General features: G+C 43.2%; 51 protein-coding genes and 1 pseudogene (1 of these 52 only partly in view). 12 read left to right on the top strand and 40 right to left on the bottom strand.

Annotated features, from left to right (window positions below):
- The 6 genes from B9D94_RS23750 to B9D94_RS23775 all read right to left on the bottom strand — a co-directional run.
- Positions 1-344 carry the 5' end (the start) of a Gfo/Idh/MocA family protein gene (locus B9D94_RS23750; protein ID WP_172963988.1) on the bottom strand. 661 nt of this gene lie to the left of the window's left edge, so the window shows 344 of its 1,005 coding nt (coding positions 1-344); its start codon is at positions 342-344; the stop codon falls past the left edge of the window.
- Positions 345-444: 100 nt separating this feature from the next.
- The gene (locus B9D94_RS23755; protein ID WP_148248118.1) at positions 445-2,772 is read right to left on the bottom strand and encodes an ABC transporter permease; all 2,328 of its coding nucleotides are present in this window, start codon (positions 2,770-2,772) and stop codon (positions 445-447) included.
- Entirely contained in the window at positions 2,772-3,476 is a 705-nt protein-coding gene (locus B9D94_RS23760) for an ABC transporter ATP-binding protein (protein WP_006208385.1), read from the bottom strand. The genes B9D94_RS23755 and B9D94_RS23760 overlap by 1 nt, the downstream gene beginning before the upstream one ends.
- Positions 3,477-3,811: 335 nt before the next feature.
- Positions 3,812-4,207: a hypothetical protein gene (locus tag B9D94_RS23765; RefSeq protein ID WP_148248119.1), complete on the bottom strand. Its 396-nt coding sequence runs from the start codon at positions 4,205-4,207 to the stop codon at positions 3,812-3,814.
- 84 nt (positions 4,208-4,291) lie between these two features.
- Positions 4,292-5,470, bottom strand: a complete 1,179-nt coding sequence (locus B9D94_RS23770; RefSeq protein ID WP_063478662.1) for a DUF4317 domain-containing protein — start codon at positions 5,468-5,470, stop codon at positions 4,292-4,294.
- Positions 5,471-5,790: 320 nt separating this feature from the next.
- Positions 5,791-6,951, bottom strand: a complete 1,161-nt coding sequence (locus B9D94_RS23775; protein WP_148248120.1) for a cobalamin-independent methionine synthase II family protein — start codon at positions 6,949-6,951, stop codon at positions 5,791-5,793.
- Positions 6,952-7,390: 439 nt separating this feature from the next.
- Between B9D94_RS23775 and B9D94_RS31135 the strand changes: the two genes are divergently transcribed.
- Positions 7,391-7,540 (top strand): hypothetical protein, encoded by a 150-nt coding sequence (locus B9D94_RS31135; RefSeq protein ID WP_172963989.1) that lies wholly within the window; start codon positions 7,391-7,393, stop codon positions 7,538-7,540.
- Between the two features lie 481 nt (positions 7,541-8,021).
- Positions 8,022-8,465 carry a hypothetical protein gene (locus B9D94_RS23780; RefSeq protein WP_148248121.1) on the top strand — a complete coding sequence of 148 codons (444 nt, stop codon included), beginning with the start codon at positions 8,022-8,024 and terminating at the stop codon, positions 8,463-8,465.
- 250 nt (positions 8,466-8,715) lie between these two features.
- On the opposite strand, the gene B9D94_RS23785 is transcribed toward B9D94_RS23780, so the two are convergent.
- Both B9D94_RS23785 and B9D94_RS23790 read right to left on the bottom strand, forming a co-directional pair.
- Positions 8,716-9,288: a hypothetical protein gene (locus tag B9D94_RS23785; RefSeq protein ID WP_148248122.1), complete on the bottom strand. Its 573-nt coding sequence runs from the start codon at positions 9,286-9,288 to the stop codon at positions 8,716-8,718.
- Between the two features lie 80 nt (positions 9,289-9,368).
- Positions 9,369-10,277 carry a hypothetical protein gene (locus B9D94_RS23790; protein WP_148248123.1) on the bottom strand — a complete coding sequence of 303 codons (909 nt, stop codon included), beginning with the start codon at positions 10,275-10,277 and terminating at the stop codon, positions 9,369-9,371.
- Between the two features lie 681 nt (positions 10,278-10,958).
- On the opposite strand from B9D94_RS23790, the gene B9D94_RS23795 reads away from it, so the two are divergent.
- The 4 genes from B9D94_RS23795 to B9D94_RS31975 all read left to right on the top strand — a co-directional run bounded on the left by B9D94_RS23795 (position 10,959) and on the right by B9D94_RS31975 (position 13,452).
- A complete protein-coding gene (locus B9D94_RS23795; RefSeq protein WP_006208376.1) occupies positions 10,959-11,141 on the top strand; it encodes a hypothetical protein in 183 nt (60 codons plus the stop codon).
- Between the two features lie 16 nt (positions 11,142-11,157).
- A complete protein-coding gene (locus B9D94_RS23800; RefSeq protein WP_138917772.1) occupies positions 11,158-11,361 on the top strand; it encodes a hypothetical protein in 204 nt (67 codons plus the stop codon).
- Positions 11,362-12,690: 1,329 nt separating this feature from the next.
- On the top strand, positions 12,691-12,897 hold the full coding sequence (locus tag B9D94_RS23805; RefSeq protein WP_148248124.1) for a ParB N-terminal domain-containing protein: 207 nt from the start codon (positions 12,691-12,693) through the stop codon (positions 12,895-12,897).
- Positions 12,898-13,170: 273 nt separating this feature from the next.
- Entirely contained in the window at positions 13,171-13,452 is a 282-nt protein-coding gene (locus tag B9D94_RS31975) for a hypothetical protein (protein ID WP_367613830.1), read from the top strand.
- Between the two features lie 851 nt (positions 13,453-14,303).
- Here B9D94_RS31975 and B9D94_RS23815 read toward each other — a convergent pair.
- The 7 genes from B9D94_RS23815 to B9D94_RS23845 all read right to left on the bottom strand — a co-directional run bounded on the left by B9D94_RS23815 (position 14,304) and on the right by B9D94_RS23845 (position 21,446).
- A complete protein-coding gene (locus B9D94_RS23815) occupies positions 14,304-15,293 on the bottom strand; it encodes a tRNA dihydrouridine synthase (RefSeq protein WP_148248125.1) in 990 nt (329 codons plus the stop codon).
- A 192-nt stretch (positions 15,294-15,485) separates the two neighbouring features.
- Positions 15,486-16,055 carry an SF0329 family protein gene (locus B9D94_RS23820; RefSeq protein WP_148248126.1) on the bottom strand — a complete coding sequence of 190 codons (570 nt, stop codon included), beginning with the start codon at positions 16,053-16,055 and terminating at the stop codon, positions 15,486-15,488.
- 312 nt (positions 16,056-16,367) lie between these two features.
- A complete protein-coding gene (locus tag B9D94_RS23825) occupies positions 16,368-17,384 on the bottom strand; it encodes a carbohydrate-binding protein (RefSeq protein ID WP_036640813.1) in 1,017 nt (338 codons plus the stop codon).
- A gap of 455 nt (positions 17,385-17,839) precedes the next feature.
- Complete coding sequence (locus B9D94_RS23830; protein WP_148248127.1) at positions 17,840-18,307, bottom strand: hypothetical protein; 468 nt, start codon at positions 18,305-18,307, stop codon at positions 17,840-17,842.
- 360 nt (positions 18,308-18,667) lie between these two features.
- Positions 18,668-19,255: a stalk domain-containing protein gene (locus B9D94_RS23835; protein ID WP_172963990.1), complete on the bottom strand. Its 588-nt coding sequence runs from the start codon at positions 19,253-19,255 to the stop codon at positions 18,668-18,670.
- Between the two features lie 303 nt (positions 19,256-19,558).
- On the bottom strand, positions 19,559-20,188 hold the full coding sequence (locus B9D94_RS23840) for a hypothetical protein (protein WP_172963991.1): 630 nt from the start codon (positions 20,186-20,188) through the stop codon (positions 19,559-19,561).
- Between the two features lie 439 nt (positions 20,189-20,627).
- Entirely contained in the window at positions 20,628-21,446 is an 819-nt protein-coding gene (locus B9D94_RS23845) for a hypothetical protein (protein WP_148248130.1), read from the bottom strand.
- 172 nt (positions 21,447-21,618) lie between these two features.
- Here B9D94_RS23845 and B9D94_RS23850 point away from each other — a divergent pair, with 172 nt between their 5' ends.
- A complete protein-coding gene (locus B9D94_RS23850; protein WP_148248131.1) occupies positions 21,619-21,975 on the top strand; it encodes a hypothetical protein in 357 nt (118 codons plus the stop codon).
- A 974-nt stretch (positions 21,976-22,949) separates the two neighbouring features.
- Here the strand turns inward: B9D94_RS23850 and B9D94_RS23855 are convergent.
- The 5 genes from B9D94_RS23855 to B9D94_RS23870 form a co-directional block, all read right to left on the bottom strand.
- Positions 22,950-23,648 (bottom strand): nuclease-related domain-containing protein, encoded by a 699-nt coding sequence (locus tag B9D94_RS23855; protein ID WP_148248852.1) that lies wholly within the window; start codon positions 23,646-23,648, stop codon positions 22,950-22,952.
- 47 nt (positions 23,649-23,695) lie between these two features.
- Positions 23,696-24,019 carry a restriction endonuclease gene (locus B9D94_RS31640; RefSeq protein ID WP_253806028.1) on the bottom strand — a complete coding sequence of 108 codons (324 nt, stop codon included), beginning with the start codon at positions 24,017-24,019 and terminating at the stop codon, positions 23,696-23,698.
- 154 nt (positions 24,020-24,173) lie between these two features.
- On the bottom strand, positions 24,174-24,377 hold the full coding sequence (locus B9D94_RS31645; protein ID WP_253806030.1) for a hypothetical protein: 204 nt from the start codon (positions 24,375-24,377) through the stop codon (positions 24,174-24,176).
- A gap of 6 nt (positions 24,378-24,383) precedes the next feature.
- Positions 24,384-26,816, bottom strand: a complete 2,433-nt coding sequence (locus tag B9D94_RS23865; protein ID WP_148248132.1) for a restriction endonuclease-like protein — start codon at positions 26,814-26,816, stop codon at positions 24,384-24,386.
- Positions 26,788-29,007, bottom strand: a complete 2,220-nt coding sequence (locus B9D94_RS23870; RefSeq protein WP_148248133.1) for an MrcB family domain-containing protein — start codon at positions 29,005-29,007, stop codon at positions 26,788-26,790. The genes B9D94_RS23865 and B9D94_RS23870 overlap by 29 nt, the downstream gene beginning before the upstream one ends.
- A gap of 983 nt (positions 29,008-29,990) precedes the next feature.
- Here B9D94_RS23870 and B9D94_RS23875 point away from each other — a divergent pair.
- Positions 29,991-30,896 carry a DUF8370 family protein gene (locus tag B9D94_RS23875; RefSeq protein WP_148248134.1) on the top strand — a complete coding sequence of 302 codons (906 nt, stop codon included), beginning with the start codon at positions 29,991-29,993 and terminating at the stop codon, positions 30,894-30,896.
- A 270-nt stretch (positions 30,897-31,166) separates the two neighbouring features.
- Here the strand turns inward: B9D94_RS23875 and B9D94_RS31650 are convergent, their stop codons facing one another.
- The 11 genes and pseudogenes from B9D94_RS31650 to B9D94_RS23930 form a co-directional block, all read right to left on the bottom strand.
- Entirely contained in the window at positions 31,167-31,445 is a 279-nt protein-coding gene (locus B9D94_RS31650; protein WP_367613805.1) for a hypothetical protein, read from the bottom strand.
- A 600-nt stretch (positions 31,446-32,045) separates the two neighbouring features.
- Entirely contained in the window at positions 32,046-32,366 is a 321-nt protein-coding gene (locus tag B9D94_RS23885; RefSeq protein ID WP_148248135.1) for a hypothetical protein, read from the bottom strand.
- A 3-nt stretch (positions 32,367-32,369) separates the two neighbouring features.
- A pseudogene (locus tag B9D94_RS31655) lies at positions 32,370-32,587 on the bottom strand (YdbC family protein).
- A 32-nt stretch (positions 32,588-32,619) separates the two neighbouring features.
- Positions 32,620-35,718 carry a type I restriction endonuclease subunit R gene (locus B9D94_RS23895; protein WP_148248136.1) on the bottom strand — a complete coding sequence of 1,033 codons (3,099 nt, stop codon included), beginning with the start codon at positions 35,716-35,718 and terminating at the stop codon, positions 32,620-32,622.
- Positions 35,719-35,720: 2 nt separating this feature from the next.
- Positions 35,721-36,827: an ATP-binding protein gene (locus tag B9D94_RS23900; protein ID WP_148248137.1), complete on the bottom strand. Its 1,107-nt coding sequence runs from the start codon at positions 36,825-36,827 to the stop codon at positions 35,721-35,723.
- A 1-nt stretch (position 36,828) separates the two neighbouring features.
- Positions 36,829-38,076: a restriction endonuclease subunit S gene (locus tag B9D94_RS31660; protein WP_253806031.1), complete on the bottom strand. Its 1,248-nt coding sequence runs from the start codon at positions 38,074-38,076 to the stop codon at positions 36,829-36,831.
- The gene (locus B9D94_RS23910) at positions 38,073-39,620 is read right to left on the bottom strand and encodes a type I restriction-modification system subunit M (protein WP_148248138.1); all 1,548 of its coding nucleotides are present in this window, start codon (positions 39,618-39,620) and stop codon (positions 38,073-38,075) included. The genes B9D94_RS31660 and B9D94_RS23910 overlap by 4 nt, the downstream gene beginning before the upstream one ends.
- A gap of 426 nt (positions 39,621-40,046) precedes the next feature.
- Complete coding sequence (rlmD, locus tag B9D94_RS23915) at positions 40,047-41,675, bottom strand: 23S rRNA (uracil(1939)-C(5))-methyltransferase RlmD (RefSeq protein WP_148248139.1); 1,629 nt, start codon at positions 41,673-41,675, stop codon at positions 40,047-40,049.
- A 519-nt stretch (positions 41,676-42,194) separates the two neighbouring features.
- The gene (locus tag B9D94_RS23920) at positions 42,195-43,076 is read right to left on the bottom strand and encodes a diacylglycerol kinase (protein ID WP_006208333.1); all 882 of its coding nucleotides are present in this window, start codon (positions 43,074-43,076) and stop codon (positions 42,195-42,197) included.
- Between the two features lie 18 nt (positions 43,077-43,094).
- The gene (locus B9D94_RS23925; protein WP_148248140.1) at positions 43,095-43,859 is read right to left on the bottom strand and encodes a sirohydrochlorin chelatase; all 765 of its coding nucleotides are present in this window, start codon (positions 43,857-43,859) and stop codon (positions 43,095-43,097) included.
- A 4-nt stretch (positions 43,860-43,863) separates the two neighbouring features.
- Positions 43,864-44,154, bottom strand: a complete 291-nt coding sequence (locus B9D94_RS23930) for a YerC/YecD family TrpR-related protein (protein ID WP_006208331.1) — start codon at positions 44,152-44,154, stop codon at positions 43,864-43,866.
- 290 nt (positions 44,155-44,444) lie between these two features.
- On the opposite strand from B9D94_RS23930, the gene B9D94_RS23935 reads away from it, so the two are divergent.
- Positions 44,445-45,065, top strand: a complete 621-nt coding sequence (locus B9D94_RS23935; RefSeq protein WP_006208330.1) for a hypothetical protein — start codon at positions 44,445-44,447, stop codon at positions 45,063-45,065.
- A gap of 206 nt (positions 45,066-45,271) precedes the next feature.
- Here the strand turns inward: B9D94_RS23935 and B9D94_RS23940 are convergent, their stop codons facing one another.
- The 6 genes from B9D94_RS23940 to B9D94_RS23965 all read right to left on the bottom strand — a co-directional run bounded on the left by B9D94_RS23940 (position 45,272) and on the right by B9D94_RS23965 (position 50,832).
- The gene (locus B9D94_RS23940) at positions 45,272-45,637 is read right to left on the bottom strand and encodes a YrhK family protein (protein WP_148248853.1); all 366 of its coding nucleotides are present in this window, start codon (positions 45,635-45,637) and stop codon (positions 45,272-45,274) included.
- A gap of 198 nt (positions 45,638-45,835) precedes the next feature.
- Positions 45,836-46,792, bottom strand: coding sequence for a magnesium/cobalt transporter CorA (gene corA, locus B9D94_RS23945; RefSeq protein WP_148248141.1), 957 nt, complete (start codon positions 46,790-46,792; stop codon positions 45,836-45,838).
- A 115-nt stretch (positions 46,793-46,907) separates the two neighbouring features.
- Entirely contained in the window at positions 46,908-47,897 is a 990-nt protein-coding gene (locus B9D94_RS23950; RefSeq protein ID WP_006208327.1) for an inorganic phosphate transporter, read from the bottom strand.
- Positions 47,898-47,911: 14 nt separating this feature from the next.
- Entirely contained in the window at positions 47,912-48,526 is a 615-nt protein-coding gene (locus tag B9D94_RS23955; protein ID WP_006208326.1) for a DUF47 domain-containing protein, read from the bottom strand.
- 230 nt (positions 48,527-48,756) lie between these two features.
- Positions 48,757-49,887 (bottom strand): DUF3048 domain-containing protein, encoded by a 1,131-nt coding sequence (locus tag B9D94_RS23960; protein WP_172963992.1) that lies wholly within the window; start codon positions 49,885-49,887, stop codon positions 48,757-48,759.
- 495 nt (positions 49,888-50,382) lie between these two features.
- The gene (locus B9D94_RS23965; protein ID WP_036640835.1) at positions 50,383-50,832 is read right to left on the bottom strand and encodes a hypothetical protein; all 450 of its coding nucleotides are present in this window, start codon (positions 50,830-50,832) and stop codon (positions 50,383-50,385) included.
- Positions 50,833-51,377: 545 nt separating this feature from the next.
- Between B9D94_RS23965 and B9D94_RS23970 the strand changes: the two genes are divergently transcribed.
- From B9D94_RS23970 to B9D94_RS23980, 3 genes are all read left to right on the top strand, one after another.
- Positions 51,378-51,914: a DoxX family protein gene (locus tag B9D94_RS23970; protein ID WP_148248855.1), complete on the top strand. Its 537-nt coding sequence runs from the start codon at positions 51,378-51,380 to the stop codon at positions 51,912-51,914.
- Between the two features lie 260 nt (positions 51,915-52,174).
- The gene (locus tag B9D94_RS23975) at positions 52,175-52,699 is read left to right on the top strand and encodes a DoxX family protein (protein ID WP_148248856.1); all 525 of its coding nucleotides are present in this window, start codon (positions 52,175-52,177) and stop codon (positions 52,697-52,699) included.
- Between the two features lie 1,206 nt (positions 52,700-53,905).
- On the top strand, positions 53,906-54,445 hold the full coding sequence (locus B9D94_RS23980; protein WP_148248142.1) for a DoxX family protein: 540 nt from the start codon (positions 53,906-53,908) through the stop codon (positions 54,443-54,445).
- Positions 54,446-55,487: 1,042 nt separating this feature from the next.
- On the opposite strand, the gene B9D94_RS23985 is transcribed toward B9D94_RS23980, so the two are convergent.
- The 3 genes from B9D94_RS23985 to B9D94_RS23995 all read right to left on the bottom strand — a co-directional run bounded on the left by B9D94_RS23985 (position 55,488) and on the right by B9D94_RS23995 (position 57,649).
- The gene (locus tag B9D94_RS23985) at positions 55,488-56,264 is read right to left on the bottom strand and encodes a DODA-type extradiol aromatic ring-opening family dioxygenase (RefSeq protein WP_063478612.1); all 777 of its coding nucleotides are present in this window, start codon (positions 56,262-56,264) and stop codon (positions 55,488-55,490) included.
- 77 nt (positions 56,265-56,341) lie between these two features.
- Complete coding sequence (locus tag B9D94_RS23990; RefSeq protein WP_063478611.1) at positions 56,342-57,169, bottom strand: alpha/beta hydrolase; 828 nt, start codon at positions 57,167-57,169, stop codon at positions 56,342-56,344.
- 228 nt (positions 57,170-57,397) lie between these two features.
- Positions 57,398-57,649, bottom strand: coding sequence for a hypothetical protein (locus tag B9D94_RS23995; RefSeq protein ID WP_148248143.1), 252 nt, complete (start codon positions 57,647-57,649; stop codon positions 57,398-57,400).
- Positions 57,650-57,671: the final 22 nt, after the last annotated feature.

Raw genomic sequence — 57,671 nt, forward strand, 5'->3', positions numbered from 1 at the left:
GCCAGCTCCACCAGACTCCGGGCTTCAGTCAAGCTGTTAGCCAGCGGCTTCTCACAGAAGACGTGGATGCCCTTGTCGAATGCGATCCGGGCCACGTCATAATGCAGAGACGGCGGAACCGCGATATACACGAGATCCATGGACACCTCGTCCAGCAGCTGACGATAGTCGGTGTACAACCGTGGACGAATCCCTGCTTCTGCGACTTCCCGCTCCAGACTGGATGCATCACTGTCGCAAATCGCGACCAACTCGATCTTATCCGCATATTGCGGCAGTAAGCGGTGAATCATATGCCGACCCATGTGTCCCAAGCCGATGACGGCCATTTTTAGTTTACTCATCCTGTTCTCCTATTCCATTCACGATTGAATTTTGTCATTGAATGCCACGTCCCTTATTATAGATCAAGGTCTAACTGCCCGTACACTCAGATATTACCATTCACTCCACACCCTTCAACGACTCAATCATATGAATCCGCGTTACTTTTTTCCGAAGCATGAGGTTGGAGATAAGGGTCAGGATGAACGCCAATATAACAGATGCCAGGATGATAACAAGGTTTAATTGATCCGGGATTTGCTGATGGGTACTCGAAAGCGCCTTGATGATGATGGAATAAACATAACCGCTGATCGGCAGAGCGACAATGACCGCAAAAGCGGTTAATAACATATTTTCAGAGAAGATCAGCCGGTTGATTCTGCGTTTGGGATAGCCTAATACCTTCAGGGTGGCAAGCTCGCGATTCCTTTCGTATATGTTGATGGAAGAGATCGTGTAGATGGCACCGAAGGACAGAATGACCGCACAGATGATAAACATGATGAAGATAAAGCTGTTTTGCTTCAGCATATATTGCGCTGATTTCTTGAGATCATCCTTGTCTGCAATGGCATCTACCTTCGGGTCTTGTTCAAAAAAGCCGCGAACGCTCGCCAGATCTGCAGCCCTCTCGACGCTCACTAACAGTGAGGAAGGAGCGTAATCGATCCCCAAGCTCTTCATGTAGCCCGGTGTGCTGTAGAATGACGGGTTCGAATACTGTGTGGATATGTCCAGAACCTTCATATCGACGTTGGTTTGGTTAAGCTCTGGTGCTGTGAATTGCATCCGGATCATATCCCCTTCGGAAATACGATACTGATCCGCGTAAGATTTAGGTACCAGCACCCCATGATCTGCCAACGATAGCCGATTCCCTTTTTCGTCATAAAAGTGGATCAGCTCATTCTCTTGCTCCGTAACCACAAGCGTAGCCTGTTCTTTGTTCTCCCCTTGGATGAATTCCACAGGATAGGTGGACAATTCGTAACTGTCTGCAATGCCAGGGGGCAGTGTTACCGTATCCGGGAACGATCCCGTGTAATAATCGACTCGTAAGTCATACGTATTTACCTCCTCAATTTGGCCGGCTACCTGGAGCAGGGCCGTCTGCGTGCCAAAAGCCGTGATCAACAAAACGGTACTGACCACAACACCAACCGAGCTTGCGAGTGCTTTTTGTTTATTTAAGAATATATTTCTTAGTATGATCTTGTAGCTGTATGGCAGCCGGCGCCACATCCCGGGAACTTTCTCGATGAGCAGCTTCTTCATCTTCTTGGGAGGTTTCGGACGCATCGCCTGAGCAGCACGTTCTTGTAATATCGCTCTGCCGCTTAAATAACAGGACAGCATGCCAAAAGCGCTGGAGCATATCATCGGAGGAAGGAGTGTAAAAAACGAAAGGGTGAACGTCAGGTCAGGCAGGGAGTAGGATCTTCCAATCGACGTTGTTATGAGCGGAATGAACAGGGCGGCGGCGATGGCGTAACCCAGAATGGAGCCGATAACACCTGCCAGCACAGGGTAGCCCATATAATGAAGCAGGATGCTTCTATTTTTCACCCCTAATGCCTTCATAATGCCCACTTGATTGCGCTGGGAATCGATCATCCTTGACATGATCAGAAACAGGATCACCGCTTCAATCAAGAAGAGAACGATCGGGATCACCCGGCTCATCAGTTTATTGTTATGGATCGTTTGATGGATTTGGGAATAATTGAAGGTCCGTTCTTTGCTCATCTGGCTTACATAAGGGAGTGAATCGGAATTGGCTTCAATGGCCTGCCCTATCTTGTCAATGTCGTAACCATCCTTGGCATCAATCAGGATCTCATTGTAAAAAAAGCTGCCTGCGATTTCAGATATGGTCTCCTCGGGGATATAGGCTGCTCCATAAGCTTGATGATCCTGGGTTTCGTTCTTTTTGGCATGCTCCACATTCTCATTCAGGCCGCTAATCGTGAACGTCATATCCTTGTCATTCACACGGAGGCTGAGGGGATCACCGACACGGTAATGATGCGCCCCGGCATAATGGGAGTCCAATAGAATCTCATTCGGCTTGGATGGCATCCTGCCCTCAATCATCTTGGGCGTGTTAATTTCATTAGGTACAGGAATTGAATGCAACGTTAGTGCAGCTTTATCATCTTCAAAGGACTGTGTGGCATGAACGGTGTAACGCCCTTCGATATGATGAATGCCCTCCATACTGTGTAGACCAGCGGCGTCCTCCGCAGAGATTTGACTGTAAAATACGTTCAGATCGCTTAAATTATGCTCTTCAAAATACCCCTTCGTATAGGCGCTAAGATTGTCACTTAAGGTGACCAGCCCCGTGTAGAAAAAGGCGCCCACCGCGATAACCAATACAACGGCTATGAATTGTCCCATCGATTGTTTCATATCCCTTAATAATTTCAACGATAAAATCTTCATCACCACTCGATCCCTTCAACGCTTTGTTTGTGATCATTAATCGTGATGCTCTCGATCCTTCCGCTCTTGACGCGGATCACTTTATCCGCCATCGGCGCTATGGCCGAATTATGGGTGACCAGAACGACGCAGGTCTTCGTTTCCTTGTTCAAATCCTGAAGGAGCTTTAAGACTGACTTCCCTGTCACGTAATCCAAAGCACCGGTGGGTTCGTCGCAGAGCAGAAGTGCGGGATTCTTGGCAACCGCTCTCGCGATCGCAACTCGTTGCTGTTCGCCGCCAGAGAGCTGGGAAGGGAAGTTCTTCATGCGATTCGCTAGTCCAACCTTATGTAAAATATCACGGGCGTCCAGATGGTCCTTACATACCTCTGTCGCAAATTCAACGTTCTCCAGCGCATTCAAATTCGGGATGAGGTTATAGAATTGAAATACGAAGCCAACCTGCTCCCCGCGGTATTCGGTTAATTTCTTCTCGCTCCATCCCGTAATCTCTTGATCCCCAACAAACACATGTCCTGAGCTGGCGGTATCCATCCCGCCGAGAATGTTCAAAATCGTGCTTTTTCCCGCCCCGCTGGCTCCTAAAATAACGACGAATTCCCCCTCTGATATGGAGAAATCAACGCCCGCAAGGGCTTGAATCTTCACTTCGCCGATTTGATATGCCTTGGTTACTTTTTTGAATTCGATTAACGTTGCCACTTCTTACATCTCCTCGTATTAAAAATTTCAGTTGGCCTTGATGCGTCTACTCTCTATGTTACACCCTACGTTACAAGAGACACCCGACAAGCGATGTATTCCATCATCAGCCTCAAGAAGGGTTTTGCTCAACTACTGGCTAAGGGATTTCCCCTCCATTCCTGAGGAAACACGAGCCTCAAGCAAACAAAGAACCCTTCCGAAGAATCCGGAAGGGCCCCTATCTCACATTGTTTCTCCTTCTGCGCTTACAATGGCTGAATCCGAACGGAATTTTCCAAAGGCGAAAAAAAAGACCGCCATCCGACTGAGGGATAGCGGTCTGTTCCATTCTTCTAACTGTTTTCCAAAATATCATTGAAGAGTTGTCCGCCACCATCGACATCAATGATTTTAAGGCGACTCGTGTTCTTGATAAAAATGGTCTTGTATTTCTCCTCACCGTCTGGGTTCGTGAGCAGAAGAATGCGTTCGTTTTTGTTATCGGTTACCGTTCGAAAGGTATAATCTTGCGAATCTATATTCCGAACAATCACGTCATATTCGGGAAGTGCAGACCACGCGCCGTGGTCTAGGCTTTCCTCGGCTGATTCATTGTTTTGCTGCGACGTCTCAGTCTGCGCGGATTGTTCGTTATTGCCTGTGGCATTCCCGTCGTTATCCGCTGGGTTCGATTGGCAAGCCGTCAGCAGCGTTGCGGCCGTAATCACAATCAAAAGCATTTTGTTCATTCGAAGTCATCTCCTGTTGCGTTAGTGCTTTTTATTAGGTTATTTGGTGCGGCACCTGACCTTTGCTGTGCAATGAAATGTGGTTTAACTTAAAAGCGTCTCTGAAGCGAGCGTAAACCCTTCAATCGCGACATCTTCGTCCACTTCAATCATGATGCAGCGTTTACCTTGGTAATTAACCTGTTTGATGTACCTTAAATCCTGCGGACTAACCGAAATCGTAGCTACCTTGGTTTCGATCTTAATGGATTTGGAAGTAAACTTCGGCAGGACGCTGGTTGCCTTCATCTCATAGTTCTTGTTGTCCACGATCGTTTCGAATGCCCGCTCCACCTTCTCGGTTGTCACGTCCTCTACGCCGCTTGCGTTCAGTACGCGCTCCAGATCTTTATAATCCAGCTTCGGAGGTTCTTCCTCCTTTGTCTCTTCGTTAATTTCGATCACCCGGTTGATTTCCTCGTACACCTGGGCAATGGTGGCTGAATCGAGCTGTTCGCCGGCCACTTCCTTGACGATATCTTCGAAGATCGCTCGCTCTTCAAGTGCCGTTACGGATCTTTCCCCATTCAAGACCTGTTCGACAAAATGCGGATCCGGAAAATTCGATTTTCCCGTACAATACAAAATACGATTCACATCGGAATAATTGTCCGTCACGCTAGGGTACAGGAATCCTTGCTCCGGCGTACTTAACTTGATAATCGGATCTACAATGACATTGTACTTGAACTCCCTCTCCACATAATCGAACAGGAGCGTCTTCCGTTGTTTCTCCGTAGAATTCACACTGCATAAAATGAACGGATGAGCAAACACCTCGTTCTTCTCGCTCTCTTCCGCTTCATCGTTTCTCGCCTTGGTCGGCATATAATACTGTCCCCGAACGAACGTGACCACCATATCACGCTCATATTTGGCATCCGCCAGCATTCTCTCGACAAGCATCAGCATCAAGTCCTGCCATTCTTCCGGGTCACCCGATACGAGAGCTTGGTGAAGCAGTACCTGCGCCGGTTCCTCCGCTGCTTCCTGAAACCTCAATTCGAACAATTTTTGATCCAGTTCGCCGGTCAGCAGTTTTTTGAAATTACCCATATATAACTCCTGCTTCTCCCGATCCACCAGCTCGAACGGCAGACGCTCCCAGTGATAGATTTCATTCGTTTCCTTCGTAATATAGACATTGAGAATATCGTAAATATTCAGTAAATCGTGGTCCAGCTTAAATTGCTTGCGTATGTTGGCGACTTCTTTTTTGTTCATATCGGACTCTGCAGCTCCTTAGATATATTCTGGCTTATTTAGTATAAAGTATTGGAACGTAGATTTGTTAGCGATCTTGCGGCTTGTATTGCTGTACCTTAGGCCAATTCTCCTGCGGCCCTGATCCTCTATTGTGGCATATTTGAATACCTGAGTCGAGTACATATCCTTGTGGGAACCCATATCAAAACAACGAAGGCTTCTCCTGTTCGATGCTGCAGATGCTGCAACACGCTGCATATAAAAAAAAGATGACTCTTAGGGTCCATAAGCGGCCCGTTGAGTCATCCCTATTAGCTCAAGATGATGTTTATCCGAATTTAGTTATTCCAGTATTGCTTGGCAATCTGTTGACCTTGGTTGATCTTCGCCCATTGCTCGGCTTCGCTTAGCTCGTTACCGCCATCGCAGGACGCAAAGCCGCATTGATGCGAGAGCAGCAGACGGTCCTTATCAATGATTTTGGATGCTTCGTCAAGCAGACGGATGACGCGTGCTTCATCATCAAGTGTACTTGTTTTGGAAGACAGCAAGCCCAGAACAACCTCCGTTTCCGGTCTGTCCTTGAAAACCTCCAGTGCTTCAATCGAACCCGCACGATCATCATCCCACTCCAGGAAGAATCGATCATATTTCAACTGCTTCAGGAACAGATTGGCGATTTTCGCATAAGATCCACCGCCCATGTTGCGGGAATCATAGTTACCGCGGCAGTTGTGTGTCCACATTTTCAAGCCGAGGCTATGACCGAAATCAATCACGGTATTATTAATATCAATAAATTCGGTGGCGAGACCCTGTACTTCCGCTTGATTAATATGCTCCCCTGTAAACGGAGAGTTCGGGTTGTCGTCTGCAAACAGCTCCCACAAGCAATCATCGAATTGCAGGATTTTGCCGCCTGCCGCAGCGAATTCCTCCACGAATTCCTTATACGCGCTCACAAGACCCGCTTTGAGCTCCTGTTTGTTCTGATAAACCGCATCGGTGCCACCAATGTTATCCGACCAGGAAAGTTCACCGTAAATATGGGAAGGAGATGGGACGCAAAGCTTCGTCTGCTGATCGCCTGCCGTATCTTGGAGCTGTTTGAACAGCTGAATGAAGTGATGATTCTTTCCGCTCAGTGCGCCCGTAATGCGCAATCCAATATCTTTGCGTGTTTCATATTTCGAGGTTCCGTCCACATCCCGGAAGAAGTAGCCATGGTCCGCGATATAACGCTCAACTCCGCCAAAACCCCACACAAAATCCAGATGCCACATCGATTTGGAGAATTCGCCGTCCGTAATAACCGACAGGTTATGCTCGATTTCCTTGTTCACGACCTGTGTGATCGCCTCTGTCTCGCACTCGGCATACCCTTCAAAATTCTCATAGAACGGATACTGGATATCATCACGATGTTCAATTTGCGTTTTATATTTCAGCAGCTCTTCGGGCCGCAACAAACTTCCTACGATCTGGAACTTATCCGTCATGTACATAACCCCCTCGTTGTATAGCGATATCATATCACGACGAGCAGAGTTAGAAGGCATACCAAATGATCATAACTAGTTATAGCTAAAAGCTATAGCGAGAATGATGACAGAGATTTCTATGGATACTGAATTCAACTGGATATCGTACAGGAAGACGTTAATGATGCAAAAGAACTGGATACTACACTGTCATACTTGGCGACGCTGATCACTATCTTGGAAAAAGGTAACGAAACTCGTGGGTGAGCAACAAAGTACGTTGGCCCTTCGCCATTTACGCCGACAAGAAGATCAGCCGGGATGCCTACAAGGTGCCATAAATCAAGGAAGATTAGCGCGGCACGGGTATTCACCCGATAACCGGCCAACTGGAGCAGTCGTTTCGATTGCAAACCTGACTGAGTGTTGGTCAATCGGAAGAGACTATCAAAGTGGTATGCCGCTGCTATACAACGGTGCCGACAGGCAAGACAAGTGTGTCAGTTTAAAAGAGGATAAGTTCAGCTATTACTCCCGTGGCCGTTATGCTTGGAAAATGTCCGATGTGCAGCGCATTTCGGAGACGATTCCTGCGAAAGGGCAGTAAGGGTTCTGGATTGGGAAGGGAGGCGGCATGACAGAAGAACCTGACAAACCGGCAGACTGATGCTCTGGAATTTATTGACCACGATATGAACACAAATTGACTCTAAAGTGACTCTAAGTTGAGCACCACATGAAAGTTTTCCCGTGATAGGATGTAACCATAGAAAAAGGCGAGAATGACACTCATGGCTGCATGAATGCGGCATATGACCGAAGAGTACCTCTTTTCGCCTTTTTTACTTAGTAAATCAGTATTACAGTCAGAATTAAGGTAGGTTTGAATATATAAGTTGTGGGGAGTTTGGGATTAGCGATAGTTTTTTTAGGCAGGTCAGGAGTGATGCCTTGACAACTCTTGCAGCAGCTTTTAAGTAGTGAGAAGTCCCATCCTGTTGCAGATATAGCTAACGATAATTCTTATCTATGATTTCGACTAAAATATATGGTAGCTTAGAAATATGAATTTAATAGTGGAGGTTTACATGGCGCGTGTTACAGCATTACTAGGAGCGGGTGCAAGTGTAGACATAGGTGGACCACTATCAGTAGACCTCACTTATAGGGTGAGGGCAAGAGTACAGGAAATATATGATCCTAAGACTCAAAATATCAACAGAGTGCCATTTTTAAATGAAGTTCCCACGAAATTGGATAATTATTTTTCACCAGAAAAAAGTCATTTTGAGGATATATTTTATGCGCTTGAAAGCCTCTCTTCATTCACACGAGGATGGAGACCAAGGACTATTAAAAAATTCAAACCTCATCTAGGATCTTTGTTGAGTCCTATTAATGAACGTTTTTTCGACGAATTGTTATTATTACATGCTAAAAGAGATTTGCTTTCAGAGGTAGGAGATGCAATAAACGGTTATGATAGTCTTTTTTATAGAAGAGAAAACTATATAGGGTATGAAGTTCTTTAAGAAGAAGCTGGTATAACGGACACAAACTTGACTCAACCTGCAAAATCACCAAAAGACGAACCCAATTACGGGTTCGTCTTTTTTTCTGATATCATTTGCTATGTTCAGACAATAAGTTGATCACGAGCTCTATCAGAGCATATTTCAATGTTTTGTTTTACGAACAACATCATGAGAATTGAGAAAAAAGAAATCAAAGAGAGCTCATGTTTTCCTATTCTAAAGTGGCCTACTCTTTTTGGTTTATCGTTTAATTTTTGAAGTAACTATACAAAATAAATCCTGAGTACTTTAAATCAAATCCATTTTTTATTGAATGATAGTTCTCAACTGGTACTCCAAATGAAAATCCTGAATTCTCTTCAAATGCAATCTGCCCCAGTGGTATGATTTCTTTTTTGCTGGTCGTAATTTCAAAAAGGTTATTTGGAGTATAAGCATGTGATGTTCCATCTGCATTGAATACATTATTAGACAGAAAGACGCTATCGTCTTTATTGATCTTAGTTGATGTTTTAAAAGTGAAATATATATCATTTTCTCTATATTGAACATTCTCCAATATTATTTTCGTGTTATTTTTTTCTAAAATGGTTACTTCTACTTTTTTCGTGTTTTCAGTTTTATTTGCGATCCACTCTGGTTTAATATGAACATTTATTGAGACTGGTTTCTGAATTTCTTGAATTTCATATCCATTATTTTTTAACCTATTTTCAAAACCTTTAATTTGGTCTTTTTTTGAAAACTGCACTACAACTAAGATGATTATGAAGATCAGAATAAGCATGACTGATAAACCTAGAAGTGTTTTTTTACGCATAACTTCCCCCTGCAATTTAAATAAGTCAACAGAGATGCATAAAGCAGCTCTGTTGACTATAATACTCTAAAATAAAATTATTAAAAAGTTTTATCAGCATTACTATATGCTGGGAAACGGTTAGATGTGCTTGAGAAGTTTATTGTCACTCCATAGGTAGATCCTGTACCGCCAAACGATACACTTGAGATTCCAGTCGTATTCCAAGTATGTCCATAAAAGCTTCGTGCATACCCGTGGTAATTGGTGAACGTGCTTGAATATGTGGCTGAGGCTGCGAACCCTCTACCTAAATATGTAAAGGTACTTGGATTAACAGCAATAAGTTTGGCGTTGTCTTGATAATCAAAAGCAACTCCTTTTTTTCCATCCCCGTGGCTAGGGCTGGTTGACTCAAGTGTTCTTCCACTATGATCAGTAATATATGCAGAAGACCGTAGCATAACAGGAGCAGTGCCACTGGTATTATAGAAGGTAAAGCCCACTGTGTCATAAGAGCCTACATTTTTAACAGTACCTACCCACTCACCAAAGAAAGATGGGAGATCATTTACCCAGTTGTTATTGTTCCAACTTCCGCCACCTGTTACTGTCCACCTTTGTGTTTGCGCGTCGTAACTAATAGTTACATTAGACATCGAAATATCAGCTGCCTGGGAAAAAGGCGAAACTTCTGACTCGATAACAGGTGTATCTAATACATAAATATCATCTTGTTCAAGAGTTGCCTTCATAACTGATAGAGGCACATCAGATGCGGCCATTTGATTCATTTTTCGTTCTACTTCTTTACTTCTCTCATCTTTTTCTTCTTCAGTCAAGTTGGGGTTGTATTTACTTTCGTATTTTTTAACTAGTGCCTGTTTTGCTGACAATGCATCAGAACTAGGGGAATCTGTTAAAGGACTACCCATAACCGACTGCGCAGAAAATATAAGAAGAAGAGGTGTTAATAAAAAGGCTTTTTTAATTTTGGATTTAATATTCATTGTTTTCCTCCTAAATAGCATGATTTGATTACTAATTATCCCTTATTTAGAACTGTATGTGATTACAATTTTAATTATAATATATATAATGTGTAAATATTGTCGAAAATTGTAAATAAGAACTAGGTATTTAGTTCTGTTTATGAAATAATAATCACTACCAAATGGTTTGAAAGATTTACTGAGCTAATTTGAATTTAGATTTACATCATATAACCAGCCTCTTTTCAATAATTGTGTTTCATATAAATAAACACACAGTAAAATGAAAAAGTTGGTATAAAAATATATTTTCTCAATTATTTAGAGTGTACTCCCTACAATGTAAGGAATCGACATCTCCAAATAAAAAAGCAGTACGTATTTAAGCTGCTTTGTATCTATTTAGAGTTTAAGAGTACCTCTTCATTTAAATTGGAACCAGTATTCTTCACATTGCCTCCCTCGACCTCCCTCGACCTCCCTCTCCTTTTATATGTGACCTTCTCTCTCTTTTGATGAAAATCAAAACAAGTTATCCAGGTAAGCCAGGATAACCGGCGAAAAAATTGAATGATACAAGAAACAATCCGAGATAATGACCATCATGCTTGCTTTCACGGTGGTTTTGGGAACAGTTTATTCAATTATTGCGGCTCTCTCTATAGAGGTCCTACTCTCAAGCTACTGGATGTTATACATATGACAACAGAAACAAAGGAACTGCAGGCACAGCGTGAGCGTTATAATAGCGGCCGTGATAACAAAGAGCTTGCTTCAAGGAACCGAGAAGCTTTTAAAACGATCTTGAACACTATGCAGCTTAATGATAATGCAGAAGTACCTATGATCACCGTTACTATGATGGATGTATCCCAACTATGATGATTTGGAGCATAGCATGACTGAAGATGAATCGAACTTTCGTATTAAGCTTCTTGAAAATGCAGGATTGATCTCAGTACGTGAAGCCTCATTTGGTGCTCAATACATCTATACTTATCATAATAGATTCTATTTTAATGAGAGACCAAACTATACTTATGTAGATACAATTGGGCATTCTTGGCAGACTAATGCTACTCCCAAAAATTCAACTGGTTAATACTATGTTCAAAACTTAGCTAGCCTTAAGAAGTGATTTTGGATTCAAAAGTATCGATCAGTCCTCCTTAACAGGAACTAAAGATGAAGTTGATCTTCGTGCTCTTACTGGCCAACATATTGGAACGCTGACTACAGAAGTTAGAATTCCAGTATCCGACCAAGGAAAGACAGCTGCATTTGCAAGTGCTTATGCACATTCACAAACTAATAGTTTGATTAATATGGCCTTAGGTGTAGCTGGTATAACTTTTGGTTCACAACCAGGAGATAAATGGGGCTGGCGAGATAGTTTCAAAATAGGTCCCCCTGCTCCTTAATTTTTCAATTCAATGAATTATAGTTTGAAATCTCACCCTGGGCGTACTGATAGTAACAGACTGGATTTTTCCAGTCTGTTTTTTTGTCAATGTCGCCTATAGACGTAATAAATCAACACTCTCTCATTTCGAAACAGACTGATAATTGCAGTTGTGTGGAGTAAGTGGAACGAAATGGTTCTATAGTAGACGACGATTGGTGAAGAAGAGAAAACCTTCCTGATGTCGAAATGTTATCGGAGATTTAGGAGGGGTGTAATGCAATATTTAAGACATCAAGCAGTATTCGGTGATCCTTATTGAAAGAATCCTATGATTATATTGCCGATTTTGAGTTCGTTAATGAAAAAATCACCTGGAAGATTAACGGATAACGAAAAATTCGCTTATTTTTTACTTTGTCTAATGCTCATTATTCCAGGCATTGTATTTACGATATACTGCGTTTACTTCTATCAGTAAGTGATGATTAAAGCACCCCAGTGGGTGCTTTTTCTTTTGCTCTTATGCGACGAAATATAAGCTGTTTTAAGCCTGATTGTCAATTGTGGACGATTAGAAGATGACCAGAAAACTTCAGAGAGGGGGCATAGCCTGGCGTATGCTCCTATTTGCCTTGCATCCGTCTAGGGTCCAACTCAACTAATTTCAGGAAGGGCTCGGTGCTTTTAGTAGGGGCCTCTTTTCGTTTAATGGATAGCGTTACTTTCTTAAGGATGAGGATTGTTACAACATACATTATGAAGAACAGCAAATATGGCGTTGTCATAAAGCACTCACTCCTTTCTGGTCTTGACGAACTAACTATCGGAATGACCTAGCGTTTAGTTGCAACCGAAAACTGATTTTTTCAAGTGATGCAAAAGAGATTTTCATCAGCGGGCATCCCTACTATAGGTAGTCGTTCTTGCTCGGAGAAACGATGCGAGGGAATTTCCCCTTCAATTACTTATAAGGGCATGTCCATGACTTTATTAAGGGGCCCTCAAAACATTTACGAGGTGATAGAAGTGAACATTCGAATCGTGCCGATTAATCAAATCAATGCAGCAGCTTACAACCCAAGAGTGGATTTACAACCGATATATTCAAAATATGGAAATTTGAAGCGTAGCATTGAGGAATTCGTCTATGTAGAGCCGATCGTTTGGAACAATTGTACCGACAACATGGTCGGCGGTCATCAGCGGTATAAGATCATGGTCCATGAACAATGACATATGGAGTTGGCCGTGAGTGTCTTCGATCTAGATGATCAACAGGAACGTCATCTTAATCTCGCACTTAATAAGGTGTCCGGCTGTCAGCAGTTAGATGAATCAATTCTTTGATTTCTCGATGTGGCCGAGAAGCTCCAGTCCCGTGTGATCGTGGCAGAGAACGTTAAAGGTAAGCTTATTGGTAAGGCAAAAGGATTCGTTAGTCTGGTCTTATAGGGCACGAGACAAATCGGATACAAGCCGCAGTTATTCCTACTTAATTCAGCAACGATAGGGGTCCCACAGAAACGTGAGCGAGTCTTCTTTGTGGCCGCACCGGAAGACACACCTTTCCCGAAACTTAAATTGAAATTCAATGAGGCGCCTATACAGTATAGGGAGATTCGGGCCGATCAGGGACTGCCAACTAATCCAGAAAGTAAGACTTTCCAGCGTTGGTACAAGAAACGTCCTCCTGACCAAAACATGGGAGATGTGACTGAACGCGAAGAGGGAAAAACTAGCAACTTCAACACTATACTGGTTAAGAATCAAAAATCGCGAACACGCTAGCCAACCATCCTACGCGATGACGTACCGTAACAGATCTCTGATACGGATATCATTTGGATGCAGATCTTTCCGAGCAACTATGATTTCATTGATTCGGATGTACATTACGTGTGCGGTATGAGCGTTCCGCCGTTTATGATGCAACGTATCGCTGAACAGATTCACCTTTGATGATTTAAGGCAAATTAAAAGGAGGACGCAGTAACGTCCTCCCCCATAGACAAAGGTATCTCCGGCTGAGATAGCGGCCCGCCACGCGTGGCATTTTGCAGGCATCCGCTATCTCGCATATCATCTTAACGGTTTCACAAATGTACTACGCCGTAATCCATAAAAATACTGCACGAGGCTGGATGCTTTAACTTTATTTTCTTGGATATGTTCAGAACTCGTTTTTTGCCAACTCGTCTGTCTTCCAAAGGAAGATTATTCAACAAGATAACGTGGCTCTCCAGACTTACCTCTATACTGTAAAATTGCTTCTCCTTGTTTGATATTCATAACCATCCTTGAGGTGGCCTATCTATATCCATCAACAATAACCAGCACTTATCCTCTATGATCAAATTTGAGAACAAATAAGGTAATGTATGCTGTTGACGGAGTTTCTGTTCAATAAGTCATTCCTCTAACAGTATTTCTGCTAATCATTCTTCTCTGCTGTTTCCAAAAGAAAAAACACAGCCAAGTCAGCCATGTTTTTCAAAATGTTACTTGTTCTCTTGAAGCACCCTGTTCCACTCAACAAATACATAGCTATGCGATGAAAGCGGCTCCATTTTTTGCCAAAGCTTGAGTATTCACAAACAAAAAGCTATGCCACTCGTTTGTTGTTTCTCCAGCCAATTAATTTAATTTCCGCGTTCATCTGCCTCATCATGATCCTTGCTTCCAAACTCATCGAGCAGCGCACGTACTTCACTTGTTGACTTAGCGTTCATTAAGCTATTTCTGAGTTCACTTGCTCCTCGGAATCCACGGACATAGATTTTGAAGAAGCGGGCAAGAGGGCTGAACGAACGTGGCAGCTGTGCAGAATAGTGATCATGGAGATCCAGATGTAGCCGCAGCAGATCAAGCAATTCCCCACTGCTGTGTTCCTTCGGCTCCTTCTCAAAAGCAAACGGATTCTGAAAAATGCCGCGGCCAATCATAATGCCATCCACGCCGTATTGTTCAGCGAGCTTAAGGCCAGTCTGACGGTCCGGAATATCTCCGTTAATGGTCAGCAGTGTATCAGGTGCCACCTTATCACGAAGTTTCTTAATCTCCGGAATCAGTTCCCAGTGAGCATCTACTTTGCTCATTTCCTCTCTTGTTCGTAGATGAATGGACAGATTCACAATGTCTTGTTTCAAGATATGGGTCAGCCAGTCGCGCCATTCGTCTACGCTGCTAAAACCGAGCCTTGTTTTTACACTGACGGGCAGTCCCCCCGCTTTGGCGGCCTGGATAAGTTCCGCTGCAATGTCGGGACGGCAGATCAGACCGCTTCCCTTCCCATTTTCAGCTACATTCGCTACAGGACAACCCATATTAATATCGATGCCTTTAAAGCCTTCCTTCGCCATGCCGATACTCATCTGACGAAAATATTCCGGCTTATCTCCCCAGATATGGGCTACCATGGGCTGTTCATCCTCTGTAAAAGTCAAACGTCCGCGCACACTATGATTCCCCTCCGGGTGACAATAGCTCTCGGTATTCGCAAACTCCGTAAAAAACACATCCGGTCTGGCTGCTTCACTTACAACATGGCGAAACACAACATCCGTCACATCTTCCATGGGCGCCAGTACAAAAAAAGGTCGTGGCAAATCACGCCAAAAATTGTCTTTCATATTAATAACCCCTCTATCTATATATACCAGGACAAATCCAGTCCCGAAAATAGTAAATACAACCTGTTCGTGCCCTTGCTTTTTCTTCACTTATAACATGTTAAACAGCGTAAATCAATCGACAGTATATGTTAATCGTAGCAGTGAATACACTCCTAAAAACGATGTGCTCACGTCAATGCAAGTTCATGTTCATAACGTATTGAGCCGCAATTCATAAAAATACTGCAAAATGGGATGCTTTAACTTCATTTTCTCGCTCATGTTTAAAATTCGCTTTTTGCCAACTCGTCTGTCCACCAAAGCTAAAATATTCAATAAGATATCATTGCTCTCCAAGCTTTCATCTATAGAAGTCGATAAAAACGTAGTAGCTACCACAGTAAAATTGGATTTACTTAATGCGGCCTGCGCGGACAAAAGCTCTTTTGCAAGCTCTGAAATTTTCCGGCTTCTTGCAATGACTTGAAGACGATCCTCGGGAACGGTCCCCTTGGTATCCTGTCTGATCGCTTCAATTTCCTCGTGGCTGATCGGAATTTGGATATTCGGATCATTCTTAATTTCCTGCTCTGTCTGATACCATCGGATGAAGCCCGTTGTATCACTCATATTAAGGACGTTCTTTTTATCTACGGCAAGATAACAATTTCCGGATTTATCAGGTAGATAACGATAACTGGTTGCCCGGTATTCGACCCTTCCGTGTAACGCAGGAGAGAGAAAACTCTCCAGTTGTTGCTTTAATTTGCTCCAGGACATGTCATCCCCCTATATTCTTAAAGCCTGATTACCCGTGTTTCGCGGCAGATTTATGGCAATGGCACCTATAGTGCCAGGCTAGTTTGATTTAAAAACAACATATATTCTAAAGGTAAAATATTTCCCTTAGGTGAAGGTCTATCATACCATGATTATGGTCATATACGGAAACAAGAGAACCGCCATGAATGGCAGTTCTCTTAGTTCGATCCTATATTCCTTAGAATTTCTCAGTGTCTTGTCATAATTCGTCTTCTTAATTTGTTTATAAGATTGTATCCATACTGAGGCTATTCTTCATGGCATAACACCTTAATTCTTTCCGCCATAGCCCTTATAAGTAGCGTAAACTGCATCTGCATATTGATCTGCCAGAATAGGACGGCCATAAGAATCCGTAGCTCCCGGATACCAGTTATCTCCACCGTTGTAGTGTAATAATCCGTTGTAGATATTTCCAAACTTCGTAATCTTCTCATTTAAAATCAACGCACCCAGATATACCTGATCTTGTTCACTGCTATGATTATACGCACGGCCAAATTTTGAGCTGAATTGAGATAAATACGCATTGCGTGTGTTTGGTTCTACCTGCATCAATCCGTCGCCGGCCGATGGACTACCTGGTAAACCTGCTCCAAAGCTGCTTTCCTTTTTGATAACAGCACTTAGCAATAAAGCAAAATCTCCGCCTTTCCCATAGGCATTGTCCGCATTCATGACATATGTCCATATATGGCTCGGAACCTCGGCAGGCTTTGTTACTATAGGAGATGGTGAACCCGTATAAATCTTGACCGATGACATTTTGTCATTGATCGTGTTGCCAACCCAGGAAGAATCTGAAGTAAAGGTCCACTTTGTTCCTCCAAAATTATCATTCTCATATACTTCAACCGTCCAACCGCTTGGAACCTTAAGAGACGACATCCAGTCATTCGGAATTCCGTTTGCGTTCAACTGAGACAGTGTATAATTGCCTATCCCGAGTGTCACTGCTTTTCCTCCATAGTTTATATCTGCATAGAATGTTACTCCATTCGTTGTCGGTGGTGGGGTTGGTGGCGTAGTTCCGTCGCTACCGCCTTTCTGCCATAAAGCGGGAACATTGGACGGTTCCCAACCTACGAGAGAAGTATGTGCCTGAAGACAAGTATAAGTGCTTCCACTATAGGTTACTGTGTCATTTACTGCATATGCGGTATTTGGAGCCCATGCTCCTCTAGCGGCTGCGTTTACTGATGGTAAGGCTGCACAGAATGTGAATAGAAATACTGCTAAAATTACCAAAAGTGATAAGCGCTTAAAAGGAAACCTTTTATTAGTCATTTTCAAACCTCCTTGTTTTTTTATTTATCTGTAGCGCTCCCATGAGACATGCCACAGGTTTTAAATGTGCTATGATCTTACTTTATTTCCGTTTTTTTAAGTTAATTCCATAATTTTTTTAATCAGATTATTACAATTCAAACAATACAACGGCATGAAAAGCGACCGGCAGACTGCACCTGATCATTAGAAACGGCAGCGGACGTTTACCAATACGTCCAAACTTATAAGGAGTAATATCCGGAAGTCCGCATTACTGCCGATCCTGAGATAACGAATTTACTTAAACAACAACAAGGCGGTTCCTTACGAGGAGCCGCCTCTATTTTTTGTATGGGTTTTAATCTATATTTTCAATACCCCATCCTCCTGCTTCGTTTTTAGTAAAGAAGTAGGTAATTCCTTGATTTTCAACACTCCCGTCTGAGGATTTTTTTGCAAAGCGCACGCCTACTCTAATTTTGTTCTGGTTGATCGACTTTTTCTATGAGATCCAAATCATAGAACATAAATTGATCGCTTTCGTTTGTGTAATAGAAGCCTTCTCTTATAGATTCCAAAGACTCCTTATTCAGATTCTCTTTAAACGTTTCTTTGTTGTTCTCCACAACCGATTCAAGATTGTTCCTTAATTTGGAGATAATGTTGTCGTCAAAGAAGCTGCCTTTATATTTGTCAAAGTCAATAGAGACGCCTTTCTTAAAATCGGCCGCTGTTATGTCCTTAATTGCTTCTTTCTCGGCTGGTTCGATCAGACTTTCTGTGTTTGTTGGTGTATTGTTGGTTGAAGGTGCTAGGCTTGTTGTGTTGGAAGGTGCTTCGCTATTGGAAAGAGTGTCAGTGTCATCTGATTTCCCGCATGCAGAGAGAAGTAATGCTCCGATTAAACATAGAGCTAAAATACCGTGAGAGAGATTTTTCATTAAGTTGAATCCTCCTTGTAAGTTTTGGTATATATGTAAGAACGCAAGGGAGAAATTTATATTAGGTGCTCCATCCGATCTAATAATCAATGTATTATTGTAAAAGTGACTGATACTGCCCCTGCTAATACAGGAGTTGAACTCACATATCGGGCTTGGGTTAGCATTGGAAAACCTAGTGGATCGGGAACTGTTAAGATTGAACTGATTGGGAGTTAATGTTCTTTGTTCAACACTATACTTATGAAATAATGTCCTCCTATTTATGAATGTCTTCACTTGACTAATACAAAGAAGGTTTCCAGAAGCACATATGCTTCTTGGAAACCTTCTTCACTTGCTAGCTTTCATCTTTAAATGTTAGTCCTGGGAAAACCGTATACGATGAAAGTCCCTTTGCCGATCTTTCAATTTTTTAATTAGATATTTATCTACTTTCGATGGTCTAGGGGTTACATCAATATCCCAAGTGTTTTCTACAGGTGACGAGAGACCCACATACGATACGAATTTAACACGTACTTTATACTCGCCTCTACCGTCCACTGTCCCCGTCTTTTTCGCATCGATGATGACATGATCTAATATAGAAGGATAATTACCACCCACAGGAACATAAACTCCCGGGGCAATGAATGTCTTATCAAAACCTTCAACGACAAGGCTCTTAACCAATTCTTCATCCTGGCTATCGTACGCTAAAACAAACAGGTCAACCACTCTCTTAACTGCAGCCCACTCCTCGCCATACGTATCATTAAGGGATTGAATCCAAACATCGTTTGTTGCTGAAGTATTAGAAGTTCCTTGCTTGATGGATACTGTCTGTGTTTTGGAATCCCATGATACATTGGCCCCAAGCGCCTTAGATATGGTGCTGATCGGTACGAGCACTCGGCCATTTACATTCTTTGGAGCAACATCGGTCGCGATAATCTCCCCGTTCACAACGATTTTAATTTTCCCAGACCCAAAAGCATAACCCCGCCCAATACCAACGAAATACTCAGGGCTACAGTTGAGACCGAGAACAGCCTTTTTTTATTCACCAACAATACCTCCACAAGTGTTCTGCATAAATATAAACGCATTTCGGATTCAATTTATTTCCAAAAAAAGTAAAAATATATTTATATTCAATTACCCATATCCCCTAATGGCTATGAATCTAAAAGGAAATTATATCGCCACTTATTCCCCACCAGCTTTCAGGCTATCGAAACTTTTAAAGGTTAATTATATACTGATGGTTTATTTGGCAGGCACACCTACGAATGTTTCTAATTCATCTAGATCTTCTACTGTGAAAATCAGTCGCGCTGTCTGATCCTTGACAGGAAGATAAGCCTCCACGTTCATGCGTCCTTCCATGTTTACTAGCAGAACCGATCCGGAATTAATACTATGGTTTTTTAGAAATTCTACGACTTTTTGGGGGTTAACGATATTTTCTGGATCTTCACTTGTTTCATAAACGATAATGTTACCACCTTGATACTCAGATATATTACCGTTAAGTATAGTTAATTCGTCATTGACAGGCACTCCCTCGAATCGTGTGTCTGAACTGTAAGGAGACAGAATTTCAGATTTATCTGGTACTTCTTCGATTAATGAGTAGTGATAGTAGCGATCATGCATTGTGTGGAGACCACTTAGTTCCTTGGAGATTCGGTAATCGTTGGAACGATACAATTCGAACTCAAAATCGGATGATGACGGATCATATATTAGCTCAAGAGGTCCTGTCTTTTCATCGTAGGCGGGGAATACATAACCATGATTTTCAAGTGCTGTTGTAACCTCTTTCCTCCACTCCTTATAAGATGAATCTACATCGACTGCCTTTCCTTTTTGCGAGTTACATGCGGATAATAACATGACCAAACATCCAATGACGGCAACGAATCGCCAAGCTTTAATTTTAATCACCTTCAATTCTGTTAATTTAGATCATATAAGATATAGTAATTAACAGTATATTATACACAAAAAGGAATAGGAGGACATAAATATCTCTTCTGCCATTTGATTTTTGCAAAACCGAGATTGTTTGATTAATAAAGGACTCGATCAATTACACCTCACCAAACCAGGGGTACCCTTTTAAATTTGGCAAAACGAGTGAATTTCTGAATTATTGAATAAATTTATGTATACACCTTCTAGATAACTTCTCAAGTATATTTAACCATTTGTCTGACAGTTCAGATGATAATGGCCCCGGTAATATGAATTCATTCCGAGTTTCTTTTTTTGAATGAACAATACTATTTCTAAATTTATATAAATGTGCCGAAAAGTCATCCAAAGTATTCAATCAAATGAGACCGTTGTGAAACGCGTACTCCACAAGGTCATGAGTTTTTATTTTTTCCAAAAGAATACTTAGTAAGTTGTCTTCCTGAGTTTTGAAAATCTTTGTTATATCCAAAATCATAGCGTCTAAGTCCTTAGAAGCAACATATGACTCGCTGATTGTTTCAAATTCACTTTTTCTGTTTGGAATAAAAAAATATTCTAACACCCTGTATAATGATAACGGATCTTTCTTCCTTCGTCCTTCGTTATAAAACATAAACACTTCATCATATTTATGCTTTTGATAAGTTAATTCATTATTTTCATTAGCATCAAAATGATTAACACCATTCCAATCATCACCATAAAAAGTTATTATCTCAGGATAATCATTCTGTAAAGGTGCATAAATCCTCGAAATATAATATAAAGCCTGTTCAATCAACCTCTCCACTTCTTCGAATTCTACGTTATTAATCGACACGGTATAAAATGAATCCCATGTTCCATTAGAAGCACTATCATACAAGAGATGATTAAAAATAAACTTATATGTTGGGCTTGGTATCCCAAACCTTATTTCTGTATTACCAATTGAGAATGAATGATCAAATTTAAAGCCGTTTCTAGTGTGAATTGGCGAGTATGACACTAAAAGTTCACAATAATTCTTTAAGAAGAATCCTTTTCTTGGGTAATACCACATTCCAGGATTGTCAGCTCTGTAATCGTAAAGATTAAATAAGTGTTTAAATTGATCAACATTATTAGGGTCCAAACCAACCTTTTTAATGTCGATTGCAACAGTTTGTTTTTCTAGCCAAGGATGGAAAAACACCAACTTTTCCTCATCATATCGCAGAAATGTAAGTTCTTCTATGAGATCTCCGTAGTATAAAGACCAGTGGTTAAACACGTTAGGTACGTTAACAGGGAAATACGACGATATTAAGGAAAGACTGAAAGAAGTTAGCGACAAATTAGCGGTAACGGGGACACATATCGCAGATTTGGCAACGAATCCCAAACGTTTGCCTAAACAAATAGACAATCTTAAAAAGCAATCGAAAAGTTTGTTAAAACAAGGGGACAACATCAACGAGCTCATTTTCACTCTAAATGATACCCTTTCTAAAATCGAGGATGAGGCAGAGGATGTGAAAAAGGCGATCTTTGCTCTTGCTGGCGACCTGAAAGAGCGAATCGATCGCATCAAAGAGCAAATCAAACATCTCCTTCAGATCTTCCAAGGGCGTCTGGATGTTCGCACCCCATTGCTTCGTGTGACCAACTATGCCGTCGGCTTTGTTGTCGCTATCCATGCCGCCTTTTTGCTCATTGGCATCTGGATGATCACACAGGCCTAAACTAAAGCACCTCGGTGTCATGTGAGAATCAAACCTTTGACATGTGTTTAAAATAAAGCCTATAAGTTGGCTAACAACATGAAATACTCGATTAACCTTTGTTAGAAGAATTTAAATTCAACAGTAGAATAAGAATCTGCCTGTCCTTGTTGATATTAATAATGTAATGTAGTACAGGCAGAGAAATAATTCAATCAACTACTAACCCGCCCCTGCTCCTGCAAGGGCACCGCATGAGCAACCGCAACCAGCTTGTCCTTTAATAGTCATGGTTAGTACTTCAGGTTTAGAATAAGGTTTCATATTTATCACCTCCCTTCAATATTTTGCTTTATTTAAAGGAATTGATAAGAGTTACACTTCACATCTTAAAAAGTCTCGTTGAGGTATCATTCGTCTTTATTACGTGGTCAGTGTGCGTTCAAATTTCTATCCTGATTCCACTCTGAAGAGCTTACCCATTGAGAAGAGTCATTCTACTTGTTGAAAACACTCTGAAAAGAAGATTAGTCCTAACATTATTTTAAGTCCATGATTACCGCAAAATTCTATTACATGTTCAGTGTTGCCGTCTGAAGGATGTTTTAAGAGAATGTGATGGGGGAGGGCTGGGTCCAAGGACTCTTCTACACGAATTATGATCAGGCGCTTTTTTGATTTAGGTTGTATTTTATTAGAATTTTCATATTAATAAAATGTATGCCTTTATATAAGAGGATTTTAAAATGAAGTTTGAAATTTTGAGTTTAAAAACAGGTGCTTAACAGTGAATTAGTATATGTATCATTTTATTATAAAATATACCATTTGAAACACATTGTTAATATATCCCATAATAAATCATTTATTACATAAAAACCCTGAGAAATCTGAGTATTAATTAATACTGCTATATAGGAAAGATACAATGATTTAGCTATTACTAAACAACAAAAAGGACTGCCCATAAGCAGCCCTTTCATTTCCTTCGATGATCATTTCTTCGCCTTCCCAGCACTCCCCGCCTTTTCCACATGCTCAGCTCGAATCTTCGGATCAGTAATGTTCGCCTCAATCAAGGATTGATAGATCTTCTGAATATCAGCTTCCGTTAGAACGGTATCCGCCTTCTCCGCTTGAATCCGATTCATTTTGCGCTGAATATATTCGGACAGTTCGACATCGTACACAATCAGTTCGTCCGATTGGATTTTTCTCAATTCCGGATCAACGCTGAATCTACAACGCATCGTAAAAGAAACCAGTGAGATGAACCGGCTTTTTTGGTGGTTAGGGAGCAAACTTTTAATCGCTTGAATATGCCCGTAATTTTGCATAAAGGGATTATACATTTTAAACCGGTTACTTACCGTCCACGACTTATTCTCTCTTGTCCCCTTAATCTCCCCATTGTAGTTCTTTGTCTCGATGACAAACAATCCTTGCGGCGTGATTACCACATGGTCAATCTGCGAATAGCCCGTACGGGACTTCAAATTCTTCACCATTAAATCACTTACATATTTACATCCTTTGGGTAGTTGATCTAGTTGAATGTTAATTTTATGCTCACCCAGTTCACCAATTCGAGTAGGTTGAACCTTCCGTTTTGTACCGCTTCCAGATGTGTTAGTTTTATTCGTATGTTGACCCTGCTTTTTCTTTGGCTTATCAGAGGATTTGAACAAGGACATTAATTTTTTCAAACATAAGAGAGCTCCATTCTACATGTAATAATGATTCACCCGATCCGTTTCTTCTTTTTCCAGGCATTCAATTTATTCTCAAGTGCAATTCCGTTAATTAATTGAATGTTTAAACGTTCAGCGTCTCTTCTGGCGTCCTTGGTAAAATTACTGGTCGTGACCACCCAGGCATCATAACACCCGTGCACTTTCTTTCCTGCCTTCAATCGGAGAACAATATCATTACCGACATTCTGCTTCCACCATTTACACTGTACTGCAATTTTATATCCCTCTTTACCCCGAAGGATGAGGTCAACCTCGCTATCACCTGATCCACCAACTCGTTCAACGGCATACCCTTGGTCTTTGTAGTACAACTCCATCAGTCTTTCAAAATCTGGTCCGGATAGTTTATGGACATCAGCAGTGATGAGCTGAGTATCCGTAAGTTTAGTTAGTGCCTTCGTTTGATGAGACTGTGATTTCGTATGTTTTGAAGTTGTGGTAGAGGCAACTCTAGTTGTAGGAGCTTCATGGATTTCTTATTGCTCGTCTTTTTCTAGTCCATGCAGTGCCCACCCATTGGGCAACAACCAACCCCAAAATAAACACGCCTACAAATATACCCCAATGTAATTTAGGATTAATAAAATATAACGAGAGGGCTGCAATCGTAAACAAACCTCTTAGGACATGAGCAAGCTGTTGCCCTTCGGCTTTATAAGTTTTCGCCATAGCGGTTTAACTTCCCCTTTGATTCATTTTATCTGAACCATGAACTCCCAGCACCCGTTTAGCTAAATCCACCTGCTCATGATCCAACTCCACCCTTACCGTACCAGTTCGTCTATGCTCACGCCACTTTATCAGATCTTCTTCCGTCTCTAATTTCAGTTCCGCTATCTCTGCCGCCCGGTCGAAAATATACTTCGATGTATACAGAGCTGTGTAGATTCCTCGTCCACCTGAAACAATCGGTTTATCCCGTTTCATCCACCTATCGATCGTAAATTTAACATACAGCTTTTCCTCAGATCCCCGTCTCGCGGGACGCTCAGTAATTTCTCTGCGGCGCAGCACCTTCCAATCCGCTACTCGTCCGTACCAGTGAATGCCTATTTCTCCGGTAGAAGCGAACTTTCCCTTCGATTGATAGAGGCCAATATATTCGATCTGCGTTAGAATCTTGTGATCCGTTATATTCTCAAGAGGAATATGGTAAAAATGCAATTCCAGTGCCTGTTCCAACTGGGAAGGCTCTTTTAGTGAACCTACTAACACGTTTTTGCCAGCCATTTTGTCCTGGTAATAACTCTTCGTACCTCGAGGTCTCGTCGAGCGTTCGTATGCTTTTTCCGGACTGTCCTTAATGAGCTCATCCAGGAATTCTTCCATCAGCTCCGTTGAGTTGGGTAGAAAAGGGAAGGCTCCTACATTCACTAGCTCAATACTCTTATAAAAACGATGCCCCCGAAATTTCTCCTCATCATGATACGGAAAGAGCACATACGCCCCAAACATACTCCGTTCATACTCTTGCTCTTGCTTGTCTGAATACACGATTGCGTCCCGGTACCGATGCATTGTGTTAATATCGTCTTCTTCCGGACCTGGCTGCTTGTATTTATCAAAATAAGGGGTTCCCTCGTATGCAGGATTTATCCGATATTTCGCGTCAAAAATATACTTATACTCCACCGTAGCATCATTCTTCTTCAGCGTTAGCACATTATCCGGCTTCTGGCCGAGTGTAGCGCTCCGATCGCCTTTAGGAAGCACGTTGTAATAGAGCGTAAATATCTCACCGTTACTCGGGTTCCTGTACACCATCCTAGCGCTGGCGGACTTATCCAACGTCACAAAAATTCCGGCCCGCTGAACCTTGATGATATCTTGCTTGAGAAGTTCATACTTCTGACTGAGGAGATCATGAATTTTCAAGAAGCACCAGTATTCGTACAGCTGCGCCAAGTCTTTCATCGAGAGATGGAACAAGTCGCTTTGGATCGATAAACCTTTCATAAGCATCAAATAATTACGATACACTTCCCGATATCCGGGTGCCATCTGTAATACTAAAGATACGGATAGCTGCTTCATCCCACCAACGTTTAGAAAATCCAGTCTCAGCAATCGCTGCAGTCGATTCTGCATAGAGCTCATTCGCTTCATTAGGAGTGGATCCTGCATCCGAGCACTATTAGATAATCTTGACTTCAATTCCTTTAATTTTTTCGAAATGCGCTCAAGTACCCACCGAACAAACCGATTCTCCATCGTGTCATATTGGATTCGACGTTTCATTTCCAAGGCTTGGGTAGGGTACAAGGATTGATCGTTGACTGGAATAAAACCGATCTTATCGTCTTGTCTGAGTAAATGAGGGTGTTTAGTCAGATACGCAATGCTTTCTTTACCTGTCTTCTTGACCCTTGCTGCCTCAACCCTTCTCATCTCTTTCTCTAGCGTGTAGTTAGGAGAAGTCTGTATTCTCTCCACCGCTTGAACAAGCTGTTCAAACACATGCTGGAGAATCGCAAAAAATTCCGTAAGACTTTGATGTTTCGTTTCTTTTAATCCGGTTAAATGGTACGTTTTGCGAAGAAAATCAAAAGACAAATTATAAATCTGCCGATTCACATCGTCTAGAATCATCTGATAATCTTCTTTGTAATCCATTTTGGAAGGAAAAATCTCCAGCTGTAGCTGAAAAACAGCCTGTCCATTTAGCCTGAGCTCCAGATCGGATAGACCAACCTCGTTCTGAAAGTTCAAAATTCCCGACAGGATAGATTGGCCAAGTGGCTTAATCGCTTGCCTTACGCTAGCATTCTCATGATGGAAGGTTAGAGCCAGTGGCTGCTGCTTCTCCACAACGAGCTCATACGACTGCGTTTCGAAAAACAGCGGCCAACTCTTCTCCCCTACCTCCCATGGGGTGAGCGCTCCTGTTTCCGGTGAGAACACCGATATCTGCTCGATCCTTAATTCACTCGAAAGGGAATGAACCTGCAAGCTTGTATCAATCCATTCCCCATCTTTATGGCGATGAAGTTGCATAGACTCCACCGTTGGATGGTACGGTTTGCCTTGAATGTAGAGGTTGAAGAAGTTGGTCTCGACTCGCAACAGTTCCACACTCTGGTTAAGAGAGCCAGTAAGAGGTGAATCCATCTTCTTCTAACCTCCGTAGCATAAAGGCGATTTTCCGAGCGCTTAGAGGATGCTTAGCCTTGTTCTCCTCTTCGTTGTCATTCCATTTTAGGTAGATCTCCGACGCGTCATCCATAAGTTCTGACACTGGCAAAGTTCTCCCTAGTGCCCCTTGCAGAAGCTTAAGGAGTACCCGCTTCACAGATAGGCTACTACCATGGACGCGCGGTAGAATTTTCTGTAGCAGCTGGAGATCAAAGGCCTCATCATTCGAGAGCAACTCATAACGCTGATTGTATACCATGTAAAAACAGATCGAATCCCGGATCCGAAAACCGACATGAGAATGGATCTCTTCAAGGATGTGGTTGATCTTCACTAGCTTCTCCGTCGTGGCATGAACCAACTCCGTATAATCGAAGTATACGTCGATCAGTTGCAAATACTCACTTCGTAAGAACGAGTTGTGTACGGGCATAGGTGCCCCCTCATCTTGCGGTTCTAAGCTCGGATATTGCTGCAAATCAATATAGTTAAACTCGATCGTATTTGCACGATCCAGTACCTTCTTGCTAAAAGGATGCGTCGTCTCATCCATGTTCACCGTTCCAATCAGATACACATTATCTGGAATGGACAAGTCTCCATATATCGACTGATCCTCTGGTAACAAAGACTCCCGGTTAATAAGCTTGGACGTCACGATCCGATCTTGTTTCCATTCCTGCGTCTCAATCACGCTGAGCACATCGCTAAAGTAATACTCCACTCGCGCTAAGTTCATTTCATCCAGGCAGACAAAATAAGGCTTATGCTGATTCTCACGCTGAGAAGCTTCAACAAGCACCTCCGCTAAGCGTCCAGGCCGAAATACTCCCGACAAGTCTTTATAGCCTAGTAAATCAGAAGGATCGCTCCAGTCAGGTCGAACCGGTATCAGCGTAAATTGTCCATTGTCTCCTGTAGCACCTAGTGCCTCAGCAAAAAGCTTGATAAGCTTGGTTTTGCCGGTACCCGATACCCCAGCCAGAATGACAAAAGGCTTGGTTTTTAGGGAGAGGTACAGGTTCTCGATAAGACCCTGAGGATAATGGAATCCTCGGTGGGAGATGTATGATTGAATTTGCTCGATTTGTTTTGGCACAGTTAATGAACTCAAGGATGGGCTCTCCTTCTCTTCTTTCGATGGTACCTCTTCGTCTACACCTTTGTTCTTAATAACATGGTCCACATACATTTTATAGTTAAAGACCACATTCTCTAGATCCGCCAGTAATTGATCGTCATCTGGAATCGCATTTCGATCATATCGGATATACGCCACCGTAGAGACTTGGTAGTCGCGACCAAGACCGCTTTTCGAGGTAAGGTTAATGCCATCATCCTTCTGCATACCTTCAAGTGGAAGGAGTTCACGGAGCTCATTGGCCTTCTGTTCTAGGTAGTGGTACCCTTCTTTCTTTCCGAGCTCATCTTTGGGTACAGTAACCCCTTGGTTTAATGTAAGATAGACAGATTTCATATCCTCTGAAAATAAATAAACGATATATTCACCGTGCTGCGTTGTATCCGTTAACCGCTTATCCATCACCGCGATCCAAGGAACGTTGGCCCAGTTCCCCTGACCAACCGAGCCCTGGATTTTGTAGTTGGGATCGATAAAATAGAGTGACCTTATTTGCTCAGGGATTGTCTGCCTGAAGAGAGTGCCCAATGGGTGACCCGCAAATGCTTCGTTTCTAGCTGCTATGTAACTATTCATAATTTCGATCAGAACATTTTGAAGAGAGAATAGGGGCACCCCTAACTTATCGTTATAGTTCTGGAGCTCAGTTAGAGCATACTCTTTTAACTCTTGCATGACGTGGTCATCTAGTTTGTCTGCTATATCAGGACGAAACGTTACCGTTTGCTGATCTTGGTTAACTTCTAGGATGCTCGATAGCGCCTCCAACTGTGTTTTAAGCAAGGTTATGGTTTGAGATAAGGTAAAATTATCCCAGTGGATTGCCTTACCAAGGGGAGGTGAATCTACTCTCTTACCTAACCTACTATTCTCTTGAAAGTATGCCAAAAATCGCTCAGCAATCGTGCTGAGCGGGAAATAGAGTGAATGGGTCTGTTGGTAATGTTCGATAAGTGAAAGAACTAGGACCATTTTGTAGGATTTTTGTTTGGTGTGAAATATGGATGAGAGTTGGATTGGTAGCATTGGGACCTCCGACTGGTTGGCTTAGTTATAATTTTTTAAAAAGGTAAAAATTAATCCTCAAATATTCTACTGCTTTGATTATATATGGTTCAATAAGTACCATACTAGTTACAGCAGTATTTATTTTTTGTTCGAGCCCTGTAATCCGTTTCCGATTCAATACTTTCCCACCCAATTTCTGTATGTTATCAAAGGCTGACAAAATTTTATGTTCTCTTATTAATATTTAATGTACATCGCAATTTTCATAAAACTGGTTATTTCCAAGCTCAGCATCTTTATCGCATAAAACGCACTTAGGCATAAATATTCTCTATTCTATTTATCTCCACTTATCCTAAATAATGCTCAAGGCTTTATATAAACAAAGAAAAACGACATTTCTGCCGTTTTGGTTTAACGTGTTGGTGGAGACTAGTGGGATCGAACCGCTGACCTCTTGCATGCTTTGCAAGCGCTCTACCACGGATGGCTGGTTAAGATCATCATTACAGTGTTTTTCAAAATCTAAGATATTATTATTTTCTTCACTAATTGAGATTACATATTCATTAAAGAAATATCATGGAACTCTCTGAAGATCGCGCTTTTCATACAATTACATATGAAAATTTTTTCTACTTTCGCGTGATGTTATCCATCCTCCTCTTGGATACAAAGATTAATAAAGTAAACTCTCGTGATCCGCAGATTGAACTGTATCTTGATGCCATCTCTACGGATCTCAATACCACCAAGCATCATTTTCCTCTATTGGGCTGAAGCATGGTTAAACACCTTGCGACAATCTGGAATGTAATGCTTCAAGGTCTCTCTCTCGATCTACTTGGCCTCCACAACCACAACCGGAAAGCTAAGCTTAATTGCTAAACAATCTTATTGTAAAACCATGTATAATAATGTAAAGTAAAATTATGTAATAGTGAATTTATCCTAAGAACTAATCTATTACCATAGTGCATGAGCACTAGAATGGGGGTTATATGAAAAAGCATATTTCCGAACTTCTTAACCATGCTCGAACTGGCCATTCTCACTTTGAATTCGTGGATATCAATGTCTTAGATGATCAAGCATTATTTATTGACCCTTGTTTAATAGAAATTCAACGAGGACCTTGGTACAATAATGCATCCAAATTGTTGGATAATTTCTTCAATAAATTTTATGAAGCGTATCGTAACAATGATACTCTTAAAAAACTAGAGTTACTATCCTGTGCAAGAGAAATTAATTTTACAAAGTTAGGTTATGGAAAGGGAGATAATGGGCACGGAAATACAGCTGAAGGTCTAATAGTAACTTTTAAAAATCTGGAAAGTCTGACAGTGAATATACCCTCTATTACAAAAGCAATGGACTTACCTGTTACTATATCAGGCTTCAATGAAGATGGACTTTCAGATATGATAACTAATATTTTGCACCTCCAATTGAATGAGTTTACACTAGAACAATTAGCTATTACGAATATAAAGCCTAATTCTGAAGACACCTTTAATACTTGGGATTTCGCCTCATCATCTTGGAAAAAAGTAACAGCCCCCTGCTATCGTTATGAAAAAAATAATAAGATTCTACTAACTCCAAAACATATCGTTAGAAAAAAGTATCATTTTGGTGCAAATCAATTTTTAATGCGTGTAATTTTAGAAAGAGCTAAAAAAGAAACCGCATATACTAACCCAAAAGGGAAAACTCGGTATCGGACCACCAAGAAAGAACTCAAGCTTGCAATACCAAAAGAGGATCGTGACTGGAAATATAAATATATTAATGAAAAAACAGAAAGTGACCAGTCTTTCTTAATTGACTACCATGACGCCATCCCTTACTTATACAGTAATAAAGCAATGACTGATGCAGAATTAGACAAATTTATTTATTAGTCAGAACTACGTATATAGTTCGAACTTGACAACAACGCAGTTGCTTGATGATTGAATAATAAGTAACAGCCCTCCACCACTGAATAGAGCAGTAGAGGGCTGTTGCTATTGACAACGAAGGTTTAGGCATTCCCGTTAGATAAAATCCGAAGCAATGACACTACTGCCTCCACATGCACTGTATGCGGGAACATTCTGTCATGGATGCAATCTGTTACAATCCGTAGAATCCTTGGTTTGACGGGCTTTCTGCCGAACGACATCCGTTCTCTATGAGCAATTCCCACGAATCAACAAACTTGAGGGAGATTCTTCTTTAGTAATTAACATCAACGATTCTTTAGCAATATTCCCCGGCAAATTCGACAGCCTCTTTGACTGATTCAGCGTTATATCATCAAACAAATTCCGAACAAAACGACTATTTGAAAAGTGATCGTCTTTTTCATTTAATCTCGATTGCAACAAATTACGGACTTTTTCAATAGCATGCTCTTCGGCAATAGTCATTTTGATTACAGGTGTAATTGAATATTTGAACAAGCTCATCGAGTGAATAATCACTAAATGAAATCAAAGTTATTGAACCTTGACTTTTATCCTGGGTTGGATTCAAAGAATTGCTCCATCAAATCTGTATACCCAGCAACCTTTCGCACGATTAATTAATCTTTTCACCTTGAATGCTGTTTGTCCTTGATACTCAGCAATTAAATCAGTCCTGCTCGCATCAATAAATTGTCCTTTACTTAGTAATCAGATGGCTTTGTACATCCTCCCAACAATACGAGCCACTGTAGTTTTAGCTGTGCCTAGGTTACATTACCAATAAGTTCCATGTGCAAAGTCTTGTTAGACTTCTTCAAACCGCTTTTCACTCGTAAATGTTGTATTTGATTATAGTCAATCAAATCACGGACTTGCTGCTTCACATTCTCAAGATCAACAATTCGTCTAATTGATTGTAAGTGCTCCAACTTTGCCATGGTGTCCAATTTTTCAACATTACGTTGGAATGTTATCGAACGTTGGAAATCAGTATCTGTTTTATAGTTTTTTTCTAATCATGTTGGTCTGCCCTTTCTTAAACTAAGGCTTAGTGAAGGCTTCCCCGACAATTTCTGAACAACTTCACAAAACTTCTCCCACTCAGGCGGATAGGCATTGCTGCCATTTGTGAATACTTTTTTCGGACAACTGAATCTCCAAGCTCCACTGCGTTCCATCAAGAATATGAGGATCGATGTATTCTTTATCCCAACTCAAGATGTTACATTCCCTTAGCCCATTTCGAACCAGTGTTATTCCTCCAGCATCCATATTCAAGATGATCGGAGGTTCAAAATACTCATCTTTAATGTTCCAAGAAATGTGTCCATTCACTAAGTCAGCTTCAAACTTGTAGCTCGATCCAAAGTATCCGCCTATATAAGCTTCGATTTTTTTGATATTGTTATAATCCTGATTCAATAGCTACAACCCCAAACCATTAATCCCGCAGCGTAACAATCTCTTCCTTAACAATGTGACACCTTTGCCCATTTTCTCATGATCTGGCTTACCATTCACGGATATCATACTTAGCTTCTTTATCGTTCCAGCTTATACTTCTCAGTTCCTTTGTCCAACCCTTTTGAAGATTCCGACAATCTGCCGTGTATTTGAGTTACTTTATATTTGAATTCTGCCATTTCTCCACACTGTACTTTCTATTTTAGACCTATTAAATCTTTCCACCTACTCCCTTAAACTTATCTACAAAGGCAGAGATTTTCTGAAAAACGCTCTGCTTTTTTGTTAAATACTGAGGATTAAGAGGACTCATTTTTGGAAGAATTTCATTAAGCTCCGTTCCATTTTCACTGGCAAATTCTCTTTTTAATGAAGTTAAAATATATCTTTTTGCCGCCTCTTCATTAAGATTTTCAGTTTTAATCAATTCTTCTGCTTCACGTTTTTGCTCAGTTTGAGCAAATGAGAAGAAGGCATCAATAATACTTGCTTTATCTTGAATATTGTCTAAATCAGCTTGGTTAATAAAATCAACTACTAAGCTTTCTTTTGCACGGTTTCCTACACTAGAACGAATTAATCGGCGAACTTCTTCAACCAAGAATGCTTTATCTTTCACCTTTTTGTTATGCTCAAAAATAAGTTCAAGAATGTAATCTAAGTTGATCTCTTGGGATTTTAGAAGATCTACCTCAAAGACAACATCATCCCAATCAATAGAGGCATTTCCTTTTTCTTTTCCAATTTTTTCACGACGAAACCAATCACGAATATCATTATATGAAGAACGATAATCTTGATTAGCTCTCTCTTCTAACACTTGAATCTCTTGCATAACAGCTATATCTTCATCCGTTACATAATGAGTAGCCTTAAAATCTTCTAAAGCTTTAGGGTCAGTCATATCTACTGTTTGTAAAGCTTTTAAAGCTGAATATTCATCATAGTTCTGTAGGATATTTTCAATACGCAAATATTCACCAAATAGTTTAGTAAATTCTTTCTTATCCTTTTCAGTAACAATCTCATCAACATTAGGAAAACGTTCCTTTAATTCTCTTACTACATCTGCATAACCACGACGGGCTTCACCCGTTGCCACATCAGCGAATCCTTCCATATACTCTTTGTAACTTTTTTCCAAAACCACATTTTTAGTGTTTTTATCTCCAAAACGAGTAATTGCGTCTATGGTTGCTTGTTCTAAATCTCTAAAAGTAACAATATTCCCAAAAGTTTTGGTGGAATCATAAATACGATTTGTTCTCGAATAAGCTTGCATTAAACCATGATACCTAAGATTTTTATCAACAAATAAAGTATTTAATGTAGGTGCATCAAATCCAGTTAAAAACATTCCAACAACAATTAATAAATCAATCTCTTTGTCTTTTACTCGTTTAGCAAGGTCACGATAATAATTTTGAAACTCTTTACTTTCTACGCCATAATTGGTTTTAAACATCGCATTGTAGTCTTTGATGGCTGAACTTAAAAACTCTTTTGCACTACGATCCATTGCTGAAGGTTCAAAAGTTTCATCAAGAATTTCACCTATCGCAGTTTGCTCTTCATTAGCAGCAAAGGAGAAGATTGTAGCAATCTTAAGAGAGTTATTGCTTCCTTGTTGTAATTTATTTAATGATTCATAGTAGAGTTTGGCTGCATCGACACTGCTCACAGCAAACATGGCATTAAATCCTTTTCCATTCGCGTTTAAACGATGGGTTTTTACTCTATAATTATTAAGGATATATTGAGAAATTTCTTTAATGCGTTCAGGATGCAGTAGTGCTTCTTTATTTTCTGCTGCCGATAGCTTTTTCTCGTCTTGTTCTTTTTCGATCGTTTTGAACTTGGGACGTACATCGTTATAATCTACTTTGAACTTTAAGACCTTTTCATCTCTAATGGCATCCGTAATTACATAAGAGTGTACCTCTCGACCAAAGACAGAAGCAGTCGTTTCAGAACCTAACGCATTCTCCGGGAAAATAGGCGTACCTGTAAAACCAAATTGATAGAACTTCTTAAACTTTTTTTTGATATTTTTTTGAGCTTCACCAAATTGCGAACGGTGAGCTTCATCAAAAATAAATACCACTTGCTTATGATATATAGGTAACTCTGTTTCGCTTTTCATTAGGTTATTCAGTTTTTGAATCGTCGTCACAATAATTTTATTATCATCTTTTTCAATGTTACGTTTTAATCCTGCGGTATTTTCCGAACCATTAACACTATCAGGAGAAAAACGCTGATACTCTTTTATCGTCTGAAAATCCAGGTCTTTCCGATCTACAACAAAAAAAACTTTATCGATAAAATCGAGTTCAGTAGCCAAGCGAGCTGCTTTAAAACTAGTAAGCGTTTTCCCGGAACCAGTTGTATGCCAAATATACCCGCCGCTTTCCGGGCTACTCCATTTTTTCGCTTGATATGTACTCTTAATCTTCCATAGTATTCTTTCTGCTGCGGCGATTTGATAAGGTCGCATCACCAGCAGGTTATCGCTTGAATCAAATACGGAATATTTTAGCAGTACATTTAATAACGTATCTTTCTGAAAAAAAGTCGCTGTGAAATCTTTCAGATCTTTAATGAGGATGTTATCCGCTTTGGCCCAGTTCATCGTAAAGTCAAAACTGTTCTTATCCCGTTTCGTCGTATTGGCAAAATAGCGGCTATCTGTACCATTAGAGATCACAAAGATTTGTACATACTTAAACAATGAGTTTTCGGAATTAAAACTCTCTTTGCTATATCGATGAACCTGATTAAAGGCTTCACGAATGGCAACCCCACGCTTTTTAAGCTCCACTTGTACTAGGGGCAAGCCATTGACTAAGATGGTCACATCATATCGATTCGCATGCGTTCCTTTTTGTTCAAATTGGGATATAACTTGTACCTTGTTACCGGCAATATTGTTCTTATCTACTAGGTAGATATTCTGAATATGTCCATCATCAAACACAAAATCATATATATGATTGTCATGAATTTTACGGGTTATATCGATATGGTTGTCACTCGGTTTATCTAAATACTGTTCACAAAACCTAAGCCATTCGGCATCTGAAAATTGCATTTTATTCAAGTCTTGGATCTGCACACGAACATTTGCAAGCATCTGTTCAGGAGACGTGAAATTAGGTAGATTTTCATAGCCTTGATTCACTAAATCTCGAATCAGTTCTCGTTCTAAATTAGCTTCCGTTTGATAGCCGACTCCTTGTTCGGCTATCTTGCTATATTTATCTAGAACGATGTAGTGATTTGATTCAGTAATGGGTATGTACTCGCTCATCTTTATGCCTCCTTCCTAAAGCTATAGTTATTTATCAAATGATCGAATAATAGCCTAACCGTTTGTTTTTCCTGAGGAGACGGCTCTGCTGCACTTGAATCCGCCAGTGTAGAATGACTGGTAAATTGGATAATTCGATTATAATAAGTTTGTTTGTTATCAGGTAATAAGTCAGACCATTCTCGAAATCCAAGAAAACTAGCTGTTTTTTCATATAGATTTCTTAAAAGAGTGAAATGATATTTTTGTACTTGATTGTTCTCAATAGCTTCCTCTATCGTCTTCTTCAAATGCAAGTGATAAGAAAAACTCTTATTTGAGTCTCCTGGTTTTTCTTCTAATTCGAAAGTACCATCTTCTTGACGGCCTAGCATGTAGCAGGTCTTTTTATTAACTTCATTATAGAGCACATTATAAAAAATAGGATTGTGAGTTGTAATAACAAACTTTAGTCCGGAATCACTTTTTTTGATCAAATGAGCCAAGTCTACAGCCAGCTGAATAAGATGGTTGTCATCTAATGATGTTACAGGATCATCTATAAACACATATTCCAACTGATTAAGTTTATCTGTTTCTCGTTCACTCGGCTCAGCTACATTTAATACATCAATAACTTGTTTAAGTAAGCTATAAAAAACACTCCAAACAAAGCTACTTTCCTCACCTTTTGAAATCTTAATGTTTGGAGAAGATTCTTCATTTCCCCTTTCATAAGAAAATGTAACTTCCGAATAATCCGAATTGAATTTAGGTGTTAATCTACGATCAGTATAATTCTGAAAATGACTAATGACATTTTGATCTTGACCCTGTTCATTAAGCACCCATTCAGTAAAAGAGTTGGGATGAATTTTAAGTTTTAAATCAATATCATTTGCTAGATCATTGTCCCAATAGAACAAATCTTCCGTAAAAGCGTTATAGTAAATGATTTTTTTGCTAGCTAGTCCCGTTTCGTCCGTCTCTGTATCGTTTTTAGGTGCAACCAACAATCTAAATTCTTTTGATAGTCTGGTTTTTCCATTTCCATTAAAGCCATACATTAATTGAACTTTTTTATTGCTATCTATTAATTGTTGTGCAATTTCAATTAAACTCTTTCCCATACTATGCTTCTACCTCACTTTTCGGAAATGAAAGTAGCATATCACGATAATATTCGTATTGTTTTTGACGCATCTCTATTTCACGAGGTAAACCCTCGGTAATATCGTTCACAAGGGTATCGAAGTGATCGAGAAATAATGCAATTTTATCCTGTGTTTGAATATCTGGCATCGGAATTGTAAAATTTGCGATATCTTTTAAACTGATATGAGGTATAGCACCGCCAGTTTTCTTTAAATCAACGTAATTGCTGAAAGCACCACTCGCGATATAGTGGTAAACATAATGACTATTAGCTTGTTCCGTACGGATACGTGCCACTCGCTGTACTAATAGTAATGGTATTTGCTTTTCACTAACCATGCCATAACTTTTTCCTACAAGGGAACCATCCATGGAAATCACGATATCGTCTGCTCTTAAATGATATTTTTCAAGTCCATCGTCATTTTTCCAATATCTATTATTGTTTTCAGAAAAATCAAGAACGCCTCGCTTGATATTCATTCCACGCATAAGACGAGTACCCGTTTCAGTGAACTGTGAACTATCAAAAGGATTTCCTGTTAAAAGGTCACAAAAATCACCTATTTTCTTTTTCTGTACGCCAGAGTCTATTAAATCTTCAAAAAATCGATTTCTATAATACTCATATTGCTTTTTACGAGCTGTAAGCTCTGCTGTAAGCTCTGCTGTAAGCTTCGCTGTAAGCTCTGTGAATGCGTCCAATATACGGACGATTTCTTCTTGCACTTCAGGGGGGGGAATAGGAATTTTTGCTTTTCTTAAACCAGTCTCGTTAATCGCTGAAATTTTCCCCGTAGATATATGTTTCTTAATTTGGTCATGAAAGTGCTTGGTTCGTAAAAAGTATGAAACATACTTAGGATTCAAAGAACTTCTATATGAAAAACAAGCGTCATGAATAACAACCCCTGTATTTCCGAGCCAAGCGGTACCATTTCCGATATCTTCAATTGTTTCGCCAGCGGCAACAATTACTACATCACCATGATTTGCAACTCTTAGCTTTGCAGCTAAATCATGACTTAAGAATGATTTTGGCGTATTTGCCCAGATATTATAATGCGTATACATTTCACCATAATGAATACATGGAAAACCCTCTGAAAGCATGTCGGTTTTTACAAATCTCTTGCCTCGTGTAAATTTGCCAACTTCCCCTAAAGGCTTCCACTCAACCTCAACCCCATCAAGCAATTTATCGATAGAATTAGGATTAATCAAGATTCAATCACCTCAATAATGTCATCAATTTCGGCACGAAGTTGGTCTATCTTGGCTACAGTTGCTTTTATTTCTGCATTCAGCTCATTTATATCAATGACTTCCCTTGTGTCTTTTGCTTCCACATAGGAGCTCACAGATAGGTTGTAATCGTTTTGTACGATTGAATCATAATCAACAGATTTTGCAACATGCTCAACATCTTCTTTGCTGCCAAACATTTTCATAATTTGCTCGATGTTTTCATCTGTCAGTATGTTATTATTGGTTGCTTTTTTATAGAAATCTACTCCACTTGCATCGATAAATTGAGTTTTATTATCGGTTTTATGCTTAGAGAGAACCAAGATATTAACGGCTATTGAAGTCCCGTAGAAAAGATTAGGTGCTAGTGAAATAACCGTTTCAACAAAGTTATTATCAATTAGGTACTTTCTAATTTTTTGCTCTGCACCACCACGGTAAAAAATACCAGGGAAACAAACGATAGCAGCACGACCTTTACTTGAAAGGTAGCTAAGCGAATGAAGTACAAAGGCAAAATCAGCTTTAGATTTTGGTGCTAATACGCCTGCAGGAGCAAATCTTTCATCATTAATTAGTGTCGGGTCATCACTACCAACCCAATTTACGGAATAGGGTGGATTAGAAACAATGGCATCAAATGGCTTTTCGTCGCCAAAGTAAGGATCTCGAAGCGTATTTCCTAAAGCAATATTAAATTTATCGTAATTTATGTTGTGTAAAAACATATTCATACGAGCAAGGTTATAAGTAGTATGATTAATCTCCTGTCCATAAAAACCATCTTCGATAATATGAGCATCAAACTGTTTCTTTGCTTGTAATAGCAATGAACCTGAACCGGCTGCAGGGTCATATATCTTATTAATCGTTGTTTGCTCGTGTATGGCTAATTGAGCAATAAGCTTAGACACACTCTGCGGTGTGAAAAACTCTCCCCCAGATTTTCCTGCATTTGCAGCATAATTTGAGATTAAAAACTCATAAGCATCACCAAAAAGGTCAATTTGGCTATCTTCAAAACCTCTAAAATTAAGCCCTTCAACACCTTTAATCACAGCTGCAAGACGACTGTTTTTATCCTTTACAGTATTCCCCAACCTATTGCTTGTCGTGTCAAAATCCGCGAATAATCCTCTAATATCTAGTTCAGATGGATATCCATTTGCTGAATTTTCAATAGCAGAAAATATAGCAGCTAAATCTGTATTCAAGCTTTCATTTGTGTTGGCGGTTTTCGAAATATTAGCAAACAGCTGACTCGGATATATGAAATAACCTTTTGTTTTAATGGCATCCTCTTTGATTTCTTTCGTTATAATATCATCAGGAAGTTCTGCATATTTGATGCTTTCGTCTCCCGCTTCAATATAGCTAGAAAAGTTCTCGCTAATGAAACGATAAAAAAGCGTTCCTAAAACATATTGTTTAAAATCCCATCCATCTACTGAGCCACGGACATCATTGGCTATTTTCCAGATTTGGGATTGTAATTCGGCACGTTGTGCTGTACTTGACATTTGTATACCTCCAATATTTCTTCTTATACATTGATTATAGAAGCACTTCTAAATTGAAGTTTTCCTTCTTGCCATATTCACAAAGCAATGCAATGTTCTTGTCTTTTCTTCTAACGTAGCGTTTAAAGGGACCTGTGATCTGTTTTATTATGCTTTCGCGATATAGCGCATAATGTCCTTGCCATGTTATAGGTCCTCACAGTATTACCAGCAGGCGTTTTTATATCTACACCAAGATCATACAGCTCGATAATGACACGATTGCACTTCGTGTTTTCGCCTTTCACTGTAACATGCAGAGCGTGATGAATTTTTCCAATTGGTCACTGTAAACTTGAAATAATGTTTGTCTACAACCTTTCGTCCTCTGTACCAATAACATTCAAACTCTGTATCACATCTAAAAACCCAGTAAACATAATGATTCTAATGATCTGTGTCTTTCCTCACCAACACCGCCACGCACTCCACATGCACCGTATGCGGAAACATATCCACTGGCGTTACCTCCACCGTCCGATACCCGCCATCCTCCAACACACGCAAATCCCGTGCCAGCGTACTTGGATTACAACTCACATACACCACACGCTCCGGCTTCATCTCAAGAATCGTCTCCAAGAGTCGCGGGTCGCACCCTTTACGCGGTGGATCAACCACGAAGACATCTGCCTCGATGCCCTGCTCTTTCCAACGAGGAATTACATCCTCAGATGCTCCGACTTCAAACTCCACATGCTTCATACCATTGAGCTCGGCATTCGCACGCGCATCCTCGATCGCTTCCTTCACGATCTCGACCCCGTACACCTTCTTGGCATGCTGGGCCAAGAATAGGGATATCGTCCCGATGCCGCAATAGGCATCAATCACGGTCTCTTCCCCGGTTAATCCGGCATACTCCACCGTTTTACCGTACAGCACTTCCGTCTGAGCCGGGTTCACCTGGTAGAAGGAACGCGCAGAAATCGCAAACTTCACATCTCCAATATAGTCATGGATGACCTCACGCCCCCACAGGACACGGGTCACATCACCAAATATCACGTTGGTCTTACGTGTGTTCACGTTCTGGCAAACACTCACCACAGCCGGGAGTTCCTCACGGATCGCAGAGATCCACTCGTTCACACGTGGAATCCGCTCGCCGTTCGTGACGAGCACAATCATCATCTCCCGGGTAGCAAAACCGATCTTCACCACGACATGGCGAAGCAGGCCTTGGCCAGTCTCTTCATTGTAGGCGGTGATGCCTAGCTTCCGCCCTATGGCTTTGACGCGGCTAACGACCTCGTCGTTCTGCTCATGCTGAATGAGGCACGTCTCCATGTCCACGATCCGGTGACTGCCTCGGGCGTAGAAGCCGCCGACCAGGCCGCCTTCCGTTACGCCGATCGGCACTTGGGACTTGTTGCGGTAGCGCCAAGGCTCGCTCATACCGAGAGTTGGCCGCACATGGATCCCCTCTTGATCTGATTCAACGCCGGACACGGCAGGATTCGCCCCGTTGGTTTCAGAATTCTGAATGTCCCCTCCACCAGCTGTGCTACTCCGCTCATACATCACACCTGCCCCCGCAGGCGTCTCTCCACCTTGCGCTCCGGCCCCAAATGCGGTCCCTTTGCCGCTTCCGTTCCCCTCACGCACCCGCAGCTTCCCAATCCGTTCCAGGTTGTCCACCACCAGTTGGCGCTTCCACTCCAGCTGACCGGCGTAACTCATATGCTGCAGCTGGCAGCCGCCGCATTGATCGTAGATCGGGCACGGGGCCGCGATGCGGTTCGGGCTTGACTCGACCAGCTCCAGCAGCTTGGCGTAGCCATACTGCTTCTTGGTCTTGAGCACCTTCACCCGGGCCTTCTCGCCCGGCAGGGCGCCCTGAACGAACAGGGTGTAGCCATCCGCACGGCCGACTCCTTCCCCGTCATGATTCATTCCTATAATATCGATCACGACCTCGTCGTTCTTGGCCACCGGCAGGTCCAGGAGGGCGGCCGAAGACGCCGCCGGCTTGCCGCTGCGGCGCATGTCGCTTCCCTTGCGGTTCTTCTTCATGTTGTGCTGTTCACTTCTTTCCGTTCAACTTGTCTCTTGCTACTCTATATTCCCCATCGGATCATCATCCATAATAAAAGCGGATGCTCTCCGTTACTGTTCCTTCACTTAAACAACAAAAAGCTCCCCCAAGGGAGCTTATCGCACAAGCTCACGTCCATCATTATACGGGAGCTTCCTATGTTATTCAATCCAAGAACCTGCAAATCCAATCATTTACTTACAACAGCCTGGAGTCTTAACGGCGATTCGCAGCCTGTTCCATCTCTTCCAATGGCCCATCGCCTCAATCGCCTGCCTATCCCTGATATCCTGGCTAGTACACTGACTCAGACAAAACAATCATTAGTCATATACGCACTCGGCGCTATCTCTAGCCTTGGGTATTGCTTAGTTAGCACTTCGGCGCTGACTCCCAACTATCGGCCAGGCCACCGTGTCTTATGCACCCGATGCTATCGCCCAACAGTCAGTTATCGCTTCCTACGCATACTAACGCCATCTCCCACAACCGCCATCTCACCCAAAAATCCTTAAATGCTGCGGCAGGACACGGAACGTGCCCGGCAGGACGCCACCGAACTCGCCGTCCAGGTTCAGCTGAACCGGTCCGGGAGAGACGACCTCCATATAGTCGGTGCGGAAATGCACGACCTTCTTGTCGTTGATATGCTCGCCGCGCAGGGCGAGGGTTGCGACGCGCACGAACTCCGCCAGATTGCACTTGCGCAGCGCAATGACGTCGAACAGGCCATCGTCAATGCTCGCGCCCGGCGCGATTTTGTCGAAGCCGCCGACCGAGTTGCTGTTGGCAATGAGGAACACCATGAATTCGTCATGGATCGCCTCATGACCGCTGGCGTTGATGATGAGCTCCTGCGGCGTGAGGCTGACCATTTTCTCGATCCCCTTCAAATAATACGCCAGCTGCCCGATCATCGTCTTCAGCTTGCTTGGCACCTCGTAGGTGAGCTCGGTCAGCGTACCGCCGCCCGCTATATTAATGAAGTAGCGATCATTGGCTTTGCCCACGTCAATCGGACGTGTCTCGCCTCGAATCACCAGATCGCAGTACTCTTCCCAGTTCTTCGAGATGCCGAGTGCTCTTGCAAAATCATTCGTGGTCCCCATAGGGAATATGCCGAGCGGCGGAAGGTTATCCCTGCCAGCCATCCCGTTGATAACTTCATTGATCGTTCCGTCTCCTCCGGCGGCAATCACAAGATCGTACCCCCGCTCTACAGCATCTGCAGCTTCACGGGTAGCATCTCCCTCCCCCTTGGTAGCATGACTGGAGGTTTCAATGCCAGCACTGTCCAGACGGTCCAAAATATCAGCAAGCCGACGCTTCATCTCCTCCCGGCCGGAGGTTGGATTATAGATTAACCTTGCACTTCTCATTAACGATACGCCACCTACTTATGATTTCAAGGATTGAAGAAGAAGTTTGGCCTGCGACTCCATCCACTGCGGAAGCAGCGGGTGTGGAAGCAAAGTCCTGCCGGTATACCGGCATTCAAGCCCCTCGAGCCGATCGGGTATAACCTTCTCCGTAAAATACCCCTCACTCAAAAAAAGCGGAGCTACGATCACATCGCAGCCGCGCTCCATCCATGCTGTCACTTTGTCCCGCACATCGCCGGGACTGAGTAAGGCATAATCCGCGCTTGTACCGCTTACTTCGCTAACTCGCCGTGCCAATGAGTTAATACCCTTTTCCCAGCGGCGGCGAAACAGATCATGCCTGCTGCCGTGTCCGACAAGAAGAATGACCTCCTTCGCCGGATTCACGGACAGCTCTCTTACTTTATCCCATACCATTGCGGCAATCTCGGGGTCGTCATCCATCGGCACACTGAAGTGAATCCGGGATCGTACCCTGAACGGCGCAAGGTCGGTTTCCATGTCCGGAACAGCCTTCGCTCCTATAGCATAAGCTATTTCGTCAACATGTGTGCTGCCGGACGAGACAAATAACGGAATGACCACGATGTCAGTGACACCCTGATCCTCCAAGGCCGTAATGCCGTCCTGAATCAGACGGCCTTCTACCAATTCCAGATAGGAAGATACGACCGGTATATCCATGCGGGACGCCAATTCGTGGACGGCTTCGTCCACCAGCGACACCCAGTTCTGTTCACGCGAACCATGACTAATGACCAGCACACCCGGCTTCGTCATGGTGTTAACGCCCTAAACGCTCCAGCGTCATTTTATAACCGTCATTGCCGTAATTCAGGCAACGCTTCACACGCGAGATGGTTGCGGTGCTTGCTCCCGTTTCTGCTTCAATCTGGTTGTATGTGCAACCCTTGCCAAGCATACGCGCTACTTCGAGCCGTTGTGACAAGGACTGGATTTCGTTCACGGTGCAGAGATCATCGAAGAATACATAGCATTCTTCCACACTGCTCAGGGTTAATACAGCTTCGAATAATTGATCGATGCTTTTATCATTTAACTTCTTTAATTGCACTGGATGATCATCCCCTATTGTTACTGTGTATAACACTCGCACTCCCATTGTACCCGAGCGGATATAGTCTTTTCAAGCATTAACGATTTCACGCACTGCAGGACAACCATTACGAGAGGTCATTCACCCTGATGTACTCTCTTATTTTCACCTAACGAAGGACACGCCAAAACCTTCCTGGGCCATCGCCCGATTCCGCTCCTATCCCGAAAATAGGGGTATTCGCCTAAACCCATCGCCCGCCCGTATCATACAGTATAGTATCTTAACTCACAAAGGAAAGTGATATCATGACTGGTCATTCTCACTATTATCATCGCCGACCTTCCTCTTCTAAGCGCTCGCTAAGCGAATATGATTCACTGCCGCAGGAGCCAACGTCATACCCCGGTATTTCTCCATACAGCGATTTTCCAGAAGTCGGCGAATCCAATCTGTATCCATACGCTGACGCTCTTTCAAACGATACGCTGCCTGTACCGGGCATGGAGGCTTCGGCTTCGGCTCTAACACCATCCAGCAACTCTGGCGGCGGGGGTCTGGCAAGTCTCCTCGGCGGAGGCGGCAGCGGGAGTGGAGGCGGAATAAGTAAACTCCTTGGCGGCCTCGGGGTCAACAATCTGAGTGACGTCAAGGGCCTCATCGATCGGATGGGGGGCATCGACGGGCTGGTTAACAACATCGGCAAGGTACAGAAGGTCATGCAGGGCTTCCAGCAGCTTGCGCCCATGGTTTCCCTGCTTGCAGGCGCGTTCACGAAGAAGAAGGGCGGCCGCGGATCATCCACGGCATACACGGACCAGAACGACGACTACGAATACAGACCGCGGAAACGCCGGTCCTCGGGGGGCAGACGACATTCCGGCTCGCGCAAAAGCTCAGGATCACGCAAAGGCAGACGTCGTCGTTAATCTGAAGTGAAATCTCGGCATCAGCACCGCGCATTTCAGCAAGACCACAGCCTCTGAACAGCTGAGACGATCTGCTCTGACCAACAGCGCAGCTGCGCCTTAGCGAACAACAGGCGGGATAAATAGCAAGCTCATACATGACGAAGTAGGCTCCGGTCTGTCAATTCCAGACTGGAGCCCTATCTTTTTCCTAAATATGATTCTATTCAGCGCGTCCAGTCCCCTTCGGGACCGGCTTCTTGCTGCTCGTCGCTCTCAAGTGACTTCAGGCGGAACCAATAGGAGCCGCGCAGACCGGAACGCAGCAGCATCGTAATGCTGCCCAGCAGATACAGCACCGTCGCAATCCGCTTCATCTGCGGATAGAACATCAGAATGCTGCCCGCAATGAACAGCAGCCCTGTCATAATTTCGCTGATGACCATGCCAACCTCGTAACGGTTCGTAACGGCCAGCTTACGCTTTCGTTTCCAGGCCAAGCGGAACATCCGGCGCAGGAGCCGGTTACGAACAGGCTCATCTTGATGACGCGATGTACGCTTCTTGGGATGTGGTTTGAGCCCAGGCTTCATATGCAGTCCCCCCTCAGCAAGCTTATACCCCTTACGGAAGAACAAGAACCACAGCGATTCAGCATTCGCCTTTTTTATGTAGGACAACCCTTCCCGATGATCCGATCAACATTTACCTAAAACTTGGAACGGCAGAGACACTGGAAGGAAGTCCGTCTGATTCAGAAGAGCTTAACGACTTCACGTCCACGAACCCTCTTATTTAAACCAGCCTCGCCGAATAAACCACGTCACCATGCCGCCCCCGAGCACAAACATCAGCAGAAGCACAAGGAAATATCCATAATGCCACCCAAGCTCCGGCATATTCTCAAAATTCATCCCGTAAATCCCGGCGATCAGGGTGAGCGGCATGAATATGGTCGTGATGACCGTGAGTGTTTTCATAATCGTGTTCATCCGGTTCGAATTCACCGATATGTAACTGTCCCGAAGATCCGCCGTCATCTCGCGGTCCGCCTCAATCATGTCCGCCAGCTTCAGCAGGTGATCATAGATATCGGAAAAATAGGCATGGTGCGCGTGATGCTCCATATGCTGCGAGTTCACGATCCGGTACAGCAGATCCCGCATCGGCACGACCGTCCGCCGCAGGCGCAGCAGTCTGGAACGAAGCGCAAACACCTGATTCATCAGGTCCTCAACGGAATCCTTCTCCCCTTGGCTTTCCAGCTCGGCCAGCTCATCCTCTATGGCAAACAGGCTTGGGAAATACTGATCCACCAGCTTATCCATAATGGTATACGCCGTAAAGCTTGGACCATCCTGACCGAGCGGTCCCTTGCCGGCGACTGAGGTCACCCGTTCCCAGGCATCATCCATTTCGGACAGCTCCTGCTGGTGGAAGGAGACCACAAACGCAGGGCCCAGAAACAGATCCACCTCCACCGCCTGCAGCGTATCCGGCTGAAGTGCATGCAGGACAAAAAACTTCGTTTGTTCGTAATAATCCAGCTTGGGCCGCTGCAGAATGTGCAGACAGTCCTCCACCGCCAGCGGATGAAAATGAAAATAACTCTCCAGCATCCGCGCTTCCTCCGGCGTGGGATTGCTGAAATCCGCCCAGATCCAGGCGTAGTCCTCCATCCGGATCTCTTCGAGTGAAAGCCCGGTGACCGTTTCATAGCTTGGCGTAATGGCTAATGTGCGAATCATGATAGCATTCTCCCCTTCCCTGCACCTGCTGTTTTCTTTAAACAAAAAAAGCCAATCGATTCCTGATTGGCCCCACAACTATCCATAATCTATGTGTAATGTAGCGTTAATTGGTTTAGAAAAGAATTTTAAATATGATGCCTGCCAGCACGGCCGTAATCGGAATGGTAATAAACCAGGTTACAATAATACGTCCTGCCAGCGACCATTTTACAGCGGAGAAGCGTTTTGCTGAACCTACCCCGAGTATGGCCGATGTGATCGCATGCGTCGTACTGATTGGCAAGTGAAGCAGCGTAGCTGAAAAGATAACGGAAGCTCCCGTGAAATCAGCAGCGAATCCGTTGATCGGCTCGATTTTGAAAATCTTCGTGCCCATGGTTTTGATGATCTTCCAGCCACCTACCGAGGTCCCAAGGGCCATCGCCGTAGCTGCAGAGAGTTTAACCCAGAATGGAACTTCCATCTCGGACAGCTGACCTGACGTAACCAGGGCAAAGGTGATAATCCCCATCGCCTTCTGTGCATCGTTGGTACCGTGCGTGAAGGATTGCAGTGCCGCGGTAAAAATCTGCATAGTACGGAAGCCTTTGTTCACCGTATGCGGACTGCGCTTCGCAAAGATGACTTTTAGCAGCTGCATCACCAGATAACCGATAACAAACGCGATAATGGGTGATAGGATGAGCGCAAGCACAATATCGGTAAATCCGCCATAATTCAGCTTATCACTACCCGCTCCAACGAATACCGCTCCTGCCAAAGCTCCGATCAAAGCATGGGAAGAAGATGACGGCAAACCAAACCACCAGGTGACCAGGTTCCAGATAATCGCTGACAGCAGGGTTGCAATCACAACCTGCAGACCGTTATCCAGTGCTGCGGGATCCGCCACGCTGCCCCCTATCGTCTTGGCAACGCCGGTAAACATCATCGCACCGACAAAGTTCATGCCGGCTGCAAGTAAAATTGCCGCACGCGGCTTCAAGGCCCGGGTTGATACCGATGTTGCTATGGCGTTCGCCGTATCGTGGAACCCGTTAATGAAGTCAAATGCAAGCGCCAAAAAAACAACAATTACTAGTACTACCATCGTTGTATCCATAGTTCAGGACTCCCTTACGAGTTGCGCATAATGATGGATTCCAGCATATTAGCCACGTCTTCGCAGGTGTCCGTGGTTGTCTCAAGTCGTTCGTAAATCTCTTTTTTCTTGATCAGCAGAATCGGGTCAGATACCGTAGCGAACAGATCCTTGATGCTGATACGCAGCAGTTCGTCGCCTTGGTTCTCCAGATCGTTCAGGCGAATCGTGTACTCACGAATAGCCAGAAGTTTTTTCTGGGAGAGCAAATGAATGGCTTTCTGGATTTCATAAGCCGATTGACGCAGAATTTCCGCAAACTGCACCATGTATTCATCAGGTTTACCCAACTGATACATATAGAATCGGGATGCCGTAGCCTCCAGTCCGTCCATCACATCGTCCAAGCTGGTTGTCAGATCCATAATATCGTCGCGTTCGATTGGCGTGATAAACGTTTTGTTGAGCTCGGTGATAATTGTATGTGTATAGGTATCACACTGCGACTCATATCTCTTCATTTCGTTGGCGAATTCAAGCACATCCTGAAGATTGGAAACGTGCTGCGAAAAATAATCTGCGGCTTGTACCACCGTATCGGCCATATTCTCCAGCGTTTGGAAGAATATATCCTTCTTCTTCAATTTCATACTCTTAACCCCTTTTTTCGATAAATTGCCGCGAACGTCCTTAAAGATAAGACAACCTTGAATATCTTATCACATCCATGGCAGGGTGTGTATAGAAAAGTAACACTCAAAAATGTGAGAAAACAACAGCTGAGTTAATGTATGGATATCATTCCATTTCCCTTGCCTATTAACATCTCCGTAAGCGTGCAAATTATCCCAGAACCGTGTCGATTATCCGAACTTAGAACCTAAGGATTCGAGATGGTTACATGGCTTTCAAAAGAAGGCGCATTCGGCACAATGTTGAAATAAGTCGTTCCCGGAACCAGCGGCACTTCCTTGCCATCCTTCACAAAACGGATCGCATCACCCGCAGCTCTTGCCCACTGGCCCGTAATGACCTCTCCACGCTGGAACAGCATCGCTTCCCCGCCAGCTTCCACGTTCACGGCAAGTCTGCCCACATCATCCAGCACCTTATGGTCTGCCCCGAGGACAATTACATTCGCAGCCTCAAGCTGAACGTTATCGTTGAGATCCACGTGCGGAGATCCATTGACCGACCGTTTGTACGTATTCGAGGAGCCGTCATACTGATAATCCACCACATAGCTGTCCAGTAAAAATTTGATTTCGACCTTCTCTGCGGGTTCGCCGGAAACCCCCTCCACGGGTTCAGTGCCCTCTGCCCCGTCGCCGCTTGCAGCGATTGTCTCCGGATAGAACGTATACTGCGGCACCTGCACATCGTTGCCGTAATTGAGCTTGGCCGCTCCTTCGCGGAGCTTCTCGTCGCTGGAATACAAATTATGCGGAGCTTTGCGGTCGTTGGCCCTCCAGAAATAGGCCCCTGCATTTCCGATCTCATCCATGTCCTGCTTGCGCTGCTGTTGAATGATCGTATAAGCTTCAGGGCTGCCTCCTGCATGCACAAGAACGCCGCCATAGCTCTCGCCCAGATTAATCAGATATGGGCGGATACTGCGAATCGGTCCGATCTTCTCGATCCCGGACTGGCTTTGAAAGATGCCGATCAGTCTCGTGATTCCTCCCTCCGCCAGAACTTCATATACCATATCCGCTTGTCCCAGACCCGACTGCGGCCTTGCGGCTGGTGCGTTATTGATCATAACGGCCAGCGGCCTCTGCGTCAGTGACGCTTCTAACGGCAATCCCGTCAGAGGTGCGTGATAAGGAGAAGACGTATTCTCCTGCGTTTCTTCTGCCGGCTGCTCCATTGGAGCCTCCACCTCCGGTGTCGGAGCAGGCTCCGCCTTCTTATCCCCATTGCATGCTGACAGCAGCAGTACAGCCGCAATCGACAACAAGCTTGTCCTCCATGCAAACCTCTTGAAAGACAAAGACCCTTTGCTAAACATATTGTTTCCCCCTATGAACGCTCCCGTTACTTATTACCCTAATATCCCAACCCTTTTACCCGAAATTTCCAACCGACGTTTCAACTTTAATTTACATTTAATCACAAAATCCGTGCTTTGTCTGTATAAAGAAGGGATACCATCGGCTCATGAATCTCCTTCACGGAGTTGGCTATTATTTTCGGATTACGAGGAATGGATTATCTAGCAAACAAGTATAAGTTCTTGACGTGAGCTATAAAAAAAGCCGCGGTATCCGCGACTTCTGATGCGTGCATTTATCCTCCCACGTATTAGCATTTTTTCATACTTAGTAAGGTGTTAGCTTCTTTTTTCAGTAATTTCTAAAATGACTTACTTCTCATTCATGCTGCACCTCAATGAGATAGTGAGAATATTAAACATGCCAGTATTAGACTGCAAGATGGTACAAACAGAATATGAAGCTTTAGACATTTAAGTGTACTTTAAGCCAATACTAATATAGAGAGAAAACTATTTAGTCATTAGCATATCGTCTATTAATTTTATCAGTGTGTCGCTTCTTGAACTTAAGATCTTATATTTTTTCTCATTATTACTAACTTCAACAACTACATAGCCTCTATCATTAATCACAATTGAATAATTGTTTGACTTATTAACTATTACGATATCATATGCATTTGTTTGACTTTGAATATTCGTCCCACCTAAAACTCTTCGGTACTTGGAGAGTTCTAATAAATGGATAAAATAATCTGCATCTTCTCCACTAATTTCAGTATTTAAAAACTTACTATCTTTAATTTCATCAAATCTTACATTAAAATTTATTTTCTCCACGTTTTTCAATTCAAACACGTCGTTCGCACTTTGTGGGCGAAAATAATAAATTGTCCCAATAATCAATATTATAAAGAGAAAAAATAGAAAGACCTTTATGTACTTTTTTTTAATAGTCATTATTCATTCTCCCTCCTTATAAAATAAACTAACTACATGAACATGTAGTTAGTTTATTTTATTGTTACTGTCTTGACAACTTTAGATATAGAACGTGCTATTACAACCTCTTGTATTTGATGTTAGCTAGCACTTTTAAACACTAGACCGTAATAATTCCACGTCAAGAGCCATTCTCTATATTGGGAAGTACTATCTCTAAACAGATAACAATAATGTGCTAAATTATTAAATTCAGGAGTCTTTTTATAAATCACATTTGATTGTGTCATCGTACTTTCACCATTGACAATCGTTATCCCTACCAATCTGTGCCAAGATTCTTCACCAATTGCCTTAGTCTTCATGTTTGTCATATTCTTACCCAGTGCTTATTCTGGAACGTTCACAACTTTGTGATATTTATCACATATATTGTGAATATTTTCACTTATAATAAAAACATAGAGAAGGTGATCACTTCTAGACAACAAGAACCCACAGCATGGACATCAGAAACACAGCAATTATCCAAAAATCAAAAACTCACTTAAGGAGTGGTTTATATGTTTAACAACTGGCTGAGAACAAACAAATTTGCAATGTGGCTGCTGACCATCATTCGGGTCTACCTCGGATACGAGTGGATGACGGCAGGCTGGGGTAAACTAACCGGCGGCTTTGATGCCGGGGGTTTCCTGCAAGGCGCGATTGCCAACGCAAGCGGCGATCACCCGGCGGTACAAGGCTGGTGGGCAGCGTTCCTCGAACATGCGGCACTGCCGGGCGTGAACCTGTTTAACTTCATCATCCCACTCGGTGAATTCCTGGTCGGTCTCGGACTGATCCTCGGTACCTTCACCACCTTCGCCGCACTGATGGGACTGGTCATGAACGCCGCGTTCCTCTTCTCGGGTACGGTAAGCACCAACGCCCAGATGCTGCTGCTTGAAGTACTGGTCATCGTAGCCGCTGCTAATGCCGGTAAAATCGGTCTCGACCGTTGGGTACTCCCTTACCTCCGTGGTGTGTGGGGCCGGTTTACACACCGCGACAGCGAGCCTGAAACAACGACAACAAATTTCAAAAAGCGCACAGCTTAACATAGTCTGATTCAACAGAAAAGATGATGGGAACTTCGGTTCCCGTCATCTTTTTTTCATGCCAAGAACCCAGGCCAAATCGCACCTTACGCGAATACTGTATTTAAATACAGTTTTTTGCAAATATGAATAATTTGTTTAGAGACGACATTAAATAGATCGTTGCTGTTTTTTTCGGTGATCATCGCTTTAACGAATTTCAAATTTGCAAAAATCTGAAAACAAAAAAGAGAATGATTATTCATGGAGGAGTGGTGCTGGTGTTTATTCAATGGTTGCAATCAAACAAAATCGCAATGTGGCTGCTAACGGTCATCCGGGTGTATGTCGGGTATAAGTGGTTGACGGCAGGCTGGGGCAAGTTAATGGGAGGTTTTGATGCAAGCGGATTTATGCAAGGGGCGATTGCCAAATCTACAGGAGAACAACCCGCGGTTCAAGATTGGTGGGCCGTATTCCTGAAGCATGCCGCACTGCCGGGCGTCAAATGGTTCAACATTATCGTTCCCCTTGGTGAATTTCTCGTTGGGCTCGGTCTAATCCTCGGCACGTTTACCGCGTTCGCGGCACTTATGGGACTTGTGATGAACTCAGCGTTCCTGTTCTCGGGCTCCATCAGTATCAATGGTCAGCTCCTGCTGCTGGAATTCCTCATTATTCTCGCTGCTGCCAACGGCGGCAAGATCGGTATTGACCGCTGGCTTATGCCATATCTCCAGGAGAAATTCACACGCCGGGTCAAAATCAGCAGCGATCCCTCCACTCTTCAGAAGCAAACAGTCTGAGTAGAAGGAGTCTCTATGGTGCACCAATGGCATTCAGCAGAACAGAATCAATAGATTACGTAATACCAGCTTAACTCCAGTTTTAATGTGGTTATCTTTTTCCTCGATCAGGTGGCGTTTGGCTTCCTCTGCTGTCTGAGTCGACTCATTCGATTAACTTTAAGTATATTGTCCGGGCTTTTCCCCTCTGTCGCTTACAGCAGTGAACCACTTCTTTGCCAGCTTAAAACATGAATGTACTGCTCCTGCTAGGCTGGAAAATGCAGTCGTTCTGATCATTACGCCTACTCCTTAGCTTAAGTACCCGCTCTTTCTCTTACTTGGAGCCTGAGAGCTTGCTCCTGCTGTGTTGATACCCAATTATTCTGCTCATTAGTTTCAGGCACAGTACGGAACAGCTTTGTGCTCCACTCACACCAACGGGTGACTGCGGCATTCCATCCCGGTCATCCGTATCTTATTAGGCAATCCTTGCTCTCCGTACGACCCTTGATCTATATGTATACCGCATTCACATGTTAGACTATTTCTGCACATATGCACCCACAACTTACGACTTCCTGCTTACTCCTGCTAATGAGCGCACTCCTGCCACTGCCCTTTGCACACCAATTTCCTGCTCCCTTACCTTGCACATCACCTTCAAGTACTTTCTACATCTAACTTCATCCAACATACAGCTCCCCTAATCATCTTCCTGTACACCGCTGCCCTGTTCGCTCATGTACAATTCCTGACACTGCCCTAAGCACATTAACTCCCTGCTCCTTCGACTAGTTTCTACATTTGAACTTCATTCTGCTTACTGGCCTCTACTCTATTCCTCCACACTTCTGCACCGGCTCATGCTCCCTCCTACTACTGCCCTTTGCACACCAACATTCTGCATCTTCACTTACTTTCTACATCTGCGCTCCATCCTGTATACCGACTGCTCTCCACTCCTACTCCTCTATCCTACTGCTCTTGAGTTCTCATACTCTTACTCCTGCACATGCTTCCATTTCCCCAAGATGATTATTTTTTATGATATTAATCACAAATGTGATTTTTATCACATATATTGTGATTTATTTCACTTATAATAAAGACATGAAAGAGATGATCATCTTCCTAAATCAACACCAGCGCACAACTTCAACACATCTGAGAACCAGCAAGGAAGCTTTCATAGAAAAGAAATCATACTTTTAAGGAGTGGTTTATATGTTTAACAACTGGCTGAGAACAAACAAAATTGCAATGTGGCTGCTGACCTTCATTCGGGTCTACATCGGTTATGAGTGGATGGTCGCAGGCTGGGGGAAATTGACGGGCGGTTTTGAAGCAGGCGGGTTCCTGCAAGGCGCGATTGCCAAGGCAACCGGAGATCATCCAGCCGTGCAAGGCTGGTGGGCAGCATTCCTGGAACATGCAGCACTGCCAGGCGTGAAAATCTTCAACTTCATCATACCGATGGGCGAGTTCCTCGTAGGGGTCGGGCTGATCCTTGGTACCTTCACTACCTTCGCCGCACTGATGGGACTTGTCATGAATGCCGCGTTCCTCTTTTCGGGCACGGTGAGCACCAACGCCCAAATGTTACTGCTAGAGGTACTGATCATCGTCGCAGCAGCCAATGCCGGTAAAATCGGTCTCGACCGTTGGGTACTCCCTTACCTTCGCGGCCTGTGGAACAAAGTAACGCACAAAACAACCAAAGGCGACGGCAACACCCCTACACCGCTAAAAAAACAAACGGCTTAATATAGTAAGCAACTAAAACTTAAAGGATCTAGCCTATTGATTAACAGCCCGACTTGAGCAATCAAGCCGGGCTGTTTTTGTTCTGGCATGCGTTGGGGCATCATTTGAGCAAGGTCTAGCATACATTCGAGGTTTAGCATACGTTCAAGGTTTAGCATACATTCGAGGTTTAGCATACGTTCGAGGTTTAGCATACGTTCGAGGTCTTGCATACGTTCGAAGTTTAGCATACGTTCGAGGTCTAGCATACATTCGAGGTTTAGCATACGTTCGAGTTTTGCATACATTCAAGGTTTAGCATACGAGCTTGTACTTTCTTTCGAGCGTTACTTTATAAGGCACTGACTAGTTACTTCAATTTTAGCGGACTCAGCGGACCTTATTTTGACCAAAACCACCTTTTCTTTAACACTAACGGACCAGAGATCCGTTATTCATCGAATTAGCCCCTCATTTTACGTGATATCCGCAATTTAACGGATCGTGTGTCCGATAGATCCCCCAATTGCGAGCAAAAAGCAATAATAGCGGATCTGAGGTCCGGATACAACCCGGCCCAACCCTATCGTGTGTCCGATAGATCCCCCAATTGCGAGCAAAAAGTAAAAATAGCGGATCTGAGGTCCGATACAGCCCGGCCCGATCCTATCGTGTGTCCGATAGATCACCCAATTGCGAGCAAAAAGTAAAAATAGCGGATCTGAGGTCTGATACAGCCCGACCCGACCCTATCGTGTGTCCGATAGATCCCCAATTGCGAGCAAAAAGTAAAAATAGCGGATCTGAGGTCCGATACAGCCCGGCCCGATCCTATCGTGTGTCTTATAGATCCCCCAATTGCGAGCAAAAAGTAAAAATAGCGGATCTGAGGTCCGATACAGCCCGGCCCTGCCCGGCCGACCCTACCGAACGCTGCGTCCGGTGCAACATGAGAGGTTCTCCCCACGACATCTACCCGACTCGCACACATAGACATCTCCCAGCTCAGGCATCCGCCAATACACAACAAAAGCCGAGCCTGTCATCCAGGCCCGGCTTCTCATTATTCGAATGACCAGCAGTTCAGACTCAAACTGCCATATTGGTAAGATTGAAACAATCGCTTCGCCTTGCGGCCATTATCCGCAGCCCCCATCGCATAGAACAGAGGAACAAAATGCTCCCGTCCATAGGAGGGTACCGCGTCGCTCGCGTGAGGCGCTTTTTTGTCGTACGCAAACAGATTGTGCAGATTCCATTCCGACAGCTGCTCTGCGATCCATTCATCGAACGCAGCCGCCCATGCATCCGGCTCATCACTCTTGTGCACCATCCGCAGATTATGCACCAAGCCGCCGCTGCCGATAATCAGTATGCCTTCCTCCCGCAGATCGGACAGCATCCTACCGATGGAATATTGTTCGCGTGGCGAGCGCTTGGAGTCCACGGACAAGGCCACCACAGGAATATTCGCATCGGGATACATTTTGCGCAGAATGACCCATATGCCATGGTCCAGTCCACGGCCGGTTACGGCTTTGGCATGCAGATTGTTTGCCGAAAACCGTTCACGGATTTGAGCCGCCAGCTCCACGCTTCCTTTAGCAGGATACGTGATCTGGTACATCTCCTCCGGAAATCCATAAAAATCATGCATCGTGCCATGCTCGGCGTCTTCAGTCAGCCGTTGATCCGGATCATCCCAATGAGCAGAAAATACCGCTATGCCTCTAGGTGTCGGCAGCTCCCGTCCCAATTGCTCCAGGAAGCGGGTGTACTCGTTGTCCTCCAGGGCCATCATCGGCGAACCGTGGGCAATAAATAAAGCAGGTAACGTCATCGATGCCACCTCCAGCTTCAAAATCAAGGGACAACTCTATTGTAACGTTAAACCGCCCAATATGCCAAATAACTCCCTTAAATACTCCAGTTCTGCCATTCTTGCTGAATATGCTCCTGCTCGTTCAGCCAATCCCGTGTCCGCTGGAGAAGCAGCTCCCGCTGTGGTCCCGCAGAGTAGGTGTGATCCGCCTGGAACACGATTTCCTTATCGCAGCGCCCTTCCGGACGCATCCAGAACACCTTCTGATACAGGAAAGCATAATCCACCGGGATGACTTCGTCCGAGGTGCCATGCACCACCAGCACATTGCCCGTAAACTTGATCGCTTCCTGGAATGGCTGCCCTTGAGCCAAGGAATCGAAAAATACCGGTGTAAACGAGTATCCCAAATAATCAGCGGAACCTGTCTTAACGGAGGTATCATAGACGCCGCGCCCGGTGATTTTGACGATGTCATTGAATGGATAACCTACAGCCGACCACAGAATCAAATTCTTCACCCGCCGGTCCCGAACGGCGGTTTGCAAGGCCACCGCGCCGCCCAAGCTGTGTCCGATGAGCGTGATGCGCGTAGGATCGACATCGGCACAGCTGAGGCCATAATCCAGAACGGAACGCGTCTGGGCAATCATTGAATCGAGGCCCTCGCTGCCATAATTCCCTGAGCTCTCACCACATCCGATATAATCAAACCGGATCACCATATATCCGTCCTCGGCAAACTCGCGTGCCGTTTTGACAAACAACCGATCCACGCCGATCCGGCTTCCGACAAAGCCATGGCAGATAACGACGAGCGGAACCCGCTGGCATCTGCCACCTTCTGCCGCTTCTTTTAACGGATAATGTATCGTAGCTGTAAGCTCCTCTTGGTTATGACGAATTGTAATTTGCCGCTCCATGCCGACTCCTCCTTGCGATAACGCGCCTTTATCATTAATATTAATAATTCCGATAAGATTAATATGAATTAATTAAACTTATCTTAGCATCGTGATCAGGGATTTGTCAACGCAATGGGAACGAGGCCGTTTACATCTATTGGATATGGAGCTTTAGCTCAGAAACATGGATTCAGCGATTCCGTTACCTGCTTGACTAAAGCCTACGCCAGAAGACGTAAACCCGCACTACTCATAGCTCTGGCGAAACATGGCATGCGTCTCCTTACGTCCGCTCCAACCATTCATCCAGGTTTCCTCACTCGGTTCATTCCCCCATAAGGAAGAAGCCGAAGAATCCTGCTCATCGCTGCCGGAAGTGTATCCTTCTTCTAACTCGCCTACCGTCTTTTCAACTGAACTGCCGTCGACAACCCATTGCCCGTTAGCCGGTATAGATTCTCCCCCGCTTAATTCATCATCATATAAGTTAGCGCTCATCTGTGATTTCCTCCTTCTTATC

The sequence above is a fragment of the Paenibacillus sp. Cedars genome (assembly GCF_003184205.1).
Classification (GTDB): Bacteria; Bacillota; Bacilli; order Paenibacillales; family Paenibacillaceae; genus Paenibacillus_AQ; species Paenibacillus_AQ glucanolyticus.

Bases quoted from the DNA above. Each gene is read 5' to 3' on its own strand.
- B9D94_RS23840 (WP_172963991.1), bottom strand. From the start codon at position 20,188: ATGTTATTATCCGCATGTAACTCGCAAAAAGGAAAGGCAGTCGATGTA.
- rlmD (WP_148248139.1), bottom strand. From the start codon at position 41,675: ATGAAGAAGAACCGCAAGGGAAGCGACATGCGCCGCAGCGGCAAGCCG.
- B9D94_RS23800 (WP_138917772.1), top strand. From the start codon at position 11,158: ATGACTGAAGATGAATCGAACTTTCGTATTAAGCTTCTTGAAAATGCA.
- B9D94_RS23770 (WP_063478662.1), bottom strand. From the start codon at position 5,470: ATGAACAAAAAAGAAGTCGCCAACATACGCAAGCAATTTAAGCTGGAC.
- B9D94_RS31650 (WP_367613805.1), bottom strand. From the start codon at position 31,445: ATGAGCTTGTTCAAATATTCAATTACACCTGTAATCAAAATGACTATT.
- B9D94_RS23980 (WP_148248142.1), top strand. From the start codon at position 53,906: ATGTTTAACAACTGGCTGAGAACAAACAAAATTGCAATGTGGCTGCTG.
- B9D94_RS23970 (WP_148248855.1), top strand. From the start codon at position 51,378: ATGTTTAACAACTGGCTGAGAACAAACAAATTTGCAATGTGGCTGCTG.
- B9D94_RS23935 (WP_006208330.1), top strand. From the start codon at position 44,445: ATGACTGGTCATTCTCACTATTATCATCGCCGACCTTCCTCTTCTAAG.
- B9D94_RS23950 (WP_006208327.1), bottom strand. From the start codon at position 47,897: ATGGATACAACGATGGTAGTACTAGTAATTGTTGTTTTTTTGGCGCTT.
- B9D94_RS23820 (WP_148248126.1), bottom strand. From the start codon at position 16,055: ATGTCCTGGAGCAAATTAAAGCAACAACTGGAGAGTTTTCTCTCTCCT.
- B9D94_RS23875 (WP_148248134.1), top strand. From the start codon at position 29,991: ATGAAAAAGCATATTTCCGAACTTCTTAACCATGCTCGAACTGGCCAT.
- B9D94_RS23985 (WP_063478612.1), bottom strand. From the start codon at position 56,264: ATGACGTTACCTGCTTTATTTATTGCCCACGGTTCGCCGATGATGGCC.
- B9D94_RS23910 (WP_148248138.1), bottom strand. From the start codon at position 39,620: ATGTCAAGTACAGCACAACGTGCCGAATTACAATCCCAAATCTGGAAA.
- B9D94_RS31645 (WP_253806030.1), bottom strand. From the start codon at position 24,377: ATGGCGAAAACTTATAAAGCCGAAGGGCAACAGCTTGCTCATGTCCTA.
- B9D94_RS23920 (WP_006208333.1), bottom strand. From the start codon at position 43,076: ATGAGAAGTGCAAGGTTAATCTATAATCCAACCTCCGGCCGGGAGGAG.
- B9D94_RS23755 (WP_148248118.1), bottom strand. From the start codon at position 2,772: ATGAAGATTTTATCGTTGAAATTATTAAGGGATATGAAACAATCGATG.
- corA (WP_148248141.1), bottom strand. From the start codon at position 46,792: ATGATTCGCACATTAGCCATTACGCCAAGCTATGAAACGGTCACCGGG.
- B9D94_RS23870 (WP_148248133.1), bottom strand. From the start codon at position 29,007: ATGCTACCAATCCAACTCTCATCCATATTTCACACCAAACAAAAATCC.
- B9D94_RS23940 (WP_148248853.1), bottom strand. From the start codon at position 45,637: ATGAAGCCTGGGCTCAAACCACATCCCAAGAAGCGTACATCGCGTCAT.
- B9D94_RS23990 (WP_063478611.1), bottom strand. From the start codon at position 57,169: ATGGAGCGGCAAATTACAATTCGTCATAACCAAGAGGAGCTTACAGCT.
- B9D94_RS23865 (WP_148248132.1), bottom strand. From the start codon at position 26,816: ATGGATTCACCTCTTACTGGCTCTCTTAACCAGAGTGTGGAACTGTTG.
- B9D94_RS23895 (WP_148248136.1), bottom strand. From the start codon at position 35,718: ATGAGCGAGTACATACCCATTACTGAATCAAATCACTACATCGTTCTA.
- B9D94_RS23815 (WP_148248125.1), bottom strand. From the start codon at position 15,293: ATGAAAGACAATTTTTGGCGTGATTTGCCACGACCTTTTTTTGTACTG.
- B9D94_RS23900 (WP_148248137.1), bottom strand. From the start codon at position 36,827: ATGGGAAAGAGTTTAATTGAAATTGCACAACAATTAATAGATAGCAAT.
- B9D94_RS31135 (WP_172963989.1), top strand. From the start codon at position 7,391: ATGCCGCTGCTATACAACGGTGCCGACAGGCAAGACAAGTGTGTCAGT.
- B9D94_RS23925 (WP_148248140.1), bottom strand. From the start codon at position 43,859: ATGACGAAGCCGGGTGTGCTGGTCATTAGTCATGGTTCGCGTGAACAG.
- B9D94_RS23790 (WP_148248123.1), bottom strand. From the start codon at position 10,277: ATGAATATTAAATCCAAAATTAAAAAAGCCTTTTTATTAACACCTCTT.
- B9D94_RS23795 (WP_006208376.1), top strand. From the start codon at position 10,959: ATGACAACAGAAACAAAGGAACTGCAGGCACAGCGTGAGCGTTATAAT.
- B9D94_RS23780 (WP_148248121.1), top strand. From the start codon at position 8,022: ATGGCGCGTGTTACAGCATTACTAGGAGCGGGTGCAAGTGTAGACATA.
- B9D94_RS23825 (WP_036640813.1), bottom strand. From the start codon at position 17,384: ATGACTAATAAAAGGTTTCCTTTTAAGCGCTTATCACTTTTGGTAATT.
- B9D94_RS23775 (WP_148248120.1), bottom strand. From the start codon at position 6,951: ATGACGGATAAGTTCCAGATCGTAGGAAGTTTGTTGCGGCCCGAAGAG.
- B9D94_RS23855 (WP_148248852.1), bottom strand. From the start codon at position 23,648: ATGTCCTTGTTCAAATCCTCTGATAAGCCAAAGAAAAAGCAGGGTCAA.
- B9D94_RS23995 (WP_148248143.1), bottom strand. From the start codon at position 57,649: ATGAGCGCTAACTTATATGATGATGAATTAAGCGGGGGAGAATCTATA.
- B9D94_RS23955 (WP_006208326.1), bottom strand. From the start codon at position 48,526: ATGAAATTGAAGAAGAAGGATATATTCTTCCAAACGCTGGAGAATATG.
- B9D94_RS23830 (WP_148248127.1), bottom strand. From the start codon at position 18,307: ATGAAAAATCTCTCTCACGGTATTTTAGCTCTATGTTTAATCGGAGCA.
- B9D94_RS23765 (WP_148248119.1), bottom strand. From the start codon at position 4,207: ATGAACAAAATGCTTTTGATTGTGATTACGGCCGCAACGCTGCTGACG.
- B9D94_RS23965 (WP_036640835.1), bottom strand. From the start codon at position 50,832: ATGACTATTAAAAAAAAGTACATAAAGGTCTTTCTATTTTTTCTCTTT.
- B9D94_RS23960 (WP_172963992.1), bottom strand. From the start codon at position 49,887: ATGTTTAGCAAAGGGTCTTTGTCTTTCAAGAGGTTTGCATGGAGGACA.
- B9D94_RS23785 (WP_148248122.1), bottom strand. From the start codon at position 9,288: ATGCGTAAAAAAACACTTCTAGGTTTATCAGTCATGCTTATTCTGATC.